The organism is Pantoea sp. CFSAN033090 (assembly GCF_001264395.1).
Taxonomy (GTDB): domain Bacteria; phylum Pseudomonadota; class Gammaproteobacteria; order Enterobacterales; family Enterobacteriaceae; genus Pantoea; species Pantoea agglomerans.
In genome coordinates, this window is record NZ_LGYX01000014.1 from 57,317 (window position 1) to 114,987 (window position 57,671).

49 protein-coding genes (2 of these 49 running past the window's edge) are annotated in these 57,671 nt (G+C 56.4%); 41 read left to right on the top strand and 8 right to left on the bottom strand.

The features are described 5' to 3' along the window. Positions 1-13 carry the 5' end (the start) of an L-aspartate oxidase gene (gene nadB / locus AFL22_RS14095; RefSeq protein WP_052271663.1) on the bottom strand. Its footprint begins 1,610 nt before the window's first position, so the window shows 13 of its 1,623 coding nt (coding positions 1-13); its start codon is at positions 11-13; its stop codon lies off the left edge, out of view. Between the two features lie 411 nt (positions 14-424). Between nadB and rpoE the strand changes: the two genes are divergently transcribed. From rpoE to acpS, 11 genes are all read left to right on the top strand, one after another. Continuing rightward, positions 425-1,003: an RNA polymerase sigma factor RpoE gene (rpoE, locus tag AFL22_RS14100; protein WP_010257669.1), complete on the top strand. Its 579-nt coding sequence runs from the start codon at positions 425-427 to the stop codon at positions 1,001-1,003. Between the two features lie 27 nt (positions 1,004-1,030). After that, the gene (gene rseA / locus AFL22_RS14105; RefSeq protein ID WP_010257667.1) at positions 1,031-1,684 is read left to right on the top strand and encodes an anti-sigma-E factor RseA; all 654 of its coding nucleotides are present in this window, start codon (positions 1,031-1,033) and stop codon (positions 1,682-1,684) included. Continuing rightward, positions 1,684-2,640, top strand: coding sequence for a sigma-E factor regulatory protein RseB (gene rseB / locus AFL22_RS14110; protein WP_052271649.1), 957 nt, complete (start codon positions 1,684-1,686; stop codon positions 2,638-2,640). The genes rseA and rseB overlap by 1 nt, the downstream gene beginning before the upstream one ends. Continuing rightward, a complete protein-coding gene (gene rseC / locus AFL22_RS14115) occupies positions 2,637-3,101 on the top strand; it encodes a SoxR-reducing system protein RseC (RefSeq protein WP_010257664.1) in 465 nt (154 codons plus the stop codon). The genes rseB and rseC overlap by 4 nt, the downstream gene beginning before the upstream one ends. Before the next feature lie 218 nt (positions 3,102-3,319). After that, a complete protein-coding gene (gene lepA / locus AFL22_RS14120; protein WP_010257661.1) occupies positions 3,320-5,119 on the top strand; it encodes a translation elongation factor 4 in 1,800 nt (599 codons plus the stop codon). A 9-nt stretch (positions 5,120-5,128) separates the two neighbouring features. After that, positions 5,129-6,103, top strand: coding sequence for a signal peptidase I (gene lepB / locus AFL22_RS14125; RefSeq protein ID WP_010257658.1), 975 nt, complete (start codon positions 5,129-5,131; stop codon positions 6,101-6,103). Positions 6,104-6,234: 131 nt separating this feature from the next. Beyond that, a complete protein-coding gene (gene rnc / locus AFL22_RS14130; protein WP_010257656.1) occupies positions 6,235-6,915 on the top strand; it encodes a ribonuclease III in 681 nt (226 codons plus the stop codon). A 141-nt stretch (positions 6,916-7,056) separates the two neighbouring features. Continuing rightward, on the top strand, positions 7,057-7,962 hold the full coding sequence (gene era / locus AFL22_RS14135) for a GTPase Era (protein ID WP_010257653.1): 906 nt from the start codon (positions 7,057-7,059) through the stop codon (positions 7,960-7,962). Positions 7,963-7,966: 4 nt separating this feature from the next. Beyond that, positions 7,967-8,695 carry a DNA repair protein RecO gene (gene recO / locus AFL22_RS14140; RefSeq protein ID WP_010257651.1) on the top strand — a complete coding sequence of 243 codons (729 nt, stop codon included), beginning with the start codon at positions 7,967-7,969 and terminating at the stop codon, positions 8,693-8,695. Positions 8,696-8,767: 72 nt separating this feature from the next. Further along, the gene (gene pdxJ, locus AFL22_RS14145; protein ID WP_010257647.1) at positions 8,768-9,499 is read left to right on the top strand and encodes a pyridoxine 5'-phosphate synthase; all 732 of its coding nucleotides are present in this window, start codon (positions 8,768-8,770) and stop codon (positions 9,497-9,499) included. After that, positions 9,499-9,879 carry a holo-ACP synthase gene (gene acpS / locus AFL22_RS14150; RefSeq protein ID WP_033758661.1) on the top strand — a complete coding sequence of 127 codons (381 nt, stop codon included), beginning with the start codon at positions 9,499-9,501 and terminating at the stop codon, positions 9,877-9,879. The genes pdxJ and acpS overlap by 1 nt, the downstream gene beginning before the upstream one ends. Here acpS and AFL22_RS14155 read toward each other — a convergent pair. Together AFL22_RS14155 and AFL22_RS14160 are read right to left on the bottom strand one after the other, a co-directional pair. Continuing rightward, positions 9,876-10,124: a YfhL family 4Fe-4S dicluster ferredoxin gene (locus AFL22_RS14155; protein WP_010671305.1), complete on the bottom strand. Its 249-nt coding sequence runs from the start codon at positions 10,122-10,124 to the stop codon at positions 9,876-9,878. The two genes, acpS and AFL22_RS14155, sit on opposite strands and share 4 nt — an antisense overlap. 55 nt (positions 10,125-10,179) lie before the next feature. Beyond that, positions 10,180-11,019 carry a MurR/RpiR family transcriptional regulator gene (locus AFL22_RS14160; protein ID WP_010257643.1) on the bottom strand — a complete coding sequence of 280 codons (840 nt, stop codon included), beginning with the start codon at positions 11,017-11,019 and terminating at the stop codon, positions 10,180-10,182. Positions 11,020-11,173: 154 nt separating this feature from the next. Here AFL22_RS14160 and yfhb point away from each other — a divergent pair, with 154 nt between their 5' ends. Then, on the top strand, positions 11,174-11,812 hold the full coding sequence (gene yfhb / locus AFL22_RS14165; protein ID WP_010257641.1) for a phosphatidylglycerophosphatase C: 639 nt from the start codon (positions 11,174-11,176) through the stop codon (positions 11,810-11,812). A 63-nt stretch (positions 11,813-11,875) separates the two neighbouring features. Then, on the top strand, positions 11,876-12,367 hold the full coding sequence (gene tadA / locus AFL22_RS14170; protein ID WP_072123926.1) for a tRNA adenosine(34) deaminase TadA: 492 nt from the start codon (positions 11,876-11,878) through the stop codon (positions 12,365-12,367). On the opposite strand, the gene mltF is transcribed toward tadA, so the two are convergent. Continuing rightward, positions 12,364-13,830, bottom strand: coding sequence for a membrane-bound lytic murein transglycosylase MltF (gene mltF, locus AFL22_RS14175; RefSeq protein ID WP_033758659.1), 1,467 nt, complete (start codon positions 13,828-13,830; stop codon positions 12,364-12,366). The two genes, tadA and mltF, sit on opposite strands and share 4 nt — an antisense overlap. Positions 13,831-14,097: 267 nt before the next feature. Here mltF and purL point away from each other — a divergent pair, with 267 nt between their 5' ends. From purL to glnB, 5 genes are all read left to right on the top strand, one after another. Continuing rightward, positions 14,098-17,985, top strand: coding sequence for a phosphoribosylformylglycinamidine synthase (purL, locus tag AFL22_RS14180; RefSeq protein ID WP_052271650.1), 3,888 nt, complete (start codon positions 14,098-14,100; stop codon positions 17,983-17,985). A gap of 579 nt (positions 17,986-18,564) precedes the next feature. Beyond that, entirely contained in the window at positions 18,565-19,992 is a 1,428-nt protein-coding gene (locus AFL22_RS14185; RefSeq protein ID WP_052271651.1) for a HAMP domain-containing sensor histidine kinase, read from the top strand. Positions 19,993-19,995: 3 nt separating this feature from the next. Continuing rightward, positions 19,996-20,664, top strand: coding sequence for a two-component system QseEF-associated lipoprotein QseG (gene qseG, locus AFL22_RS14190; RefSeq protein ID WP_010671310.1), 669 nt, complete (start codon positions 19,996-19,998; stop codon positions 20,662-20,664). Then, positions 20,661-21,998 (top strand): two-component system response regulator GlrR, encoded by a 1,338-nt coding sequence (glrR, locus tag AFL22_RS14195; RefSeq protein WP_170933482.1) that lies wholly within the window; start codon positions 20,661-20,663, stop codon positions 21,996-21,998. Before qseG ends, glrR begins: the two co-directional genes overlap by 4 nt. Before the next feature lie 184 nt (positions 21,999-22,182). Continuing rightward, positions 22,183-22,521 carry a nitrogen regulatory protein P-II gene (glnB, locus tag AFL22_RS14200; RefSeq protein ID WP_003848647.1) on the top strand — a complete coding sequence of 113 codons (339 nt, stop codon included), beginning with the start codon at positions 22,183-22,185 and terminating at the stop codon, positions 22,519-22,521. Positions 22,522-22,587: 66 nt separating this feature from the next. Here glnB and hmpA read toward each other — a convergent pair whose 3' ends face one another. Further along, on the bottom strand, positions 22,588-23,772 hold the full coding sequence (hmpA, locus tag AFL22_RS14205; RefSeq protein ID WP_052271652.1) for an NO-inducible flavohemoprotein: 1,185 nt from the start codon (positions 23,770-23,772) through the stop codon (positions 22,588-22,590). 327 nt (positions 23,773-24,099) lie between these two features. Between hmpA and glyA the strand changes: the two genes are divergently transcribed. Together glyA and AFL22_RS14220 are read left to right on the top strand one after the other, a co-directional pair. Beyond that, positions 24,100-25,353, top strand: a complete 1,254-nt coding sequence (glyA, locus tag AFL22_RS14210) for a serine hydroxymethyltransferase (protein ID WP_010257616.1) — start codon at positions 24,100-24,102, stop codon at positions 25,351-25,353. Between the two features lie 441 nt (positions 25,354-25,794). Next, positions 25,795-26,943 carry a 3-phenylpropionate MFS transporter gene (locus AFL22_RS14220; RefSeq protein WP_022624118.1) on the top strand — a complete coding sequence of 383 codons (1,149 nt, stop codon included), beginning with the start codon at positions 25,795-25,797 and terminating at the stop codon, positions 26,941-26,943. Here the strand turns inward: AFL22_RS14220 and csiE are convergent. Then, positions 26,925-28,193: a stationary phase inducible protein CsiE gene (gene csiE / locus AFL22_RS14225; protein ID WP_010671313.1), complete on the bottom strand. Its 1,269-nt coding sequence runs from the start codon at positions 28,191-28,193 to the stop codon at positions 26,925-26,927. The two genes, AFL22_RS14220 and csiE, sit on opposite strands and share 19 nt — an antisense overlap. Before the next feature lie 155 nt (positions 28,194-28,348). Between csiE and AFL22_RS14230 the strand changes: the two genes are divergently transcribed. The 3 genes from AFL22_RS14230 to AFL22_RS14240 all read left to right on the top strand — a co-directional run bounded on the left by AFL22_RS14230 (position 28,349) and on the right by AFL22_RS14240 (position 31,164). Further along, positions 28,349-28,975: a DUF1007 family protein gene (locus tag AFL22_RS14230; protein WP_045139748.1), complete on the top strand. Its 627-nt coding sequence runs from the start codon at positions 28,349-28,351 to the stop codon at positions 28,973-28,975. After that, positions 28,966-29,946 carry a nickel/cobalt transporter gene (locus AFL22_RS14235; RefSeq protein WP_052271653.1) on the top strand — a complete coding sequence of 327 codons (981 nt, stop codon included), beginning with the start codon at positions 28,966-28,968 and terminating at the stop codon, positions 29,944-29,946. The genes AFL22_RS14230 and AFL22_RS14235 overlap by 10 nt, the downstream gene beginning before the upstream one ends. A gap of 204 nt (positions 29,947-30,150) precedes the next feature. After that, positions 30,151-31,164 (top strand): TIGR04086 family membrane protein, encoded by a 1,014-nt coding sequence (locus AFL22_RS14240; RefSeq protein ID WP_010257601.1) that lies wholly within the window; start codon positions 30,151-30,153, stop codon positions 31,162-31,164. A gap of 63 nt (positions 31,165-31,227) precedes the next feature. On the opposite strand, the gene suhB is transcribed toward AFL22_RS14240, so the two are convergent. Beyond that, a complete protein-coding gene (suhB, locus tag AFL22_RS14245) occupies positions 31,228-32,031 on the bottom strand; it encodes an inositol-1-monophosphatase (RefSeq protein WP_052271654.1) in 804 nt (267 codons plus the stop codon). 132 nt (positions 32,032-32,163) lie between these two features. On the opposite strand from suhB, the gene trmJ reads away from it, so the two are divergent. The 5 genes from trmJ (at position 32,164) to sseB (ending at position 37,052) form a co-directional block, all read left to right on the top strand. Next, positions 32,164-32,916: a tRNA (cytosine(32)/uridine(32)-2'-O)-methyltransferase TrmJ gene (gene trmJ / locus AFL22_RS14250; protein ID WP_010257594.1), complete on the top strand. Its 753-nt coding sequence runs from the start codon at positions 32,164-32,166 to the stop codon at positions 32,914-32,916. Between the two features lie 130 nt (positions 32,917-33,046). Beyond that, positions 33,047-33,544: a Fe-S cluster assembly transcriptional regulator IscR gene (gene iscR, locus AFL22_RS14255; RefSeq protein WP_010257591.1), complete on the top strand. Its 498-nt coding sequence runs from the start codon at positions 33,047-33,049 to the stop codon at positions 33,542-33,544. Between the two features lie 88 nt (positions 33,545-33,632). Next, positions 33,633-34,793: an IscS subfamily cysteine desulfurase gene (locus AFL22_RS14260; protein WP_052271655.1), complete on the top strand. Its 1,161-nt coding sequence runs from the start codon at positions 33,633-33,635 to the stop codon at positions 34,791-34,793. 161 nt (positions 34,794-34,954) lie between these two features. Continuing rightward, a complete protein-coding gene (gene pepB, locus AFL22_RS14265) occupies positions 34,955-36,241 on the top strand; it encodes an aminopeptidase PepB (protein ID WP_010257585.1) in 1,287 nt (428 codons plus the stop codon). Positions 36,242-36,287: 46 nt separating this feature from the next. After that, positions 36,288-37,052: an enhanced serine sensitivity protein SseB gene (sseB, locus tag AFL22_RS14270; protein WP_010257582.1), complete on the top strand. Its 765-nt coding sequence runs from the start codon at positions 36,288-36,290 to the stop codon at positions 37,050-37,052. Between the two features lie 40 nt (positions 37,053-37,092). Here sseB and sseA read toward each other — a convergent pair whose 3' ends face one another. Next, positions 37,093-37,935: a 3-mercaptopyruvate sulfurtransferase gene (gene sseA / locus AFL22_RS14275; protein ID WP_010257579.1), complete on the bottom strand. Its 843-nt coding sequence runs from the start codon at positions 37,933-37,935 to the stop codon at positions 37,093-37,095. A 146-nt stretch (positions 37,936-38,081) separates the two neighbouring features. On the opposite strand from sseA, the gene AFL22_RS14280 reads away from it, so the two are divergent. From AFL22_RS14280 to AFL22_RS14340, 13 genes are all read left to right on the top strand, one after another. Then, positions 38,082-42,977: an alpha-2-macroglobulin gene (locus AFL22_RS14280; RefSeq protein WP_052271656.1), complete on the top strand. Its 4,896-nt coding sequence runs from the start codon at positions 38,082-38,084 to the stop codon at positions 42,975-42,977. After that, complete coding sequence (gene pbpC, locus AFL22_RS14285) at positions 42,978-45,317, top strand: peptidoglycan glycosyltransferase PbpC (RefSeq protein ID WP_052271657.1); 2,340 nt, start codon at positions 42,978-42,980, stop codon at positions 45,315-45,317. A 175-nt stretch (positions 45,318-45,492) separates the two neighbouring features. After that, positions 45,493-45,924: a nucleoside-diphosphate kinase gene (gene ndk / locus AFL22_RS14290; RefSeq protein ID WP_003848684.1), complete on the top strand. Its 432-nt coding sequence runs from the start codon at positions 45,493-45,495 to the stop codon at positions 45,922-45,924. A 187-nt stretch (positions 45,925-46,111) separates the two neighbouring features. Further along, positions 46,112-47,281 carry a bifunctional tRNA (adenosine(37)-C2)-methyltransferase TrmG/ribosomal RNA large subunit methyltransferase RlmN gene (locus AFL22_RS14295; protein ID WP_052271658.1) on the top strand — a complete coding sequence of 390 codons (1,170 nt, stop codon included), beginning with the start codon at positions 46,112-46,114 and terminating at the stop codon, positions 47,279-47,281. Between the two features lie 80 nt (positions 47,282-47,361). Then, positions 47,362-48,096 (top strand): type IV pilus biogenesis/stability protein PilW, encoded by a 735-nt coding sequence (pilW, locus tag AFL22_RS14300; protein ID WP_031292207.1) that lies wholly within the window; start codon positions 47,362-47,364, stop codon positions 48,094-48,096. After that, the gene (gene rodZ / locus AFL22_RS14305; protein WP_052271659.1) at positions 48,086-49,105 is read left to right on the top strand and encodes a cytoskeleton protein RodZ; all 1,020 of its coding nucleotides are present in this window, start codon (positions 48,086-48,088) and stop codon (positions 49,103-49,105) included. Before pilW ends, rodZ begins: the two co-directional genes overlap by 11 nt. 37 nt (positions 49,106-49,142) lie before the next feature. Further along, on the top strand, positions 49,143-50,264 hold the full coding sequence (ispG, locus tag AFL22_RS14310) for a flavodoxin-dependent (E)-4-hydroxy-3-methylbut-2-enyl-diphosphate synthase (protein WP_003848692.1): 1,122 nt from the start codon (positions 49,143-49,145) through the stop codon (positions 50,262-50,264). Positions 50,265-50,369: 105 nt separating this feature from the next. Continuing rightward, complete coding sequence (gene hisS / locus AFL22_RS14315) at positions 50,370-51,644, top strand: histidine--tRNA ligase (protein WP_010257545.1); 1,275 nt, start codon at positions 50,370-50,372, stop codon at positions 51,642-51,644. 39 nt (positions 51,645-51,683) lie between these two features. After that, positions 51,684-52,301: a YfgM family protein gene (locus AFL22_RS14320; RefSeq protein WP_010257542.1), complete on the top strand. Its 618-nt coding sequence runs from the start codon at positions 51,684-51,686 to the stop codon at positions 52,299-52,301. Between the two features lie 19 nt (positions 52,302-52,320). After that, complete coding sequence (gene bamB / locus AFL22_RS14325) at positions 52,321-53,502, top strand: outer membrane protein assembly factor BamB (RefSeq protein WP_010257539.1); 1,182 nt, start codon at positions 52,321-52,323, stop codon at positions 53,500-53,502. 174 nt (positions 53,503-53,676) lie between these two features. Beyond that, on the top strand, positions 53,677-55,167 hold the full coding sequence (der, locus tag AFL22_RS14330) for a ribosome biogenesis GTPase Der (RefSeq protein WP_010257536.1): 1,491 nt from the start codon (positions 53,677-53,679) through the stop codon (positions 55,165-55,167). A gap of 62 nt (positions 55,168-55,229) precedes the next feature. Beyond that, positions 55,230-55,451, top strand: a complete 222-nt coding sequence (locus AFL22_RS23490; RefSeq protein ID WP_010257531.1) for a zinc ribbon domain-containing protein — start codon at positions 55,230-55,232, stop codon at positions 55,449-55,451. A gap of 313 nt (positions 55,452-55,764) precedes the next feature. Next, positions 55,765-57,671, top strand: the 5' portion of a protein-coding gene (locus tag AFL22_RS14340; RefSeq protein ID WP_052271660.1) for a glucose/quinate/shikimate family membrane-bound PQQ-dependent dehydrogenase. It continues 535 nt past the right edge of the window; the window shows 1,907 of its 2,442 coding nt (coding positions 1-1,907); it begins with the start codon at positions 55,765-55,767; the stop codon falls past the right edge of the window.

Here is a 57,671-nt window from a genome sequence, read left to right on the forward strand (position 1 = left end):
TCGCATTCATCATAATGTTTAATTTACTAAACAAGAATAGGGCTGAGCATAAGCGCAATGGGGGTTGCTGTGAAGTATTTTAAACATCTGGCGCAGGTTTTTGTCTGATGATTTCCCAAAGTTACTTAATATCAGTGAGTTAAAACCGGACTGCTTTTGGCGCGGTTTTTTCTAGCAAACTTATTAAACCTAAAGGATTTAATGATGAAAAAGCTGTTGTCATAGGTTACTCTGCCTGCGATTTACGCTCCTTACACTGAACGAAAACGAAGAACCTGTGTAATGTCCATCGGAGCGGTAAATATCAGGGCGAGAAGTGAACTTCGCACCACATCACAACTCTAAGCGCATGCTTGCTCAGAACCATGAGATGTGCTGGCAGTTACTTTATGCGTATGAAAAATTTGGGGAGACATTACCTCGGATGAGCGAGCAGTTGACGGACCAGGTCCTTGTCGAGCGCGTACAGAAGGGAGATCAAAAAGCTTTCAACTTACTGGTGATTCGTTACCAGCATAAAGTGGCGAGCCTGGTTTCACGCTATGTTCCCTCGGGCGACGTACCTGATGTAGTACAGGAATCGTTTATTAAAGCGTATCGCGCACTGGACTCATTCCGGGGCGATAGCGCGTTTTATACCTGGCTGTACCGCATTGCGGTAAATACAGCGAAAAATTACCTGGTTGCTCAGGGGCGTCGTCCGCCATCCAGCGATGTGGATGCTATTGACGCAGAAAATTTCGAAAGTGCGGGTGCATTAAAAGAAATTTCGAACCCTGAGAACTTAATGTTGTCAGAAGAATTGAAACAAATTGTCTTTCGTACCATCGAGGCGCTACCCGAGGACTTGCGTATGGCAATCACCCTCAGGGAACTGGACGGTCTGAGTTATGAAGAGATCGCCGTCATTATGGATTGCCCGGTAGGCACTGTTCGATCACGTATCTTTCGTGCGCGAGAGGCCATTGATAACAAAGTTCAACCGCTTATCCAACGTCAGTGATAACGGCTACTGGAAGGGTACATAGGCATGCAGAAAGAAAAACTTTCCGCTTTAATGGATGGTGAGACCTTAGATAACGAGCTGTTTTCCGCCTTGTCTAAGGACGCAGAACTACAGAAAAGCTGGGCAAGCTATCATCTCATTCGCGATACCATGCGCGGTGATGTGGGCGATGTCCTGCATTTTGATATTTCTGCGCGCGTCGCTGCTGCCATCGAAAAAGAACCGTTGCGTACGGTTACAACGCTGATCCCTGAAGCTCAGCCAGAACCTTCCCGCTGGGAAAAAATGCCGTTCTGGAAAAAAGCGCGCCCGTGGGCTGCGCAACTGACCCAGGTCGGTGTCGCTGCCTGTGTTTCACTGGCCGTGATCGTAGGCGTTCAGCACTATAACCAGCCAGAGGGCAGCGCCACGCAGACCTCTGACTCTCCGGTGTTCAATACGATGCCGATGATGGGCAAAGCGTCTCCGGTGAGCCTGGGCGTACCGTCTGATGCATTTGACACCAACAGTTCTAACCAGCAGGTTCAGGACCAGCGTCGTCGCGTAAATGCCATGCTGCAGGATTACGAACTGCAACGTCGCCTGCACGCTGACCAGCTGCAGTTTGAAACCACTGCGCCAAAACAGGCGCAGGTTGATGTTCCCGGAAATCAATCATTAGGACAGCAACAGCAGTAATGAAGCCGCTTTGGTATGCTGCTAGCCTGCTGACAGGCAGCCTGTTGTGGTCATCTGCCGCCCCGGCGCAACCTTCTGCGTCCGGGGCGCTATTGCAGCAGATGGAGCAGGCAAGTCAGAACCTCAACTACGAATTCGCCTATATCAACGTTTCCCGCATCGGCATCGAATCGCTGCGTTATCGTCATGCTGTAATCGATAACCGGATATTCGCTCAGCTGTTGCAGATGGACGGGCCACGTCGGGAAGTGATCCAGCGCGGCAATGATATCAGTTACTTCGAACCCGGCCTCGATCCCTTTTCGCTCCCCGGCAATCACATTATCGATGCTTTACCGTCGGTAATTTTTGCTGACTTCACCAAGCTCGCCACAGCCTATGATTTTATTACCGTGGGCCGCTCGCGCATTGCCGATCAGATGTGTGATGTGTTGCGCATCGTTTCACGCGATGGCACCCGTTACAGCTATGTGGTCTGGCTGGATGTGGACACCAAGCTGCCGCTGCGCATCGACCTGCTCGATCGTGATGGCGAAACGCTGGAGCAGTTCCGCGTCATCAGCTTTGCGGTGGACGAAGGGGTGCGTAATCTGATGCAGGGGCTGGAGAAAGCCAATCTGCCTCCGTCGCTTTCGGTGCCGAAAGGGGATGCGGTCACGCTCACCTGGCAGCCAGGCTGGATACCTGCCGGTATGTCGCTGGTGTCGCAGAATCGCCGCACGCTACCCGGTCTGAATAAAAATATGGAATCGAAGCTCTACAGTGATGGCCTGTTTAGTTTCGCTATCAACGTGACGCCGGCCGATAAAACCAGCACAACGCAGACATTGCGCACTGGGCGTCGTACGGTACAGACCGTTGTGCGCAATAATAACGAAATAGCGGTGATCGGCGAATTACCGCCCTCGACCGCAAAACGTATTGCGGACAGCATCGACCTTGGGTCACAAAAATGATGAGAGAATGGGCCACCGTGGTGGCATGGCAGGATGGCATCGCCACGCTGCACACTGAAGCTAAAACCTCCTGCAACAGCTGCCAGGCGCGTAAAGGCTGCGGCAGCCATATGCTGAATAAGCTCGGTCCGAAGAATGCCCACGTGATGCAAATCGCCAGCAGCAAGCCGCTGCAGCCGGGGCAGCGGATCGAACTCGGTATCAAAGAGAGCAGCCTGCTGGGTTCAGCGTTGCTGGTCTACATGACGCCGCTGTTTGGCCTGTTCCTGGTTTCCGGGCTGTTTCAGGCGCTGTTCAGCAGCGATCTGGCCGCCGCCTGCGGTGCGCTGCTGGGCGGTATCGGGGGTTTTATTGTCGCCAAAGGCGTTTCAATGAAATTCGGCGATCGGGAAGCCTTTCAGCCGGTCATTCTGAACATCGCCTTGCCTCCCGATGCGCTGCGTGTTGAAAGCGAAGCGTAACGCACGTCCAGGCCGCGCATCCCGCGGCCTTTGTCTGTTCTGCCTCGCGCAGATATCTGTTTCGCTTCCACCACGTTCCATTCTTTTATGCGCGGCGTTAACAGTGTAATATGCGTCGTCATTAATGAGGCTGACAGGATTGTGGGTAAAGAGCGATCTTCCTGAATGTGTCTGTGCTCAGGTTTTCAACTGAATTTTAAGCGAAGATATCCCAATAAATGAAGCACATAAGAAATTTCTCCATCATCGCTCATATCGACCATGGCAAATCTACGCTCTCTGACCGCCTGATTCAGATTTGCGGCGGCCTCACCGCTCGTGAAATGGCTGCGCAGGTTCTTGACTCTATGGATCTGGAGCGCGAGCGTGGCATCACCATCAAAGCACAGAGCGTCACACTCGATTATCACGCGAAAGACGGCCAAACTTACCAGCTCAATTTCATCGATACCCCAGGCCACGTAGACTTCTCCTATGAAGTTTCCCGCTCACTGGCCGCCTGCGAAGGCGCGCTGCTGGTGGTGGATGCCGGTCAGGGTGTTGAAGCGCAGACACTGGCGAACTGCTACACCGCGATGGAGATGGATCTGGAAGTGGTGCCGGTTCTGAACAAAATTGACCTGCCCGCTGCCGATCCCGATCGCGCCGCACAGGAAATTGAAGATATCGTCGGCATTGATGCAACTGACGCGGTGCGCTGCTCAGCCAAAACCGGCGTCGGCGTTCCGGAAGTGCTGGAACGCTTAGTGCGCGACATTCCGCCGCCAGAAGGCGATCCGGAAGCGCCGCTGCAGGCACTGATTATCGACTCCTGGTTCGATAACTACCTGGGTGTTGTTTCCCTGGTGCGCGTGAAAAACGGCACCATGCGCAAAGGCGACAAGATCAAAGTCCTGAGCACCGGTCAGGTTTATAACGCTGACCGCTTGGGTATCTTTACCCCGAAACGGGTTGATCGTAATGAGCTGAACTGTGGTGAAGTAGGCTGGCTGGTCTGCGCCATTAAAGATATTCTCGGCGCACCCGTGGGCGATACGCTGACTACCGCACGTAACCCGGCAGACAAAGCGCTGCCAGGCTTTAAAAAAGTGAAGCCGCAGGTTTACGCCGGTCTGTTCCCAATCAGCTCTGACGACTATGAAGCGTTCCGTGATGCGCTCGGTAAGCTGAGCCTGAACGACGCCTCGCTGTTCTATGAGCCAGAAAGCTCAACGGCGCTGGGCTTTGGTTTCCGCTGCGGCTTCCTCGGTCTGCTGCACATGGAGATCATCCAGGAGCGTCTGGAGCGCGAATACGATCTCGATCTGATCACTACTGCACCGACGGTGGTGTATGAAGTCGTGACCACCAGCGGCGAAATCGTTCATGTCGACAGCCCATCCAAGCTGCCGGCACTGAACAATATCGAAGAGCTGCGTGAACCGATTGCCGAATGTCACATGCTGCTGCCGCAGGAGTATCTGGGCAACGTCATCACGCTCTGTATTGAGAAGCGTGGCGTGCAGACCAACATGGTTTACCACGGCAATCAGGTGGCACTGACTTACGAAATTCCGATGGCTGAAGTGGTACTCGACTTCTTTGACCGTCTGAAATCAACCTCGCGCGGTTATGCCTCGCTGGATTACAACTTTAAACGTTTCCAGCCTTCAGACATGGTACGCGTCGACGTACTGATTAACTCTGAGCGTGTGGATGCGCTGGCGCTGATTACCCACCGTGACAACGCGCCTTATCGCGGACGCGATCTGGTTGAGAAAATGAAAGAGCTCATCCCGCGTCAGCAGTTTGATATTGCGATTCAGGCTGCCATCGGCAACCACATTATCGCGCGTTCAACGGTGAAACAGCTGCGTAAAAACGTTCTCGCCAAGTGTTATGGCGGTGACGTCAGCCGTAAGAAGAAACTGTTGCAGAAGCAGAAAGATGGTAAGAAGCGAATGAAGCAGGTTGGTAACGTTGAGCTGCCACAGGAAGCGTTCCTCGCCATTCTGCATGTCGGTAAGGACAGCAAATAAGGATTTCCAATGGCTAATATGTTCGCCCTGATTCTGGCGATAGCGACGCTGATTACTGGCATCGTATGGGTAATTGATCGTTTTAAATGGGCACCCGCGCGTCGCGCGAAACAGGCTGAGGCTCAGGCCCAGACCGGTAACGCGCTCGACAGCAAAACGCTGGCGAAGGTCGCTGCAAAGCCAGGCTGGGTTGAAACGACCGCATCCGTGTTCCCGGTGCTGGCCGTGGTTTTCATCGTGCGTTCGTTTATCTACGAACCATTCCAGATTCCCTCTGGCTCGATGATGCCGACACTGCTGATTGGTGACTTTATCCTGGTGGAGAAGTTTGCTTACGGCATCAAGGATCCGATCACCCAGACGACGCTGATCCCAACCGGTCAGCCGAAGCGCGGCGATATCGCGGTATTTAAATACCCGAAAGATCCGAGCCTGGATTACATTAAGCGCGTTATCGGTCTGCCGGGCGACAAAGTCATTTATGATCCTTACAGCAAAACGCTGACGGTGAAACCGACCTGCTCCGATGATAAAGCCTGTGACACAGCGTTAGCGGTAACTTACACCGACGTTGAGCCAAGCAACTTTGTTCAGACCTTTAGCGGCTTTGATGGCAACGAAACCGGCAACGGTTTTTATCAGGTGCCGCAGGGCGATACCCTGCGCGGTGGTTTGCGCCTGGGAACCCGCAAAGAGACAATCGGTAACGTGACGCATGACATTCTGCTGGTAAACGAAGCGCAGAGTCAGGCAGGCATGTATTATCAGCAGCCGGGTCAGCCGCAGGCGAGCTGGGTCGTGCCGAAAGGGCAATACTTCATGATGGGCGACAACCGTGATAACAGCGCCGACAGCCGCTACTGGGGCTTTGTCCCGGAGCGTAATCTGGTCGGTAAAGCGGTCGCTATCTGGATGAGCTTTGAGAAACAAGAAGGCCAGTGGCCAACCGGCGTGCGATTCAGTCGCATCGGTGGTATCCACTAATATTATTGTCTGATTAACAGGCAAATCGGGTGGCCTCCTCAGGGAGGCCACTGCACACCAAACGGAACGTGTTGGATTACCAGCCCCGTTTGGTATGCAGAGTCACAGACGCAACAAAGAACTGGAATCGCATGAACCCCATCCTGATTAACAAGCTTCAGCGCAAACTGGGCTACACTTTTACTCATTCGGAACTGTTACAGCAGGCCCTGACTCACCGCAGCGCCAGCAGTAAGCACAACGAACGCCTGGAATTTCTTGGCGATTCTATTCTTAGCTATGTGATTGCTAATGCCCTTTATCACCGCTTCCCGCGGGTTGATGAAGGTGACATGAGCCGCATGCGCGCCACGCTGGTACGGGGCAACACGCTGGCTGAAATGGCACGCGAATTTGATCTTGGCGAGTGCCTGCGCCTGGGACCCGGTGAGCTGAAAAGCGGCGGTTTCCGTCGTGAATCGATCCTGGCGGATACGGTGGAAGCGCTGATTGGCGGTATCTTCCTCGACAGCAGTATTGAGCGGGTAGAGCAGCTGATCCTCGACTGGTATCAGACCCGCCTCGACGAAATCAGTCCTGGCGACAAACAAAAAGATCCGAAAACGCGTCTGCAGGAGTATCTGCAGGGGCGTCATCTGCCGCTGCCAAGTTATCTGGTAGTACAGGTACGTGGCGAAGCCCACGATCAGGAATTCACCATTCACTGTCAGGTGAGTGGCATGGCCGAGCCGGTTGTCGGCGTCGGCTCCAGCCGTCGTAAAGCTGAGCAGGCAGCGGCTGAACAGGCACTGATAAAATTAGGTCTTGAATAGATCTGTCGGGATGACAGTGCCGGAACCGGCACTGACCATTAACCTGACATTCTATCCCGGCGTCAGAAGACGCTGAATGACACATGACTCGAATAGCACTCTTTCGGCGCCGCATCAGGCGCTGAACAATTCAGGACTCGAATGAGCGAAAACGTTACTTATTGCGGCTTTGTCGCGATTGTTGGCCGACCAAACGTCGGTAAATCCACCTTACTGAACCAGTTGCTGGGGCAGAAGGTGTCGATCACCTCGCGTAAGCCGCAAACCACGCGCCACCGCATCATGGGCATTCATACCGAAGGCGAATATCAGGCGATCTACGTCGATACCCCAGGTCTGCACATGGAAGAGAAGCGCGCCATTAACCGTCTGATGAACCGCGCAGCCAGCAGTTCTATTGGCGACGTTGAACTGGTGATTTTCGTGGTTGAAGGCACCCGCTGGACGCCCGATGATGAGATGGTATTGGGCAAACTGCGCGACAATAAAGTGCCGGTGGTGCTGGCGATCAATAAGGTCGATAACATCCAGGATAAAAGCATTCTGCTGCCGCATCTGCAGTTCCTGAGCCAGCAGATGAACTTCCTCGATATCGTACCTATTTCTGCTGAGAGCGGCAAAAACGTCGATACCATTGCGGCGATTACCCGCAAGCATCTGCCGCAGGCCGATCATCACTTCCCGGAAGATTACATCACCGACCGCTCACAGCGTTTCATGGCGTCAGAGATGATCCGTGAAAAACTGATGCGCTTCCTGGGTGCTGAACTGCCTTACTCCGTTACGGTTGAGATCGAGCGCTTCGTGACCAACGAACGTGGCGGTTACGACATTCACGGTCTGATTCTGGTTGAGCGCGAAGGGCAGAAGAAGATGGTGATTGGCAATAAAGGCGCCAAAATCAAAGTCATCGGCACAGAAGCGCGCCGAGACATGGAAGAGATGTTCGAAGCGAAAGTGCATCTCGAACTGTGGGTGAAAGTGAAATCCGGCTGGGCAGATGACGAACGTGCGCTGCGCAGCCTGGGTTATACAGACGATCTCTGATTCAATGGAAGGCTGGCAACGCGCCTTTGTGCTGCATAGTCGCCCCTTCAGCGAAACCAGTCTGCTGCTCGACCTGTTCAGCGAAAGCGAAGGGCGGGTGCGGGTTCTGGCCAAGGGCGCACGTTCGCGGCGCTCGCAGCTGAAGGGGGCGTTACAGCCTTTTACCCCGCTGCTGGTTCGCTGGAGCGGGCGCGGGGAAGTCAAAACCCTGCGCAATGCCGAAGCGGTGTCGCTGGCCTTACCGCTCAGCGGCATCACGCTCTACTGCGGTCTCTACGTCAATGAGCTGGTCTCTCGCGTATTGCAGCAGGAATTCCCCTTCTCAGAACTCTTCTTCGACTATCTCAACTGCCTTCAGGCATTAGCCTCAACGCACGGCAAGCCCGAACCGGCGCTGCGGCGTTTTGAACTGGCGCTGCTCGGTCACCTGGGTTATGGCGTCGATTTCCTGCACTGCGCCGGCAGCGGCGAGCCGGTCAGCGACAACATGACGTACAGCTACCGCGAAGAGCGCGGCTTTATTGCCAGCCTGGTGGTCAATCAGCGCAGCTTTACCGGCCGCGAATTGCGCGCCCTGTGCGAGCGAGAGTTTCCCGATGCCGACACTCTGCGCGCCGCGAAGCGGTTTACCCGCATCGCCCTGAAGCCCTATCTTGGTGGCAAGCCGCTGAAGAGTCAGGAGCTGTTCCGCCAGTTTATCCCGAAGAAAAAGCCTGAACAGGCAGAAGAATAGCGCGGGTCGTACCGCCTGTTTCACTTTGCGCGGTACACTCAACATCACGATGAAAAACAAGTGAGGACGGTCATGGCTGAGTTGCTGTTAGGCGTCAATATCGATCACATTGCCACGGTGCGTAACGCCCGTGGGACAAACTATCCCGATCCGGTGCAGGCGGCGTTTATCGCCGAGCAGGCGGGCGCAGACGGCATTACCGTGCACCTGCGCGAAGATCGCCGTCACATCACTGACCGCGACGTGCGTATCCTGCGTGACACCATCCAGACGCGGATGAATCTGGAGATGGCGGTCACCGATGAAATGATCGGCATCGCCTGTGATATCCAGCCCCATTTCTGCTGCCTGGTGCCGGAAAAGCGTCAGGAAGTGACCACTGAAGGCGGGCTGGATGTGGCGGGGCAGCAGGAGAAGATGAACGCGGCCGTACGACTGCTGAGTGACGCGGGCATTCTGGTTTCGCTGTTTATCGATGCCGATCACCGTCAGATTGAAGCGGCCGTGGCCAGCGGCGCGCCTTACATCGAAATTCATACCGGCGCTTACGCCGAAGCACCAGAGGGACTGGCGCGTGACGCTGAGCTGGCGCGTATCCGCCACGCCGCGACCTTTGCCGCCAGCCTGGGACTGAAGGTCAATGCCGGTCACGGTCTGACCTATCACAACGTGCTGCCGATTGCGGCGCTGCCGGAAATGCATGAGCTGAATATCGGCCATGCGATTATTGGTCGTGCGGTGATGAGTGGCCTGCCGGATGCGGTGAAAGAGATGAAGCAACTGCTGCGTGAAGCCCGTCGCTGATGGCTATTCTGGGACTGGGTACGGACATCGTTGAGATTGAACGTATCGCCGGGGTGATAGAGCGCTCCGGCGACCGGCTGGCACGGCGGGTGCTGAGCGAAGCAGAATGGCAGCAATATCAGTCGCACAAGCAGCCGGTGCGCTTTCTCTCTAAACGCTTTGCGGTAAAAGAGGCGGCGGCAAAAGCCTTTGGCACCGGCATTCGCGGTGGTCTGGCGTTTAATCAGTTTGAAGTTTACAACGATGCGCTGGGAAAACCGGGATTACGCTTCTTTCAGCATGCCGCTGAAGTGGCAGAGAGGCTGGGCGTTAAACACGTTCACGTGACGCTGGCCGATGAGCGTCACTACGCCTGCGCCACGGTGATCATTGAAAGCTAGCCGTGCAGCAGCACGAACTTCTCCCACAGCGCATCACGTGATTCGGTGTGCTGTGGGTCAATGATGATGGTGTTGTCGATGGGGCATACCTGCTGACAGGTTGGCGTCTCATAGTGCCCGACGCATTCCGTGCAGCGGCTGACATCAATCTCATAGATCGCATCGCCCAGTGAAATGGCCTGGTTCGGGCACTCCGGTTCACACATATCGCAGTTAATGCATCTGGACGTAATCAACAGCGCCATTTTACCCACCTGATAACAACAGAAAAAGCGCGGGTATTATACGCGCTGCCGCTGATCAGACCAGCTTTTTCACCAGCGCTTCGCTGTGGCGAATATGACTGGACGCGCGTTCCGGATCGTTTTGCACCAGTGCCATAAACAGCAGATCGGTCAGGGCCAGCTGCGCCGTGGTCGAGGAGATGGCCGCGCTGCGGGTACTCTGCTCCTCCGCCACCGTATAGAGACAGTAACTGGCGCTCTGCTGCAGCGTATTCGGCGTAAAGCCGGTAAAGGCCACCACATCGGCGCCCACCTGAACTGCTTCCTGCGCGGCCAGATTGATCTCCCGCCGTTCACCGGTGTAAGAGATGGCGAGCAGCACATCGCCGGGCCCCATCGCCTGCACGCTGGCCAGCAGGGCGTGCATATCCTGCTCCGCCACCGCATTGATGCCGATCTTCATCAGCTTCCAGGAGAAGTCCTTCGCCACCAGACCCGAAGCGCCGATGCCCACCAGTAAAATACGCCGGGCATTTTTCAGCAGCTGTAACACATCGTTGAGCTTCTCTTCGCTGTTGATATCCAGCGTGGCGCGGATTGCCGAGAGTTTCTCCGTCAGCAGCTTCTCACCCACCATTTTAAGGGGATCGTCGCTGAGGATATGGTTATGTACGGTAATGGCATCTTTGTCCGCCAGTGACTCACTCAGGGCCAGCTTAAGAGCCGGAAAACCTTTGTATCCCAGTTTCTGAGCAAACTTCACCACGCTCGACTGGCTGACGCCAGACTCTTCCGCCAGCTTTTGCGAACTCAGGTGGCGCGCCCGATCGGGTTGCGACAGTAGAAAATCAGCCAGCCGACGCTCGTTCAATGCCAGACGTGGATAAAGCTGGCGAATGCGCAGCAATGAACTCATGCCCAATCCTCGTAATTCAGGGATAATCTGTGAAGAATAAACTATTCATCAGGCATTGTAGTCATCGGAATTAAAAATGACAGTCATCGCCGTAGCGCCTGATGATGGCTACACTACTCTTTATCATTCCAGAATCAGCCTGAAGGAGAGTTGTTTGACCAGGGGAACACAACGTCGCGTCGTATTTTTTGACCTGGATGGCACTTTGCACCAGCAGGACATGTTCGGCACTTTTATGCGCTATCTGCTGCGTCGCCGCCCGCTTAATCTGCTGCTGGTGGTGCCGTTATTGCCGGTAGTGGGTATCGGCTTGCTGTTTAAAGGCCGGGCGGCACGCTGGCCCATGAGCCTGCTGCTCTGGTCTATTACTTTTGGCCGTTCTGAGCGGACGCTGCTGCAACTCGAAGCCGAATTTGCGCAGTGGTTCCGCCTGCGCGTTAAAGCCTTTCCGGTGGTTCAGCAGCGCCTGACCGATTACCTCGGCAGTGATGATGCTGACGTCTGGCTTATCACCGGATCGCCACAGTCTCTGGTGGAGCAGGTCTATTACGACTCCGCGTTTCTGCCACGCGTGAAGCTGATTGCCAGTCAGATGCAGCGCGGCTGGGGCGGGCGGGTACTGGCAATGCGCTGCCTCGGCCATGAGAAAGTGGCACAGCTGGAAGAGAAAATCGGCACGCCGCTACAGCTCTACAGCGGCTATAGCGACAGCAAACAGGACAACCCGCTGCTGTTTTTCTGTCAGCATCGCTGGCGCGTAACACCCGCAGGTGAGCTGCAACAGCTGGAATAAGTTTCTAAAGGATCGGTGAGACCGCTATAATGCGCCGCTTTTCTGTCGCCCGGAGTGGTCAGCATGAAACAACAAGATGAATACTGGATGCGCCATGCGCTTGACCTGGCGCGCCGGGCCTGGGAGCAGGGCGAAGTGCCGGTGGGTGCGGTGCTGGTTCAGAATGACCGGGTGATCGGTGAAGGCTGGAACCGGCCCATCGGCCAGCACGATCCGACGGCGCATGCGGAGATTATGGCGTTGCGGCAGGGCGGTAAAGTACTGGAAAATTATCGTCTGCTGGACACCACGCTCTACGTGACGCTGGAGCCGTGCGTGATGTGCGCCGGCGCCATGGTTCACAGCCGCATCAGCCGGCTGGTCTACGGTGCGCACGATATCAAAAGTGGAGCGGCAGGATCGCTGCTCGATGTGCTGGGGCACCCCGGCATGAATCATCAGGTTGAATTACAGAGCGGCGTGCTGGCTGAAGAGTGTGCCGCTATGCTGAGCGACTTCTTCCGTATGCGTCGCGAGCAGAAAAAAGCGCTGCGGCAGGCGCAACGCCAGAATTAATTCATGGCGATCTTTGGTTCGACCGCCGGATAGCCTTTGGCCAGTTCGGCCTGTGCTTGTTGTGCTTCAGCCTGCTGCGCCAGGCGTTTTTCCTGCTCCTGCAGATAACCCACTAGGCTTAACTGATATTTGCGGATGTTCTCCACATAGTTATAGGCTTCATGCCCACGGGCATAGCCATAAGCTGTCTGAGTGTAGTAACGCTTCTGGCTCAGCATGGGCAGACGCAGCTTCACATCCGCCCAGCTATCCGGATTACCCCCCTGGCGGGCAGTGAGTTTACGGACATCCAGCATATGGGCATAGCCCATGTTATAGGCCGCCAGCGCAAACCAGATGCGCTCATCTTCCGGGATGGTCTGCGGCACCTTCGCCATCATATCCTGCAGATACTGACTGCCGCCGCGAATGCTCTGTTCGGGATCGGTCCGGTCGCCCACATCCAGGCTCTCAGCGGTGTTACGGGTCAGCATCATCATGCCGCGCACGCCGGTAGGGGAGGTGGCCTGCGGGTTCCAGTGCGACTCCTGATAGGAGATCGCCGCCAGCAGTCGCCAGTCAATGCTGGTGGCGTACTTCTCAAACAGCGGTTTGATGTCAGGCAGCGTGTTATCGATGGCGCGCAGGAAAGTGCGGGTATCGACATAATCAAAGGTGCCGACGTGGCCGAGATATTTCTCCTCCAGCCGCGCCATCGCCCCTTCTTCACCCATACCGTTAAAGAAGTCGAGCATCGCGGCATTCAGGCTGTCGTCATCGCTGTGCCGCACATACCAGGTGACCGGCTCTTCATCAGTGACGTCAAACGCCACCGCCAGCTGCGGATAGATGCGCTGCAGCAGAGCGATGGTCACGGAGTCGCCAATCGTATAGTCGAGCTTGCCGTCTGCCACCGCTTCCAGCAGGGCTTTAGGACTTTGATCGGTGGAGATCGCCCAGTCCAGATCGGGGTACTGGTTTGACCGCGCGCTCTTCAGCGTTGACAGATAAGCCGATCCTGACGCAACAGTCAGCCGCCCCTTTAAGTCACCGAGGTTTTTAGGGCGCGGCTTATCCACGCGATAGACCAGCTGCTGCGAAACGTTGTAGTAGCCTGGCCCGGTCTGATAGCGGGTCAGGCGTTCGCTGTTGTAGTTCAGACCCGCGGCCAGCAAATCGGCTTTGCCATCATCTAAATCGTCAAACAGATCGCTCAGGTTGGGACGTACTGTCACCTTGAGTTTGACGCCCAGATAATCGGCGAAGCGTTTTGCCAGCTCATAATCCATACCGGCCGGAGATTGGTTCACTGTGTAGTAAGTCAACGGGGAATTGATGGTACTGACACGCAGTACTCCCCGTGATTTAATCTGTGAAATCTGGTCCTGCCCACCCCCATACCAGGGAATGGATGGCCATAGCGCTAACGCTAACAGCACGGCAACCAGACCGATAAACAGATAATTAAATTTTAGGCGTTTCAAATAGTTATCTCTCGCTGGCTCTAAGGCCTCTGTCTTTTAAAGGCAGTATTTGTCTTCTTTGAACTCCCAGAGCGAGGGGCATTTTGCGCAACAAAATCACGCTGAGCAACTTTTATAGCAGCTTTTGCGCAAAATTCAGGCAAATCCGGGTCGCCAAAAATTGTGCGCAAACGGTTTCGTCGCGAGGTCGCTTTCTCTATAATACGCCCCGTTTTCCCTGTTGCGCCCAATGAAGCGTCGCCCGGCGCCCTGACGAGAGATTTATTAATGGAAATTCTGCGTGGTTCGCCCGCCCTGTCGGCATTTCGTGTAAACAAACTGCTGACCCGCTTTCAGGACGCTCATCTGCCGGTGAGTGATATTTACGCTGAGTACATCCATTTTGCTGATGTCAGCACGCCCTTAAGCGCTGACGAACAGAGCCGTCTGCAGCGCCTGCTGAAATATGGTCCCTCTCTCGCTGAACATGCCCCACAGGGGCGTCTGCTGCTGGTGACGCCTCGTCCCGGCACCATTTCGCCCTGGTCATCCAAAGCCACGGACATTGCCCACAACTGCGGCCTGCCGCAGGTACGTCGCCTGGAGCGCGGCCTGGCCTTTTATGTGCATGCCCCACAACTGACGGAAGCGCAGTGGCAAACGCTGGGCACACTGCTGCACGATCGGATGATGGAAACGGTCTTCGGCGATCTGGCGCAGGCTGAACAGCTGTTCGCGCATCACACGCCACAGCCGGTGAAAAGTGTCGATCTGCTGGGTGAGGGCCGTCAGGCGCTGGTTCAGGCGAATATCTCACTGGGTCTGGCGCTGGCCGACGATGAAATCGACTATCTGGTGGCGGCGTTTACCGCACTGGGCCGCAATCCCAACGACATTGAACTCTACATGTTTGCGCAGGCGAACTCTGAGCACTGTCGTCACAAGATCTTCAACGCCGACTGGATTATCGACGGCGAGAAACAGCCAAAGTCGCTGTTTAAGATGATCAAAAACACCATGGAGCAGACGCCGGACTACGTGCTCTCTGCTTACAAAGATAACGCCGCCGTGATGGAAGGCTCAGAGGTTGGCCGCTTCTTTGCTGACGCCGGAGAGAGCGAATACCGCTGGCATCAGGAAGCCGCACACATCCTGATGAAGGTGGAAACCCATAACCACCCAACGGCCATCTCGCCGTGGCCTGGTGCTGCGACCGGTTCCGGTGGTGAAATCCGTGATGAAGGCGCAACCGGAAGGGGTTCGAAGCCAAAAGCGGGCCTCGTCGGTTTCTCCGTATCGAACCTGCGTATCCCAGGCTTTGAACAGCCGTGGGAAGAGGACTTCGGCAAACCGGCCCGCATCGTCAGCGCGCTGGAAATTATGACCGATGGCCCACTGGGCGGCGCTGCATTTAACAATGAATTTGGTCGTCCGGCTCTGAATGGTTACTTCCGTACCTATGAAGAGCAGGTCACCAGCCACAACGGCACTGAGCTGCGTGGCTACCATAAGCCGATTATGCTGGCGGGCGGCATCGGGAATATCCGTGCCGATCACGTGCAGAAAGGTGAAATCACCGTAGGCGCGAAGCTGGTGGTGCTGGGCGGTCCGGCAATGAACATCGGCCTGGGCGGCGGCGCGGCGTCATCGATGGCCTCGGGTCAGTCTGATGCCGATCTCGACTTTGCCTCGGTACAGCGTGATAACCCGGAGATGGAGCGCCGTTGTCAGGAAGTGATCGACCGCTGCTGGCAACTGGGCGATGAGAACCCGATTCTGTTTATCCACGACGTGGGCGCTGGCGGTCTCTCCAATGCGATGCCGGAGCTGGTCAGCGATGGCGGTCGTGGCGGCCGGTTTAACCTGCGTGACATCCTGAGTGATGAGCCAGGCATGAGTCCGCTGGAGGTCTGGTGTAACGAATCACAGGAACGTTATGTGATGGCAGTGGCACCCGATCAGCTGGCGCAGTTTGAGGCAATTTGCCAGCGTGAACGCGCACCGTTCGCGGTCATTGGTGAAGCCACCGAAGAGCTGCACCTGAGCCTGGAAGATAGTCATTTCGGTAATAAGCCGATCGATATGCCACTTGATGTCCTGCTGGGCAAAACGCCGAAGATGACGCGGGATGTGGTGACGCAGCAGACGCAGGCCACTGCCCTGCAGCGTGACGGCATTACGCTGGTCGATGCGGTAAACCGCGTGCTGCATCTGCCTGCCGTGGCGGAAAAAACCTTCCTGATCACCATCGGTGACCGCAGCGTGACCGGCATGGTTGCGCGCGACCAGATGGTGGGACCGTGGCAGATCCCGGTTGCCAACTGTGCAGTGACTACCGCCAGCCTCGACAGCTATCACGGCGAAGCGTTTGCCCTGGGCGAACGTTCACCGGTTGCGCTGCTGGACTTCGCGGCCTCGGGTCGTCTGGCCGTCGGTGAAGCACTGACCAACCTGGCGGCTACCCATATTGGTTCGCTGAAGCGTGTGAAGCTTTCCGCAAACTGGATGTCCGCAGCCGGTCATCCGGGTGAAGATGCCGGTTTATATGCGGCGGTGAAAGCGGTCGGCGAAGAGCTTTGCCCGGCGCTGGGGATCACCATCCCGGTCGGTAAAGATTCGATGTCGATGAAAACACGCTGGCAGGAAGGCAGCGAACAGCGCGAAATGACCTCACCGCTGTCGCTGGTGATTACCGCTTTTGCCCGCGTCGAAGATGTCCGTCGCACCGTCACGCCACAACTGCAGGCCGATCAGGATAACCTGCTGCTGCTGATCGATCTGGGCAACGGCGCGAATACGCTGGGCGCAACCGCGCTGTCGCAGGTTTACCGTCAGCTTGGCGACAAACCTGCCGACGTGCGCGATGCCGCTCAGCTGGCGGGCTTCTTCAATGCCATCCAGGCGCTGGTGGCTGAGCAGAAACTGCTGGCTTATCACGATCGTTCCGACGGTGGTCTGCTGGTGACGCTGGCCGAGATGGCGTTTGCCGGTCACTGCGGCATCGACGTTGACATCGCCTCGCTGGGTAACGATGCGCTGGCCTCCCTGTTTACCGAGGAGCTGGGCGCGGTGATTCAGATCAACGCCGCCGATCGCGCCGTGGTTGAGCAGATCCTGGCGGATCACGGCCTTGCCGACTCGACGCATCTGCTGGGCAGCGCGCAGCCGGGCGATCGCTTTGTGATCCGTTCTGGTGACAGTGCGGTCTACAGTGAAAGCCGCAACACGTTGCGTACCTGGTGGGCGGAAACCACCTGGCAGATGCAGCGTCTGCGCGACAACCCGGCGTGTGCCGATCAGGAACATGAAGCGAAGAAAAACGACAGCGATCCTGGCCTGAACGTTAATCTGACATTTAATCCGCAGGAAGATGTTGCTGCCCCGATGATCGCCACTGGCGCACGTCCAAGGGTCGCGGTGCTGCGTGAGCAGGGCGTGAACTCCCATGTAGAGATGGCCGCCGCCTTTGATCGGGCAGGTTTCACCGCCATTGACGTTCACATGAGCGATCTGCTGGCCGGACGTCGCGGTCTGGAAGAGTTCCAGGCGCTGGTCGCCTGTGGCGGCTTCTCCTACGGCGATGTGCTGGGTGCCGGTGAGGGCTGGGCGAAATCGATTCTGTTTAATCCGCGCGTGCGTGACGAGTTCGAAACCTTCTTCCACCGTCCGCAAACCCTGGCGCTGGGCGTCTGCAACGGCTGCCAGATGATGTCTAATCTGCGTGAACTGATCCCAGGCAGCGATCTCTGGCCGCGCTTTGTGCGTAACCAGTCTGAGCGCTTTGAAGCGCGTTTCAGTCTGGTAGAAGTGGCCGCCAGTCCATCGCTGTTGCTGGACGGCATGGCCGGTTCGCATATGCCCATCGCCGTTTCGCACGGTGAAGGCTTTGTTGAAGTGCGTGATGCTTCGCATCTGGCGGCGCTGGAGTCGAAAGGGCTGGTGGCACTGCGCTTTGTCGATAACTTCGGCAAGGTAACAGAAACCTATCCGGCTAACCCGAATGGCTCACCAAACGGCATCACTGCCGTGACTAATGAAAGTGGTCGCGTCACTATCATGATGCCGCATCCGGAGCGGGTATTCCGCACCGTCAGCAACTCCTGGCATCCGGCAGAGTGGGGCGAAGACAGCCCGTGGATGCGTATTTTCCGCAATGCGCGCAGACAGCTGGGTTAATGTAATCCGCTGAAAAGAGCAGGAGGCCAGTGTGCCTCCTGCTCTTTTTTGTGGCTCTGTTGGCAAATGGCGACAATGAGCATGTCGTACTGTCTCTTTTTGGCGACATCTATCTCGTTGATTTTTAATGGGCGCCTCTCCGGCGCGATTTCATGTCGCTCAGCGGAGACAGTTTTCACTTACTGTAATCAGATTTTGCGCAACAGTTGTCCGGTAAGCTTATTCAATCTGCTGAAAAATATAATGATTTATTTCCTGGCATGGAACTTGCTATACTCATGCAGCTGCTCATTCACCTGTTTATGATTGCCCCGCTTAGCGGAGAAGAGCTCATAAAGCCCGAATGACGCACCAAACGGAGCCTGCCGTCCAACTGACCGATAATCGCTTGCGTTATCAAACACCGGACGTAACGTTGAGTAAGGCTCCACCCATTTTTACGCGATGCATCACGCGTCGTGCCAGCGGCAGGCCATCGAGCCTGCCGTTTTCTTTTGTTCCCCTTTCTTCCGACGACACCTTTCTTCCGCTGACAGAGTCCGTTAGCATCCAGACAGCAAATCTTAAGGAAGCGGCTGCGTGAAAAAATGGCGTTTATTTCCCCGTTCTCTGCGTCAGCTGGTGCTGATGGCGTTTGTACTGGTGCTGCTGCCGTTGCTGGTGCTGGCCTGGCAGGCGTGGGAAAGTCTCTCTGCGTTAAGCGAACAGGCAGCGGATACCAACCGCAATACCTTCACCGACGTTCGCAGAAGTGAGGCGATGGCGCGAACGGCGGTTGAGCTGGAGCGCAGCTATCGCCAGTACTGCGTGCTGGATGATGCCTCGCTGGCGCGCCTTTATCAGACCCAGCACACCCGCTACAGCCAGATGCTGAGTTCGCACAGCGCCAGCCTGCCCGAGCTGCCCGCATTCCAGACTTTACAGGCGACGTTGCCGCTGCTGACACCGTTAAAGTGCGATAACGGTAATCCGGTTACGCCTGCCGCAGAGGCGCTGGATCGTTTTTCTGCCACCAATGCGCAGATGGTGCAGGACACGCGCGAAGTGGTGTTTTCGCGCGGCCTTCAGCTGCAGCGCGAAATTGCCGATCGCGGCCAGTTTTTTGGCTGGCAGGCGCTGATTCTGTTTATCATCAGTCTGGCGTTGATGACGCTGTTTACCGGCATGATTATCGGGCCGGTCAAGCGTATTGAGCGGATGATCAACCGGCTTGGCGAAGGCCGGGAACTGGGTAACAGCGTGACATTTCGCGGCCCGCGCGAGTTACGCTCGCTGGGACAGCGCATCGTCTGGCTCAGCGAACGGCTTCAGTGGCTGGAATCGCAGCGCCATGAATTCCTGCGCCATCTTTCTCACGAACTGAAAACGCCGCTGGCCAGCCTGCGTGAAGGCACCGAACTGCTGGCGGACGAGGTAGCCGGGTCGCTGAACGCCGATCAAAAAGAGGTGGTCACTATCCTCGACGGCAGCAGCCGTCATCTGCAGCGGCTGATTGAACAGCTGCTTGATTACAACCGTAAACTGGCAGATGGCCCGATCCAGCTGGAACCGGTCAGCGTGGCGGAAATTGTGGAGGGGGTGGTGAATGCACATGCACTCTCGGCGCGCGCCAAACTCATGCAGACGGTTGTCGATCTGGCGGTCAGTCACTGCCTTGCCGAACCGATGTTACTGATGCGGGTCATCGATAATCTCTATTCGAACGCCGTGAACTACGGCAGCGAATCCGGTACCATCTGGCTGCGCAGTCAGCAGCAGGGCGATCGGGTCTGGATTGATGTCGCGAACAGCGGCACGCCGATCCCGCCGGAAGAGCAGGCAATGATTTTCGAACCTTTCTTCCAGGGTAGCCAGCAGCGCAAAGGGCCGGTAAAAGGCAGCGGGCTGGGATTGAGTATTGCCAAAGATTGCCTGCGCCGGATGCATGGCGACCTGACGCTGGTCTCCTGCGAGCAGGCTGATGTCTGTTTTCGAATTGAACTGAACACCACAGCCGGGAAAGTCTGACTGATGAAATATTTACCCGCTTTGCTGTTGAGCACACTGACCACGCTGCTGCTCAGCGGATGTACGACCTCCCCGGCCACCTCATCCCTGCCGTCAGGCCATCAGGTAGCGGAACCCGAGGTCAGCGTGGCTGATTACCTGGCGACCCGCTGCAGTGACCTGTGGACGATAGAGAATAGTGCGGCACTGAGTAATCCCCTCTACTGGATGCGGGCGATCGATTGTGCTGAACGCCTTTCCCCCGCCGAGGCCCGAGCCGAAGCTCACCGCTGGCCGGTTGAGAGCTGGTCGCGCGCCTTCAAGCAGGGCGTGCTGATGTCGAACGGCAACGTGACGCCAGTGGAGCGTCGTCGCTATGTTGAAACCCTGGATCGCTACAGCGGCGATTTCCCGCAGTCTGTGCGTCCGCTGCTCCAGTTGTGGCGCAGTAATCAGGCCGCGCAGCTCGACCTGAGTGAAGCGCGCACCCGTTATGTTCATCTGCAACAGAGCAGCGATACGCAGCTGGAGGCGATACGCCAGCAGATGGTTAAACAGCAGCAGCAGCTCAGCGACACGCAGCATAAGCTGGAGCGACTTACTGATATTGAGCGCCAGCTTTCATCGCGGAAAGCCCCGGATGTTTCTGACAGCGGCCATGGCACTGCGCTGCCGCAGGATGAGGAGCAATAATGGTCAGACAAGCGGCAAAACTGCTGCTGGTGGATGACGATCCCAGCCTGCTGAAGCTGCTGGGCATGCGTCTTCGCAGCGAAGGTTATCAGGTCACCACCGCGGCCAGCGGACCCGAAGCGTTGCGTCTGCTGCAGAAAGAAAAAATCGAGCTGGTGATCAGCGATCTGCGGATGGATGAGATGGATGGTCTGGCGCTGTTTGGCGAGATCCAGAAACGCCACACCGGTCTGCCAGTGATTATCCTGACGGCACACGGCTCAATCCCGGACGCGGTTTCCGCCACGCAGCAGGGCGTCTTCAGCTTCCTGACTAAACCGGTGGATAAAGATGCGCTTTACAAAGCGATCGATGAAGCACTGGCTCAGCAGGCGCCGGTCAGTGATGACCGCTGGCGGGAAGCGATCGTCACCCGCAGCCCGCTGATGTTACGGCTGCTGGAGCAGGCGCATATGGTGGCGCAGTCGGACGTCAGCGTGCTGATTAACGGGCAGAGCGGTACCGGTAAAGAGATGCTGGCACAGGCGATTCACGCCGCCAGCCCGCGAAACGGCAAGCCCTTTGTCGCCATTAACTGTGGCGCACTGCCGGAGCAGTTGCTGGAGTCAGAGCTGTTCGGGCATGCCAAAGGGGCCTTTACCGGCGCAGTCAGTGCCCGTGATGGTCTGTTTAAAACTGCAGGTGGTGGCACGCTGTTCCTGGATGAGATTGGCGATATGCCGCAACCGCTACAGGTTAAGTTGCTGCGGGTATTGCAGGAGCGTAAGGTCAGGCCGCTGGGCAGCGATCATGATATTGAGATCGACGTGCGCATTATTTCAGCCACGCATCGCGATCTGCCGAAGGCGATGGAGAAAAAGGAGTTTCGTGAGGATCTCTTCTATCGTCTTAATGTGGTGAACCTGAAGATTCCGGCGCTGCATCAGCGCACTGAAGATATTCCGCTGCTGGCTAATCATCTGTTGCGTCAGGCGGCGGAACGGCATAAACCGCAGATCCGCAGTTTTTCCGTTGATGCGATGAAGCGGTTGATGGCGGCCAGCTGGCCGGGCAACGTGCGTCAGCTGGTTAACGTTATTGAGCAGTGTGTGGCGCTGAGTTCATCGCCGGTGATCAGCGATGCGCTGGTGGAGCAGGCGTTAAGCGGTGAGAACAGCGCTTTGCCGACCTTTGCTGAGGCGCGCAATCAGTTTGAGCTGAACTATCTGCGTAAGCTGTTGCAGATGACCAAAGGCAATGTGACCAATGCCGCACGTCTGGCTGGACGCAACCGCACGGAGTTCTATAAGCTGCTGTCTCGTCATGAGCTGGATGCCAGTGATTTCAAAGAGTAGCGGAGGCTGCGGAGTGATACCGGCAGGTTGTCTGCTCAGGCCCGAATCAGAATGGGTGCGGTCAGCATAATCTGGCAGCGCTTGCGGCAACCTGAAGAATCCCGGATATTACCGCCCGACAGCGCCAGCAACATTTATACTTGATAAACCCTCTGACCATGGAGGGAGTGAAAAAGGGTCTGACATGAAAAAGATTGATGCGATTATCAAACCATTCAAACTCGATGATGTCCGTGAAGCCTTAGCGGAAGTCGGCATCACCGGGATGACCGTGAGTGAAGTAAAAGGTTTTGGCCGCCAGAAAGGGCACACCGAGCTTTACCGCGGCGCAGAGTATATGGTCGACTTTTTGCCTAAAGTGAAAATCGAGATGGTGGTGGGCGACGATATCGTTGATACCTGCGTCGAGACCATTATGCGTACTGCGCAGACCGGCAAAATCGGTGATGGTAAAATCTTTGTCTTCGACGTGGCGCGCGTGGTGCGCATCCGTACTGGCGAAGAGGATGAAGAGGCGATCTGATTATATCTTTATCAGCTCTTTATCAGCATAAAGAAGCCCGCGCTGCGGGCTTTTTTTATTGCTCAATTACATCCCTTTGTGCGGTCCAAAAAGTTCGTAATGAATGCGTGTATCTGCCACGCTGGCATCACGCAGTTGCGCCACCACATGCTGCATAAAGGGCAGCGGACCGCAGAGGTAGAAGTGGGTGTCGGGTGAGGCGAGACGTGCGGAGATCGCGGTGATATCCATCAGACCCTGCGCGTCATAGCGACCGGCATCTTCAGCGGCGGGATCGCGATACCAGACCTGACTGATGAAATCGGTGAGCTGAGCGCCCGTTGCTATCACTTCCGGGCCAAATGCATGCTGTTTGCCGTTCTCTGCTGCGTGCAGCCAGCTGACCGGCGCGCGGTGCTGGCGGGCCGCCAGTGCATGCAGCATGGCCAGCATCGGCGTCTGACCCACGCCCGCGGATATCAGCGCCACCGGGGTTGCAGCATCGACCTCAAGGAAGAAGTCGCCATGCGGTGCGGCCAGCATCAGCTCATCACCCACTTTGCCATTCTGATGCAGCCAGCCGGAGACGGTGCCCTGCGCTTCACGTTTCACCGCAATCCGATAATCTTTGCCATTACTAAGGTGAGTAAGCGAGTACTGACGAATCTGGTGATGTTCGAAACTGGCGGGCTGCAGATGCACCGTCAGATACTGACCCGGTTTAAAGGCCGCCACCGGGCCGCCATTGACCGGACTGAAGGTAAAGCTTTTAATCACCTCGCTCTGCTGCTCAATAGCACTGATGCGAAACGCACGAGTGCCGCGCCAGCCACCGGTTTGCTGCTCCGTCGCCTGATAAATTTCCTCTTCGCGATTAATGAACACATCCGCCAGTACGCCATAGGCCCGGCCCCAGGCTGCCAGCGCCTCTTCACCCGGATTCAGCAGCTCTTTAATGGTTGCCAGCAGATTTTCACCGACGATGGCGTATTGCGCAGGCTGAATATTCAGGCTGGTATGTTTCTGCGCAATTTTTTCCACTGCGGGCAGCAGCACGGCCAGGTTCTCCAGATTCGCGCCATAGGCGCAAATGGCGTTGAACAGCGCTTCACGCTGATCGCCATTGCGCTGGTTGTTCATATTGAAAACATTTTTGAGTTCCGGATGGTGCGACAGCATGCGGTCATAGAAGTGTGCGGTAAGCGCAGGACCACAGGCGGCGATGGCAGGCAGGGTCGATTTAACCGTGGCGATAGTGTGTGCATCAAGCATAAAAACGGCCTCTCATTTAAAGATGTATTTTAAATACATCTTATAGCCGTCTCGCCTGTGGTGTAAATAACCCGATAAATTTCCCGGTTGTCAAAGTGGCAACTTTTTGGTGCATCCTGAGAAGCCGCCGTCACATCCTGAAGAAAAATCGTGGCGTCTGAACAGGGTGAAAAGGTGTAAAAAAGCCCTGCCAGTAGCCAGCCAATCGTTTGCGTAAAAAGAGGAGGTTCACCCTACCTTCACCTCTTAAAACGGTTTACACTGTGGGCCTTCGCCCCTGAAGGGGGGTAAATACCGTCAGAAAGTTAGCTGAGTCAGGAGATCCGGATGTTAAAGCGTGATATGAACATTGCCGATTACGATGCCGAGTTGTGGCAGGCGATGGAGCAGGAGACAGTGCGTCAGGAAGAGCACATTGAACTGATTGCTTCTGAAAACTACACCAGCCCGCGTGTTATGCAGGCACAAGGTTCTCAGCTCACCAATAAATACGCTGAAGGCTATCCGGGCAAACGCTACTACGGCGGCTGTGAGTACGTTGATATCGTTGAGCAACTGGCGATCGATCGCGCAAAAGAACTGTTTGGTGCCGATTACGCTAACGTGCAGCCACACTCAGGTTCACAGGCTAACTTTGCGGTTTACACCGCGCTGCTGCAGCCGGGCGATACTATTCTGGGGATGAACCTGGCGCACGGTGGACACCTGACTCACGGCTCACCGGTTAACCTGTCGGGCAAACTCTATAACGTTGTGGCTTACGGTATCGATGAGACCGGTAAAATTGACTACGACGAACTGGCTGAACTGGCGAAAACCCACAAGCCAAAAATGATCGTTGGCGGATTCTCAGCTTACTCCGGCGTTTGCGACTGGGCGAAAATGCGCGAAATCGCGGATAGCGTAGGTGCATGGCTGTTTGTGGACATGGCACACGTTGCCGGCCTGATTGCTGCAGACGTTTACCCGAGTCCGATCCCGCATGCGCACATCGTGACCTCTACCACTCACAAAACGCTGGCGGGTCCGCGCGGTGGTATCATTCTGGCGAAAAACGGCGACGAAGATTTCTATAAGAAACTGAACTCTGCTGTCTTCCCTGGCGGTCAGGGCGGTCCTCTGATGCACGTTATCGCTGGTAAAGCGGTTGCGTTCAAAGAGGCGATGGAGCCGGAATTCAAAACCTACCAGCAGCAGGTGGCAAAAAACGCCAAAGCGATGGTTGAGGTGCTGATTGAGCGTGGCTATGACATCGTTTCTGGTGGCACCTATAACCATCTGTTCCTGATCGATCTGGTGAGCAAAAACCTGACCGGTAAAGAAGCGGATGCGGCATTGGGCCGTGCCAACATCACGGTTAACAAAAACAGCGTGCCTAACGATCCGAAAAGCCCGTTTGTGACTTCTGGTATCCGTATCGGTACGCCAGCTGTTACCCGTCGTGGCTTCAATGAAGCGGACGTGCGTGAACTGGCTGGCTGGATCGCGGATGTGCTGGATAACGTCAATGACGAAGCGACCATTGAGCGCACCAAAAAGAAAGTGCTGGAAATCTGCAGCCGTCTGCCGGTCTACGCTTAATCGTTAACCTGTTGTGAGACAGCATACAAAGGATGGCATCAGCCATCCTTTTTTATTGTTAAAAAACGAGTGCGTGTTAGCTGTGATACCGGAGTTGCTCAGGAAACACGGTCAGATCGGAAAGTCGCTAAAGCCAATCCCTGGCCGCTCGGCCCGCGCGATTACGCACCTCATCCCTGAGGTGCGCCCGTAACCGGGCCAACGCGTTGCGTTGTTCAAAAACGCTCCCGGCGTTTTTGTCCATGGCGCGGGACGCTTTCCTCCTCTGACCGTGTTTCCTGCGCGTGAAATTCAGATGTAGCGGCAAGAGGCGCTCTGATTTGGATTGGTTAGTGTTCTGAAAGGATGGCATCAGCCATCCTTTTTTATTGCCTGTCCTGCGGCGCTCTGCCAGAGTAGCGCCCACTCATGCTGCCAGGCAGCACTCTTGCTGGAGGGAATATGGCAATCGGCTCCGCCAGATGGCTCGGATTGGGCTACTTCACTTACTTCTTCTGTTACGGCATTTATCTGCCATTCTGGGGCGTGTGGCTGAAAGGCACCGGTCTCGATGCTGAAAAGATTGGCCTGTTGCTCGGCTGTGGCATGGTGGCACGCTTTGTCGGCAGTCTGCTTATCGCCTCTCAGGTCAAAAATCCTTCACGGTTGATTACGGCGCTGCGTCTGCTGGCGCTGATGACCTGCCTGTTCGCTGCCGGTTTCTGGGTGGGTGAGCAGTGGATGTGGCTGCTGACGGTCATGATCGGCTTTAACCTCTTTTTCTCGCCGCTGGTCCCGCTCAGCGATGCGCTGGCCGCCACCTGGACACAGCAGATAGGGCTGGCGTATGGGCCGGTCAGGCTGTGGGGTTCGCTGGCCTTTGTGATCAGCTCGGCATTAACCGGCGTGCTGGTCAGTGCTTACTCTTCAAACGCCATTCTGCTGCTGCTTTCCGTCGGCGTCATCTCTATGCTGGCAGGCATGATGCTGACACCCGCCACCCAGCCACAGGGTAATGAACGGCAGGGCGCGGCGGGCGGCGGCTGGCAGGTGTGGCGTGCATTGCTGCGTGAGAATGCGGTATGGCGATTTATGCTCTGCGTAACACTGCTGCAGGGTGCGCACGCCGCCTATTACGGCTTCAGTGCTATCTGGTGGCAGGAGAGTGGCTATTCCGCCTCCACGGTGGGTTATCTCTGGTCGCTGGGCGTGGTGGCCGAAATCGTCGTGTTTGCTTTGAGCAACCGGTTGTTCCGCCGCTGGAGCGCGCGCGATCTGCTGCTGCTTTCGGGCATTTGTGCGTTGATCCGCTGGAGTCTGATGGGGGCCACTACCGCGCTGCCGCTGCTGATTGTGGCGCAAATCCTCCACTGTGGCAGCTTCACCGTCTGTCATCTGGCGGCGATGCGTTTTATTGCGGCGCGTCAGGGAGCGGAAGTGATCCGTCTGCAGTCGCTCTATTCCGCGTTGGCGATGGGGGGTGGCATTGCGATAATGACCATGATCTGCGGCGTCCTGTTCGCTCATCTGCAGGGGCATCTGTTCTGGGTGATGGCACTGGTGGCGCTGCCCGCGCTATTTCTGCGTCCCGGCTACGACTCCAGTAAATAACGAATCCGCTGCTGATGGTGTAACGTCAGCGGCAGTTCCGCATGCACCAGCGGCGGAGAGAAGAGTGGCAGCGAGGTGGGGTAGGGCGAAATGATGATGTCCACATCCCGCGGTGCGCCATCCCGCTGAAACTGTTTCACGTCCTGATAGGTAATATTGATCGGCAGCAGCGTGATCTCCCGGATCTGCTGCTCCACATCCTGCTCCAGATCGGTATCGTCACCCGTCAGAATCAGCACCTGCTTCTCCTGCAACGCATTCTCCTGCATCAGCCAGGCACCAAAAATAACGGTAATTAAGCTCACCTCTTCCGGGCTGAACGCAATCCCGTATTGCTGCTCAAACGCCTGCAGCGCCTGCTGAGTGGTGCGCAACAGGCGGGGATAGAGGCGGCTGACATCCAGCGCCACGCTGTTGTCGATGCCGATAGTGAAGTGGGTGCGATCCAGCGCCTGCGCCAGATGAGGATAAAGCTGGTTAAGCAGCTCGTCGCGATCAGCAAAAGTGATGTCGGCACACCGTTCAAAGTCATTAATTAACTGCTGGGTCGCAGCCATTAACTGCTGCTCAGCAGGATGGGCAATCGCATCCACGACAGGCGTATGTATCTGGCTGAACAGCAGTGTCCAGAAGTCGGTTTCACTGACGGGCGGCGCAAGGTGGCAGCGTTTGCGCCAGTGGTGAATCACATCCTCAGCGGCCTGCCGCTCAGCCTTCTGCTGCAGCCAGTGACACTGCGCTTCACTGAACAGCACCGGCTGGCGCTGGCACAATCCATATTTCATGAAAATCTGCAGAAAAAGCCGGTCGCGTTCGCTGAAATCGCGCTTCAGACGCAGGCTACAGTGCTGGATCAGCGCCTGTAAATTGGTCTCATCCCACAGCGCCTTCTCAATCTTCATCACCTTCAGGCGCTGACGCAGGGGAGCTGCAAAATGGTCGCAGACGAAATCCTGCGATAAACGCAAACTGCGTCGCAGGTTGTGCAGCAGACAGAGGCGCCGATCCAACTCTGTGCCATGAAGACGAAAGCTGCCATCCACCATCTGATGCAATTCCAGCTGGTGATATCGCTGTATCTCAAGGCCCACATCCGCGATATCCTGTCGGGCAACAGCAGGATCGACGCCATTCAGCTGGCAGACTTTTTCAAGCGTAAGCACGGGTGTCGGCAGAAACAGCAGCAATAAAAGATGGCACTGACGCTGTGAGCGGGTGAAGAGTGGTGCCAAAGGGGTAGCAGAACTCATCAATCAGGTTTCCAGCAGGCTATTTTGAGCTAAGAATAGTCAACCCCGTCAGCGCCTGCGCGGTTTACGCGGTTTATTTGCCGGAGGTTTAAGGCGGGTCACAAAATTTTGTTACTTATAGATTCTTTTCATCGGGAACGTTACTTTATAACATTATGAAACGCACACTCTTTGCCCTCTTGATGGTATTAAGTCCGGCTGTAATGGCACATCCTCACAGCTTCATCGATATGAAAACTGAACTGGTGGCGCAGGATGACACCTTTACCGGATTAAAGATGACCTGGACCATGGATGAGATTACCTCCGCCGATCTGCTTTACGACGCGGGCGAGGCGAAACCAGGCAGCGTGGTGTGGAAGAAGCTGGCGGCAGGCGTGATGGCGAACGTGCTGGGCCAGCACTACTTTTCTGAAATCTGGCACAACCAACAGCGGGTAAAGTTTTTGAATCTGCCAACCGAATACAACCTGTCACGTAACGGCCATAAAGCGGTGCTGGAATTTATTCTGCCGCTGGCGGAACCCCCGAAGCTGACCGGGCAGCGCTTTGAGATCCTGACTTTTGATCCCACCTATTTCGTCGATATGTTCTATGACAATCCCGGTGCATTAACGCTGCCGCCGGCGCTGCAGGCGCGCTGCAAGTTCGCGCTGAACACGCCAAAGCCCAATGATTCACTGAAGCAGTATGCGCTGTCGCTGGATAAAGCCGACGCGCCTGCAGAGGAGATGGATTTAGGCCGCCAGTTTGCCCAGACGGTGATACTGACATGTCAGTAATCTCCACTCCGTTACGGGCTTTCCGCCTCTGGCCGCTGTGGCTGATGGCGGGCGTGCTGCTGAGCAGCGCATTGCTGGTCTGGCTCTACTGGCCGCAGATTCTGATGCAGAGCGTACTGTGGCAAAAAGATCTGCATCGGCAGATGACTCAGTTGCTACAGCAGGTTGCGGAGCAGCCCCACCAGGCAGGCATTTCGCTGGTGATATTCAGCCTGCTGTATGGCGTACTGCACGCGCTGGGGCCGGGCCATGGCAAAGTGGTGATCGCGACCTTTCTGGCAACCCATCCCACCAGAGTGAAAACCAGTATCAGGCTGACGCTGCTCGCCTCACTGCTGCAGGGTTCGGTGGCGATTGCCCTGGTGACGGTGATGCTGGTGCTGCTGAAAACGTCATCGCGACAGCTGCATCTCAGCAGTTTCTGGCTGGAGAAGGGCAGTTATCTGCTGGTGATCGGGCTGGGTGTGATGATCGGTTATCGGGCGCTGCGTTCGCTGTGGCGGACATTGCGTCCGCGTCCGGCCCCGGTATTTCGCGCCTTCAAACCTCACCATCAGCATGACGATCAGTGCGGATGCGGACACGCGCATCTTCCGACACCGCAGCAGATGAGCGGCAATCTCAGCGTGAAAACCCAGCTGCTGGTGGTGGTGTCGATGGGATTACGTCCCTGTTCCGGCGCGATTATGATGCTGCTGTTTGCCAAAGTGATTGGTGTCTATGGCTGGGGGGTGATCTCTGCTGCGGTGATGGCGCTGGGCACGGCACTGACCATTTCGGCGATTGGCCTGCTGGTTCAGCAGGCGCGCACGGTGGCACAACGGCTGGCACAGCCTGGCGTTACCGCAGGCATGACGCGACTGCTGATCCCCGCGCTGGCCTTAACCGGCAGCCTGATTTTAATCGTAGCGGGTATCGCGCTATGGCAGTCAGCGCAGATGACGCTGGGTGGCGGAATTCGACCCTTCTGAATAAAAGCGCAGCGGAAATAAAATTGCCGCTGCGCTCTTCTCTTCGTTAATTATCTCTGAATTCATCTCTTTATTTTTTTCTCTGGCTGGTTTAGTGGTGAAATGACTATTCCCTGTCTACGCTGATAATACCAAAACGGCATTCCGCCGTCGGGATGATAAAAGATCAAGACCGCTTTCTGTTTATTGCGAGGAGTATATTTCATGGCTGATACCCGTATTAATAATGGCTACACCGAAACGCTGGCGACCGGGCCTGCTGGATTGCCGTTAAAACGTATTTCCTGGAGCGCCGTGTTTGCCGGTGTCATTTGTGCGTTGATCGTTCACATTATTCTGACGCTGCTGGGAACCGCCATTGGTGCAACAACCATTGATCCGATGAAAGAACAGAATCCACTCGACGGCCTGGGCACAGGCGCGCTGGTCTGGACTGCCATTGAAATGCTGGTCGCGATGGCTGCAGGTAGTTATGTTGCAGGCCGACTGGCTCAGCGCGAAGGCGCACTGCACGGTTTACTGATGTTTGGCCTTAGCACAATTTTCACTATTTACCTGGCTATTGCGCTGGCGACCAGTGTATTAGGCGGCGCGATGAATATTGTGGGCTCAGGCTTCCAGGCGCTGGGTAGTGGTATTTCCGCCGCTGCGCCATCCGTTACCCAAATGGCAAAAGACAAACTGCAGGAGAGTAATATTAATTTAGATAACCTGCAGAACGAACTGGAAACGACTTTACGCCAGACCGGGAAACCGGAATTACAGCCAGAGAACTTAAAGCAGGATGCAAATAAAGAAGCGCAGAATGCTGAAAACCAGGCTAACAACACCGCAAACCATCCACAGACAGCGGATACTGATCTGGCTAACTGGTTAAAAGGGGTGATGGATCGTCATTCCGATACCCTGCAGGCAGCCGATCGTGATGCGCTGAAAAATATTATCAAAGCGCGCACCGGCAAAAGCGATCAGGAAGTGGATCAGATCGTGGCCAAAACTGAACAGAGCTATCAGCAGGCCGTTCAGAAGTATCAGGAACTGAAACAGCAGGCTGAACAGAAAGCGCGTGAAGCCGGTGAAAAAGCCGCTGCCGCGACTGCGAAAGCGAGCTGGTATGCCCTGATTCTGCTGATCATCGAAGCGGTGCTGGCAGGCGTGATGGGTATGGTAGGTCGTCGTACTCAGCCCCGTCAGGTGCTGTCACACGAACGTCGTTAATCATCACTGAGTAACAGGCAATAAAAAAGGCGGCTGAGAAGCCGCCTTTTTCTGTACTGAGACTTAGCGTTTTAACGCTTCGCTCAGCTCATCACGCATGTTCGACAGCATCGATTTCACCACACGTGGGTTACCCGCGACCAGGTTACCTGACTGCAGATAGCCGTGGTTGCCGGTGAAATCAGTCACCAGACCGCCCGCTTCACGGACCAGCAGTTCCCCCGCCGCAAAATCCCACGGCTTCAGGCCAATCTCAAAATAGCCATCTACGCGACCGGCAGCCACATAGGCCAGATCCAGCGCAGCAGAACCGGTGCGGCGGAAGTCAGCACACTGGGTAAAGAGTTTGGTCATGATATTCATGTAAGCCGGCGCGTGCTGCTTCATTTTGAACGGGAAGCCGGTCGCCAGAACGGTGCCATCCAGATCGCGGGCCGTGCTGCCACGCAGACGATAGCCATTCAGCTGAGCGCCCTGACCGCGTGAAGAGGTGAAGAGTTCATTGCGCATTGGATCGTAAACGACGGCGACTTCGGTGCGGCCTTTAATGCGCACAGCGATAGAAACAGCAAAGTGGGGTAAACGTTTGATGAAGTTTGAGGTGCCATCCAGCGGATCGATAACCCATTGAACATCCTGATCTTCGCCCGCCAGTTCACCGCTTTCTTCAGTGATGATGGTATGTTTCGGGTAAGATTTACGAATAATTTCGATAATCAGGCGTTCTGCTTCGCGGTCAACATTCGTTACGAAGTCGTTGCTGCCTTTCTGGCTGGCTTCGACAGCGTCCGGGGTTTCATAATATTTGGCAATTAAATTTCCGGCCTTGCGCGCTGCGCGCACGGCAATGTTGAGCATTGGATGCATCGGTATCTCTCGCTGGATGTTAAAGAACGGGGAAAACGGCGCGGAGTATAGCAGCGTGTTCGGTAAATGTCCTGCTTTATGTTAATATTCTCTCTACTGATTTTACTGACCCGTTTCTGAGTATCCCTAATCATGTTGCAAAATATTCGTATCGTGCTGGTCGAGACTTCTCACACCGGTAACATGGGCTCCGTTGCGCGCGCCATGAAAACCATGGGCTTAACCAACCTCTATCTGGTTAACCCGCTGGTCAAGCCTGACTCACAGGCTATCTCACTCGCGGCCGGTGCCAGCGACGTTATCGGCGACGCAAAAATTGTCGACTCGCTGGATGAGGCCATTGCCGGATGCAGTCTGGTGGTCGGCACCAGCGCACGTTCCCGCTCGCTGCCCTGGCCGATGCTGGATGCGCGCGAATGTGGCGTGAAAAGCGTGGAAGAGGGCCAGCAGGCACCGGTTGCGCTGGTTTTTGGTCGTGAACGTGTCGGCCTGACCAATGACGAGTTGCAGAAGTGCCATTATCACGTCGCGATTCAGGCAAACCCGGAATACAGCTCGCTGAACCTGGCGATGGCCGTACAGATTATTGCCTATGAAGTGCGCATGGCATGGTTACAGGCGCAGGAGCAGGCCAGCCCGCCGCCACAGTATGAAGAGTCACCTTATCCGCTGGTGGATGATCTCGAGCGCTTCTATCAGCATATGGAACAGATGATGCTGAACAGCGGCTTTATCCGTGAAGCCAATCCTGGCCAGGTGATGAGCAAACTGCGTCGTCTTTACACCCGCGCCCGCCCGGAACGCGACGAACTGAACATCCTGCGCGGCATGCTTTCGTCGTTTGAAAAGCGAAAAAACGATAAAAAAGAAGCAGATAATAGTTGAGTGAATTACCAGGTTAAATACCTGACTAATTTACCAGGTTAAATAGTTGACCAATTTACTCGGGAATGGCAGACTTCAGAGCATCTGTTGCTAATCCTCCGATAACCGGACGCTATTGAGGTCGTACGCTATGAGACTGACATCCAAAGGACGTTATGCCGTTACTGCAATGCTGGACGTTGCCCTTCACTCCCATGAAGGTCCGGTCCCGCTGGCTGATATTTCAGAGCGTCAGGGCATTTCGCTCTCCTATCTGGAGCAGTTATTCTCCCGATTGCGTAAAAATGAGCTGGTGTCCAGCGTACGTGGTCCGGGCGGCGGTTATCTGTTGGGCAAAGCGTCTAATACCATCTCTGTCGGTGAAGTGATCACCGCCGTTGATGAGTCTGTCGATGCCACCAAATGTCAGGGTAAAGAAGGCTGCCAGGGCGGCGAGCGTTGCCTGACTCACGTGCTGTGGCGCGATCTGAGCGTGCGTATCAGTGACTTCCTGAACAATATTACACTGGCTGAGCTGGTGAATAATCAGGAGATCCTGGATGTAGCCGATCGTCAGAATGCGATTGATAATCGTCGCTTCCAGAGCCCGCGCACGCAGGAAATTAACGTCAACCAACGCGCCTCGTAATCCCCGCTGTTGCGGCCCTTACTGCTAACGCGGTCAGGGCCGAATCTGCTATAAAGACGTATGATTTTTTATACGGAGCTGTAGCGCAATGAAATTACCGATTTACCTGGATTACGCCGCCACCACGCCGGCCGATCCGCGTGTGGCCAGCAAAATGATGCAGTTTCTGACGCTGGATGGCACGTTCGGTAATCCGGCCTCGCGATCGCACCGTTTTGGCTGGCAGTCTGAAGAAGCGGTTGATGTTGCGCGTAATCAGATCGCCGAACTGGTCAATGCCGATCCGCGTGAAATCATCTTTACCTCTGGCGCCACTGAATCCGATAACCTCGCGATTAAAGGTGCAGCTCACGCCCATCAGGCGCGCGGCAAACATATCATCACCAGCCAGACAGAACATAAAGCGGTGCTTGATAGCTGCCAGCAGCTTGAGCGTGAAGGCTTTGCTGTCACTTATCTCACCCCGGCGGCTAACGGCATTATCTCGCCTGACCAGTTGCGTGCGGCGCTGCGCGACGACACGATTTTAGTCACCCTGATGCACGTTAATAATGAAACCGGAGTGATTCAGGATATCGCCGCCTTTGGCGAACTCTGCCGCGAACGTGAGATTCTGATTCATGTGGATGCGACCCAGAGCGTCGGCAAGCTGCCTATCGATCTCAGCCAGTTACCGGTTGATTTGATGTCCTTTTCTGCCCACAAACTCTATGGCCCGAAAGGCATCGGCGCACTCTATGTACGGCGTAAACCGCGTGTGCAGATTGCTGCGCAGATCCACGGCGGCGGACATGAACGCGGTATGCGATCCGGGACATTGCCGGTGCATCAGATTGTTGGCATGGGCGAGGCGTATCGTATCGCAGCAGAAGAGCGCGAAACCGAGATGGCGCGCCTGCATACTCTGCGCGATCGTCTGTGGCAGGGCATCAGCACACTGCCCGACGTCACCCTCAATGGCGATCTGCAGCAGAGCGCACCGAACATTCTTAACCTCAGTTTTGCTGACGTTGAGGGTGAATCACTGATCATGGCGCTGAAAGATCTGGCGCTCTCTTCCGGATCGGCCTGCACCTCCGCCAGCCTGGAGCCTTCCTATGTATTGCGGGCGCTGGGCCTGAGTGAAGAGCTGGCGCACAGTTCGTTGCGCTTCTCGCTGGGACGCTTCACAACCGAGGAAGAGATCGACTACGCCATTGCCCTGGTGCAGAAATCAGTGACCCGTCTGCGGGCCTTAATGAAATCCTGATATCCGGTCATAGTCCGGAAATTGCGCCTATATTTGCACTTCTCTGGCAACACCTGACGGAATCTGTTATCAGGTCTCTCTGCGAATTATATTTAACATCTTATTAAAGCCGTTATAACAATCAGGCTGGATGAAACAGATAACGATTATGGAGCTTTTCGATGACCACACAACCCATGAATATTACGCTTAGCAGCCAGCCCGCCGATGCGCGCTGGGGCGAAAAAGCGATTCTCAGCAGCAACGACAGCGGCATGACACTGCATCTGACCGGCGCGGATGCGCTGAATATCATTCAGCGTGCGGCTCACAAAATCGACAGCCAGGGGATCCGCCATGTGGCGCTGACCGGCGAAGGCTGGCACCTTGAGCAGTGCTGGGCATTCTGGCAGGGCTTCCGTGGTCCGAAAGGCCAGCGTCAGGTTGAGTGGCCGGCGCTGGGCGAACATGAGCAGGCGGAGTTTGATCGCCGTCTGAAAATTATCGACTGGGTTCGCAACGTTATTAACCTGCCTGCGGAAGATCTTGGGCCAGAACAGCTGGCACACAATGCAGTCGATCTGATCAGTGAAGTGGGCGGCAGTGCCGTCAGCTATCGCATCACCAAAGGCGACGATCTGCGGGTACAGGGGTATATGGGCCTGCACACCGTTGGACGCGGTTCAAATCGTCCGCCGGTATTTCTGGCGCTCGATTACAACCCGACCGGCGACGACGATGCCCCGGTCTACGCCTGTCTGGTCGGTAAAGGCATCACCTTTGATACCGGTGGCTACAGCCTGAAGCAGAGCAGCTTCATGGACTCAATGAAATCTGACATGGGCGGCGCGGCGACCGTCACCGGCGCGCTGGCCATGGCGATTTCGCGCGGTCTTAACAAGCGCGTCAAACTCTACCTCTGCTGTGCCGATAACATGGTCAGCAGCAACGCCTTTAAACTGGGCGACATCATTCGCTATCGCAACGGTAAATCGGTGGAAGTGATGAACACCGATGCGGAAGGGCGTCTGGTCCTGGCCGACGGTTTAATCGACGCCAGCGAGCAGAACCCGACGATGATCATCGATGCTGCGACGCTGACCGGTGCGGCTAAGACGGCGCTGGGCAACGATTACCATGCGCTGTTTACCTTTGATGATGTGATGGCACAGTCGCTGATGGGCAGCGCGGTGAGTGAGAACGAACCTTTCTGGCGTCTGCCGCTGGCCGAATTCCATCGCAGCCATCTGCCGTCTAACTTCGCCGATCTCAATAACATCGCCAGCCCGTCACATGCGGCGGGTGCCAGCAGCGCGGCAGCGTTCCTGTCACACTTCGTCAGTAACTATCAGCAGGGCTGGCTGCACATCGACTGCTCCGCGACCTATCGCAAAGGCGCAGTTGACCAGTGGGCGGCGGGTGCAACAGGTCTTGGCGTGCGTACCCTCGCCAATCTGTTACTGAAATAAGCCGATCTCAGCGGTGGCTGATGCCGCCGCTGTTCAAAGGAAAACTATGAACCGTCTTGAAGAGGTGCTGAAGCTGGCGGCCACTGAGCCTGCCCATCGGCCCGAATTTTTTCAGCTGCTGCTGGAATCTGATGCGTGGGTGCCAGGTGAAAGCACCACGCAACAGCTTGATGCCAGCACGCCCGTTGATCTGCAGCACTGGGAAAAAGAGGATGGCAGCAGCATCATTCCTTTTTTCACGTCAGAAGAGGCGATGAGTGAAGCGGTGAGCGGTGAGCAGTCCTGGCTGCGTCTGCCGGTACGAACGCTGTTTGAGATTACGCGCGGCGAGACGCTGTTTCTCAATCCCAAACTGCCTTCCGGTAAAGAGTTTACTGCGGCCGAGATCACCCATCTGCTGGCTGAAGAGGGCAGTGCACTAAGCCAGCAAACCGTGCTGGAAGGCGGACAGTCACTCTTGCTGTCTGAGGTGGCTGAACCCCCTGCCCAGATGATCGACTCACTGACTCAGCTCTTCAGCAAGCATAAGCAGGTGCGTCGCGCGTTTATCGCCAGTATCCGTGAGCGGGCTGACGAAGCGCCCAATCTGCTGATTGGCATTGAAGCGGACAGCAATATTGAGACGATCATTCAGGCGGCGGGCAGCGTGGCAACCGATACGCTGCCGGACGATGCGCCGGTTGATATCTGTGAGGTGACGCTGAACGATCGCGGCATCAGCCACTTCTTTACCGCCCATATCACGCCATTCTATGAGCGTCGCTGGGGCAGTTTCCTGCGCGACTTCAAGGGCAGTGAGCGGATTATCTGAGACAACAACGTAAACAGGCGGCTCATGGGCCGCCTGTTTTTTATTTCGCGATAGGTAAGTCGTCGCGACTGCCCCATTCGCCCCAGGATCCGTCATACAGCGTGACATCCCGTGCGCCCAGCGCCGTCAGCGCCAGAATCACCACCACCGCCGTCACGCCTGAGCCACAGCTGGCGACCACCGGTTGGGTAATATCGACGCCCGCATCGGCAAACAGCGTCTGAAGTTCCGCCTCCGGCTTGAGTTTTCCCTGTTCAACCAGGCTGTTCCACGGCACGTTCAGGCTGTTGGGAATGTGTCCGCGATGCAATCCGGGACGCGGCTCATCCACTTCGGCGTTAAAGCGATTGGCAGGACGCGCATCAATAATCTGTGCGCCGCCTTCATGGCTGATCAGCAGTACGTCCGTCAGGCGTTTCACCCGGCTTTCATCTGCGTGGGCCTCAAACTCACCTTCCGGCAGATTCACTTCGCCGGTTGCCAGCGCAAAACCAGCTTCTTTCCAGCCCTGCAAGCCCCCGGCCAGAATCGACACCTGAGCCACACCAAAGGTTTTCAGCATCCACCAGGCGCGTGGCGCAGAAAAGAGATTACCCTCGTCATACACCACCAGGTGCTTATCACTGCTGACACCCAGTTCACGCATCGCGACGGCAAAACTTTCGGCGCGGGGCAGCATATGGGGGTAAGGGCTGGTGTGATCGGAAAGCGCTTCAATATCGAAGTAAGGGGCGTCGGGTAAATGACCCGCCAGATATTCGGCCTGGATATCGCGAACCGCTTCCATACCGGGTGGCAACAACCGTGCATCCAGCACCTGAAGCCGCTCATCGTTGTAGTGCTCTTGTAACCAGTCGGCGGACACAAACAGTGGCGTCGTCATAACAACCTCATCTCAGCAATCTGTCATACCAGTGTCAGGGAATGTGCGCACCATCTCAAGAGAAGCGTTGATTAAATGCGAGCATTGATATGAAATTGCGCTGCGTAATCAAACGACACTCCCTGCGTCCCGGTGAAGGAACTACCATGAAGAAACGCAATACCCGGCTGCTGCTCAGCATGCTGATCGGTGGTTCGCTGCTGTCAGCGACCCTGTTACCTGTTTTGCCTCTCCAGGCGGCAGAAGCACCCGCAACCTCCCAGGTCAGCAAACCGCTGACGATTATCGATCTCTCGGAACTGCAGATCGATAATGCCGCTGCGCTGGTCTTAACCTTCAGTCAGCCGCTTGATGATAAACAGGATATCGCGCAAAAAGTCAGGCTGACCGACGATAAACAGGGCCGGGTGGATGGCGGCTGGGAGCTTTCCGCTAACCGCAAAACGTTGCGCTTCCGCCATCCCGAGCCGTCACGTCACTTCACCGTCACGGTGGATGCGGGACTGCGCGCGGCCAGCGGAGAGACGCTTGCCGCCGATTACAGTCAGAAAATCGCCACCCGTGATATCCAGCCGATGGTGGGCTTTGCCAGTCGCGGTTCACTGCTGCCGCTGCGTATCACGCAGGGACTGCCGGTGCTGGCGCTGAATGTTGACCAGGTCGATGTCGATTTCTTCCGGATAAAGAATGCCGGCCTGGCGGAATTTCTCTCGCAGTGGAATTACGGCAACAACCTCTCAAGCTGGCAGTCGCAGGAGCTGCTGAAAAGCAGCCAGCTGGTCTATAGCGGACGCTTTGAGCTCAACCCGGCGCGTAACACGCGTGAAAAATTGCAGCTGCCGATGCGTGACATTACCGCACTTCAGCAGCCGGGCGTCTATCTGGCGGTGATGAAGCAGGCCGGTACTTATCGCTACAGCCAGCCCGCCACGCTTTTCACCCTCAGCGATATTGGCCTGTCACTGCATCGCTTCCCGACCCGGTTCGAACTGTTCGCCCAGAGTCTGGCAGACGGTCAGCCGCTTTCCGGGGTCAGCGTCAGGTTGCTGGATGAGAAGGGGCAGGTGCTGCAAAGCGGTACCAGTGACAGCACCGGTCATCTGAGCCTCAAGGCGTATGAAAAAGGCAAGCTCCTGCTGGCAATTCAGGGAGAACAGACCTCAATGATCGACCTGGCGCGTCCGGCGCTGGATCTCGCTGAATTCCCGGTCGCGGGGCCGCAGGGCTATGACAAACAGCTGTTTGTTTTTGGTCCGCGCGATATCTATCGTCCAGGCGAAACGGTCATCGTGAATGCGTTGCTTCGCGATGCCGACGGACACCCCTTGCCCGCGCAGCCGATCAAAGCGGAGCTGGTGCAGCCCGATGGCCAGGTGATGCGGACTTTTGTCTGGCAGCCTGAAGCGGGATTCTACCAGCAGCGACTGGCGCTGTCCGCATCGGCCATGACCGGCGACTGGATGTTGCGACTGAATACCGGCGATAACCTCAAGCGAGAGTGGAAGTTTCACGTCGAAGATTTTCTGCCGGAGCGTATGGCGTTAACCCTGAAAAATGACCCTCAGCCACAGGCCGCTGATGCCAGTGTTGAGTTCGGTATTGAGGGGCGCTATCTCTATGGCGCCCCAGCGGCAGGTAACACGCTACAGGGTCAACTCTATCTGCGACCGGCACGCGAGGCGGTGACTGCACTGCCAGGCTACCAGTTTGGTGACATCACCGAAGAGGGGTTAAAGCGGACGCTGGATGAGGTGGATCTCAAGCTCGATGCCAGCGGTAAAGCACAACTCACGGTAGAAAATCAGTGGGATCAGCTCCACTCTCCGCTCAATCTGATCCTGCAGGCCAGCCTGCTGGAAACCGGCGGACGTCCGGTCACCCGTCGTGCCACCCAGGCCATCTGGCCCGCTGAAGCGCTGCCGGGTATCCGGCCGCTGTTTGGTAACAAGGCGGTTTATGACTACCGCAGTGACAGCTATCACGATGAGCCGACCGTGCCGGAACAGAGCCTGGCCGAATTCGACATTGTCTATGCCAACAGTCAGGGCAAAAAACTGGCGGCAGAGAAGCTGGATGTTCGCCTGATCCGTGAACGCCATGATTACTACTGGAGCTTCTCTGACAGCGAAGGCTGGCAGTCGCAGTATAGCGACAAGGATCTGCAGGAAGATGAACGCGCCATCTCTGTCCCGGCTGATGGCAGCACCAAAGTCAGCTTCCCGGTCGAGTGGGGCCACTACCGGCTGGAAGTGCAGGCGGGCGAGAAGATCGTCAGCAGCGTCCGATTCCAGGCGGGTTATGACTGGCAGGATAACACCAACGGCACGGGTGCATTGCGCCCGGATCAGGTCAGACTGAAGCTGGATAAAGCGGCTTACCAGCCGGGCGATACCGTGCATCTGCAGGTTGAGTCACCGGCGGCCGGTAAAGGTTACCTGATGGTGGAGTCGAGCAGCGGCACGCTCTGGTGGCAGCCACTGACCGTACCAAAGGGCGGCACAACGGTGGATGTCCCTGTTGCTGAGAGCTGGCAGCGTCACGATCTCTACTTCACCGCCATCGTGGTGCGAGACGGCGATAAGGTCAGTGGCGCAACGCCAAAACGCGCGGTGGGGCTGTTGCATCTGCCGATGGCAACGGAGGCGCGCCGCTTAAATCTGACGCTGGATGCGCCCGATAAAATCCGTCCTGAGCAACGCCTGACGGTAAAAGTCCACGCCAGTCGTGACGGCGGTCCGCTGCCAGAAAAAGTGAATGTACTGCTGTCAGCGGTGGACAGCGGCGTTCTGAGCGTCACGGATTATAAAACCCCCGATCCGTGGCAGGCTTTCTTTGGCCGTAAACGCTACAACGTCGATCAGTACGACGTCTTTGGCCAGCTGATCGAAGGCGGTGGCCGGCTCGCGGCGCTGCGTTTTGGTGGTGATGGCGAGGATGAATCGATGACGCGCGGCGGCAAAAAGCCGGTGACGCACGTCAATATCGTGGCGCAGCAGTTACAGGCGGTCACACTGGATAAAGAGGGCAACGGATCGATTACGCTGCCGATCCCGGCCTTTAACGGCGAACTGCGGCTGATGACTCAGGCCTGGAGCGATGACAGCTTCGGCGCGGCAGAGCGCAAACTGGTGGTTGCGGCGCCGCTGATCAGCGAACTGGCCACCCCGCGCTTCCTTGCCAGCGGCGATACAGCCTCACTGGCGCTGGATCTCACTAACCTGACCGATCTGCCGCAAACCCTGAACGTGGATCTGAGCAGCAGTGGCTTAGTGGATCTGGCCGGGGCTGCCAGCCAGAGCGTGACGCTGGCCAAAGGCGCACGTACCACACTTCAGATTCCGGTCACGGCGAAAGCCGGTTTTGGTGATGGCGAGGTCGCCGTGCAGATTTCCGGTCTGAACCTGCCGGGCGAGCAGGTGAAGCCCAGCAAACAGCAGTGGAAAATCGGCGTCAGACCACCTTATCCGGCCCGGACGCTGAATTTCGATGCCGTCATCAATTCCGATCAGCCCTGGCAGGTCGCGGCAACCGCGTTTACCGGCCTGGATGCTCAGACCCTGAGTGGACAGCTGACGCTGAGCAATCGTCCGCCGCTCAATATCGCCAGCTATATCAGTGCGCTTTACGCCTATCCCTACGGCTGTCTGGAACAGACCACCAGCGGCCTCTGGCCGTCGCTCTACACCAGCCATGCCGAGCTGACCGCGATGGGGATAAAAACCAGCAGTGATGAGGCGCGCCGGGCCGCCGTCGACACCGGCATTGCCCGTCTGGCGGGCATGCAGCGGGCCAACGGTAGCTTCGGGCTGTGGGACAAGCAGAGTGAGGAGGAGTTCTGGCTGACGCCTTACGTGACCGATTTCCTGCTTCGCGCCAGCGAGGCGGGCTATGCGCTGCCGGATAATATCGTTGATCGCGCTAACGCACGGCTGCTGCGCTATCTGCAGGATCCCGCGCAGATCAGCGGCGGCGGCAGTGATAACAACGCCGCGCTGCAGTTCAGCGTGCAGGCTTACGCCGGACTGGTGCTGGCGCGTCAGCAGCGTGCGCCGCTGGGGGCGCTGCGCGCATTGTATGAAAAGCGTGAGAAGGCCCGCTCCGGTCTGGCGCTGATGCAGCTTGGCGTGGCGCTGAAGCTGATGGGTGACGGGCAGCGCGCATCGCTTGCGATCATGCAGGGTGCCAGTCTTGCGCGCTCAGATAAAGAGTGGTATGGCGACTATGGCAGCACGGTGCGCGATGAGGGGATGATGATATCCCTGTTAGCAGAGAATAAGCTGCAGCCCGATCTACAGAATAGTCTGCTGCTGTCGCTGTCAAAAGAGGTCAACGGCAAGCGCTGGTTCTCGACTCAGGAGAATAACGCGCTCTATTTAGCGGCGCATACGCTGCAGCGTGCGCAGGGCGGAAGCTGGCAGGCGCAACTGTCGGGCAATGCACAGCCTCTGCAGGGCGATGCGCCACTGAATAAAGGGCTGGGGGCTGAACGACTGTTGCAGGGCTTAGCCGTCAGTAATCCGGGCAGTGCGCCGCTGTATGGTCGTCTGGATGTCACCGGTTATCCGCTGGCCGCGCCACTGCCGGAGAGCAATGTGCTCGGGATAAAGCGTGAATACTTTACGCTGGATGGCAAAGCCGCCGATCTCAGCAATCTGCGCAGCGGCGAGTTGCTGGTGGTGCGTCTGACCGTTTCGTCGAAGCGCAGCATCACCGATGCGCTGGTGGTGGATCTGCTGCCTGCCGGTCTGGAGCTGGAAAACCAGAACCTGGCAGACAGCAGCGCCAGCCTCGGCGACAGTGCGGATGCGCTGAAGGAGAGCATGGGTGACATGCAGCAGGCTGACATCAGACACATTGAGTTCCGTGACGATCGCTTTGTGGCGGCACTGGCGGTGGATACTTATCGTCCCGCGACGCTGGTCTACCTGGCGCGGGCGGTCACACCGGGGCGCTATCTGATGCCACCACCGCAGGTCGAGTCGATGTATGTGCCGGAGTGGCGCGCCACCGGCAGCACGCCGTCGCAGCTGCATATTCAGTAAGTGACGCGACGCGTGGTAAACGTCAGCAGCATCAAAAAGTGGTGGCTCGCGCTGCCGCTTTTTTTTCTGGCGCTGTGGCTGGCGACATGGGGACTGGATCGGCTTTTCCCGTTGCCGCTTAAACAGGTGCAGCCTGCGCGGGTGGTTGTTGCCAGCGACGGTACACCATTGTGGCGCTTTGCTGACAGCAAGGGGATCTGGCGCTATCCGGTCACGCCAGAGGAGGTGGCTCCGGCCTATCTGCAGGCGCTGCTGACCTACGAAGATCGTTGGTTCTGGTATCACCCCGGCATCAATCCCCTGGCTCTGCTGCGCGCCGCCTGGCAGGATCTGCGCCATCAGAGCGTGATTTCCGGAGGCAGCACGCTGACCATGCAGGTGGCACGCCTTATCGACCCGCAACCCCGAACGCTGCGCGGCAAGCTGATTCAGGCGTGGCGGGCGCTGCAGCTGGAGTGGCATCTTTCCAAACGAGACATCCTGACGCTCTACCTTAACCGTGCGCCCTTTGGCGGCACGCTGGAAGGGGTGGGCGCGGCCAGCTGGAGCTGGCTGGGAAAAGCCCCGTCACAGCTGACGCCGGGCGAGGCGGCGCTGCTGGCCGTTTTGCCGCAGGCACCCAGCCGTCTGCGACCCGATCGCTGGCCTGAGCGGGCAGAAGCCGCACGCAACAAAGTGCTGGATCGGCTGGCGGAATACCGCATCTGGTCCGCTGAACAGGTGGCGGAAATCCGTCAGGAGCCGGTATGGCTGCCGCCGCGCCAGATGCCACAGATGGCGCCGCTGCTGGCCCGGCGGCTGCTGTCGATCAGCCACAGCGATAAGATTGTCTCTACGCTTGACCCCTCACTGCAGCGCGAACTGGAAAGTCTGGCGCTGAATGTTAAAAATCAGCTTCCACCACGAACCTCGCTGGCGATGCTGGTGGTGGATCACACCACTATGGCGGTTCGCGGCTACGTCGGCTCGGCTGACTTTACCGATGACAGCCGTTTTGGCCATGTGGATATGATCGCCAGCATGCGTTCGCCAGGCTCGGTGTTAAAACCCTTTATTTACGGCATGGCGCTGGATGAGGGGCTGATACATGCTGAATCACTGCTGCAGGATGTGCCGCGTCGCTTTGGTGATTACCGGCCAGGCAACTTCGATACCGGATTTCACGGGCCGGTCAGCGCCAGTGACGCACTGGTGCGGTCGCTGAATCTGCCTGCGGTGCAGCTTCTGGAGGCGCTGGGACCGAAAAACGTTGCAGCGCGCCTGCGCAATGTCGGTCTCAACTTACGTTTTCCCCCCGGCGCTGAACCTAATCTTTCCCTGATTCTCGGCGGCACCGGAGCGCGCATGGATGAGATCGTGGCTGCCTACAGCGCCTTTGCCCGCCACGGCAACGCCGGCCAGCTGCGCTGGATGCCCGATCAACCTTTACAGCAGCGGCCGCTGCTTTCGCCTGAGTCGGCGTGGATCATCCGGCGTATCCTGGCCGGGGAAGCGCAGCCCGCGGGCAATGGCAGCGTACCCGATGTGGTGCCACTGGCCTGGAAAACCGGCACCAGTTATGGCTACCGCGACGCCTGGTCGGTGGGGATCAATCCCCGTTATCTGATTGGCGTCTGGGTCGGAAGACCGGATGCGACGCCGGTTGCCGGGCAGTTTGGTTTTGCCTCTGCCGTGCCCGTCATGAATCAGATCAACAGCCTGCTGATGAGTCGCCTCGGCAGACGTGACGTTCCGGGCGATCCGCGGCCGGCCTCGGTGACGGTGGCGACCATTTGCTGGCCTGGCGGTCAGCCGTTGCCCGCCGGAGACGAAAACTGTCGCCAGCGGCGGCAAAGCTGGGTTGCCGCCGACACGCTGCCGCCTACATTGCTGGCTCCCGGTCAGGAGAGCCTCAGCGGATTACGCCTGGGCTACTGGCAGAATGCGCAGGGACTGCGCGTCGCAGCAGACTGCCCCGACGCTACCCGCCATGAACGGCTGGTCTGGCCGCTGCCGCTGGAGGCCTGGCTGCCGCCTCAGGAGCGGCGGGCGCAACGTCTGCCCCCTGTCGATGCCCGGTGTCCGCCGTTACAGCAGGGCAGCAGCGCACCGCTGATCGTTACCGGCGTGATTGAGGGGCAAATTGTCAGACCGCTGCCGGGCAGGAGCGCGCTGACAATGCCGGTCGCGGTGCAGGGAGGGCAGGGCGCGCAGCGCTGGTGGTTCCTGAATGGTGAGCCTCTGATGACGCAGAACGCCGCAGACAGCCTGTCGCTGCAGCTCGATCATCCGGGCGAGTATCAGCTGGTGGTGATGGATGAAGAGGGGCAACTTGTCTCCGTCACCTTCAGCCGGGGCTGACGCTTTTTTGCGCTAAATCATAACTATGGCGCGTCTGCTTCGACTCAGATCAAGAATTTTCATCAAATTAGGGATCTCTGATAGGCAATGCCGGACTCAGCCCCTATAATCGGCGCCGTTTCTTAACCGGGGCGGACGCCACCGGTTTCTTCAGAACGTCAAGACAGAGGTCATCATGGCAATCGAACGTACTTTTTCTATCATCAAGCCAAACGCCGTCGCTAAAAATGTGATTGGTGCTATCTACAACCGTTTTGAAAGCGCTGGCTTCAAAATCGTTGGCGCAAAAATGCTGCAGCTGAGCAAAGAGCAGGCTGAAGGTTTTTACGCTGAGCACCAGGGCAAGCCATTCTTCGATGGTCTGGTTGAATTCATGACCTCTGGCCCGGTTGTTGTTTCCGTGCTGGAAGGTGAAAATGCCGTTCAGCGTCACCGTGACCTGATGGGTGCCACTAACCCGGCAAACGCACTGGCTGGCACACTGCGTGCTGACTACGCTGACAGCTTCACCGAAAACGCCACGCACGGTTCAGATTCTGCTGAATCCGCTGCCCGCGAAATCGCTTATTTCTTTGGCGAAAACGAGATCTGCCCACGTACCCGTTAATCGCCTGGCGATAAACGTTACGTCGGCTTTACAAAAATCTGCGTAGGGGAGGTCACTCCCGCCTGTTATCAGGCTGCAGATGTTGTACAATATTGCGCCTTCATTGACTCAGCTTAATGAAGGCGCAATTTTTTTCACCTATCCCTGAACAGCGCCATAACGTGTAACAACGAGGCCAGAGAATATTATGTCCGAACAGATTGTGACGTCCGCGTCAGCATCCCCTATTGTCGTCTCCCCCAAAAGCCAGAAAATAAACCTGCTGGATCTCAACCGTCAGCAGATGCGCGAATTCTTCCTGTCGCTGGGCGAAAAGCCTTTCCGCGCCGATCAGGTCATGAAGTGGATTTATCACTACTGCTGCGATGACTTCGAGCAGATGACCGACATCAACAAAAAGCTGCGTAACCGGCTGATAGAGCTGACGGAGATCCGTGCGCCAGAAGTGGCAGAAGAGATGCGCTCTACCGACGGCACCATCAAATGGGCCATTCGCGTAGGCGACCAGCTGGTGGAAACGGTCTATATCCCGGAAGGGGACCGCGCCACGCTCTGTGTCTCTTCACAGGTGGGTTGTGCGCTGGAGTGTAAATTCTGTTCGACCGCACAGCAGGGCTTTAACCGTAACCTGCGGGTGTCAGAAATTATTGGTCAGGTGTGGCGCGCGGCAAAAATTGTCGGCGCAGCGAAAATCACCGGCCAGCGTCCTATCACCAACGTGGTGATGATGGGCATGGGCGAGCCGCTGCTCAACCTCAATAACGTGGTCCCGGCGATGGAGATCATGCTGGATGACTTCGGTTTTGGTCTGTCGAAGCGTCGCGTGACCCTCTCTACCTCGGGTGTGGTGCCCGCGCTGGATAAACTGGGCGATATGATCGACGTCGCGCTGGCGATTTCCCTGCACGCGCCTAACGATAAGTTGCGTGATGATATTGTCCCGATCAACAAAAAGTACAATATCGAAACCTTCCTGGCGGCGGTGAAACGCTACATTGGCAAATCCAACGCCAATCAGGGACGCGTGACCATTGAGTATGTGTTGCTGGATCACGTCAATGACAGCACAGATGATGCGCATGAACTCGCCGCATTACTGAAAGAAACACCGTGTAAAATCAACCTGATCCCCTGGAACCCCTTCCCGGGCGCGCCTTATGGCCGTAGCTCCAATAGCCGCATCGATCGTTTCTCCAAAGTCCTGATGGACTATGGTTTTACGACCATCGTGCGTAAAACCCGTGGCGACGATATCGATGCCGCCTGTGGTCAGTTAGCCGGTGAGGTGATCGACCGTACCAAGCGTACGATGCGTAAAAAAATGGCGGGTGAAGCCATCTCTGTGAAGGCTCTCTAGAAGAGTGACTCAGAGCGTTTCCTGAAGTGATGACGCGTGGCAGGCTGCAGCCTGTCAACGTCAACCGGATGGAAACGATTATGCGTAACGGATTACCTGCAGTTTTACTGGCGCTGTTTGTTGTAAGCGGGTGTGTCAGCCAGCATCACGAACCCGGAGCAGAAGAGGTGCGTCTGCAGTTAGGGATGCACTATCTGGCGGGTGGCGACTATGCCGCAGCTGAGCGAAACTTTCTGCGGGCACAGGCCGCCGCGCCAGAGGATTACCGGGTCTCGCTTGCGCTGGCTCGACTGGCGCAGAAGCAGGGTAATCAGACAGCGGCGCAGGCACGGTTTATACTGGCACAGCAGCAGGCCCCGGATAATGGTTTTGTTGCTAACAATTACGGTGCGTTTCTCTGCGCTTTAAGGCAGTATGGCGAAGCGCATCAACAGTTTAGTCGGGCAAGCGCAGCACCGCAGTTTGATGCACGCAATGACGCGCTTGAACTGGCAGGGTTTTGTTATCTGCAGGCTGGCGATATTGCCGCTGCCCGCAGGACACTACGCCAGGCCATTGAGGCTGACAGACGCAAAGCTGATTCGCTGCTGTCGGAAGCTGAAAAGCAGTTGGCAGATAACCATCTGGCGAAGGTGCAGGTTTTGCTTGATATTTACCAGCAACAGCTGCCCGCAACGGCACGAAGTCTGGCGTTACACTTACGTTTCGCCGCGCTACAGGGAGATGCCGCTGACGTTTCACGTTATGGCGACCAGTTAGCGCGACGTTTTCCGCAATCGATACAGTACCAGCGTTATTTAGCTAATGAATACTGAAGCCACTCAAGAAAACTCTGCATTACATTCAACAGGTGAACGCCTGCGTCTGGCCCGTGAGCAGATGGGGCTGACGCAACAGAACGTCGCTGAACGCCTGTGCCTGAAACTTTCTACCGTGCGTGATATCGAGGAAGACAAATCGCCTGCCGATCTGGCCTCCACGTTCCTGCGCGGATACATTCGCTCCTACGCGCGTCTGGTGCACATTCCTGAAGAGGAACTGCTGCCGATGATGGCGAAACAGACACCGATTCGGGCTTCAAAGATCGAGCCGATGCAAAGTTTCTCGCTGGGCAAACGCCGCAAGAAACGCGACGGCTGGTTGATGATTTTCACCTGGCTGGTGGTGTTTGTGGTGGTGGGTCTGACCGGTGCCTGGTGGTGGCAGAATCATAAAGAGTCACAGGATGATCTGGTGCCGATGACCGATCAGAACAGCAGCAGCGGTGATAGCGGCCAGTCGATTCCGCTGGGTGAATCCAGTGGTGACAGCGCGGCACCTGCCGCGCCTGACGAAAGCAATACCACCAGTGACAACAGCGCAGCCAGTGCGCCAGCGAGTGCGGCTCCGGCCGCCACTGGCAGCAATAGCGCGACCACCGCACAGCCGGATACTACCAGCAATGCCGTGGTTTCGCCGAGCCAGGCGCCCGTGGACAACTCAGCGGCTGCACCTGCGGCCGCGAACACGAATACCAATACCAGCACGGCACCTCAGATGCCAGTAGGTGCAGCGGCGGTCAGTGAACCGGCTGCTGACCCTAATGCGGTGGTGATGACCTTTAACGCCGACTGCTGGCTGGAAGTGAGCGATGCCACCGGCAAAAAACTGTTCAGCGGCATTCAGCGCAGTGGTGGTAAACTCAGCCTCGCAGGAACGCCTCCGTATCGTCTGAAAATTGGCGCGCCTTCCGCTGTTCAGGTGCAATATCAGAATCAGCCCGTTGATTTAAGTCGTTTTATCCGTAATAACCAGGTTGCTCGCCTGACGTTGGGTGCGCAATAACAGCGTATCGCGTACCGGGCAATTGTGGAGAAGAAATATGCATAACGAAGCACCCATTATCCGTCGTAAATCCAAACGCATTTACGTCGGCAAGGTGCCGGTCGGTGACGGCGCACCCATCGCTGTCCAGTCGATGACCAACACCCGCACCACTGACGTGGAGGCGACGGTAAATCAGATCAAAGCCCTTGAGCGAGTCGGTGTCGACATCGTTCGTATCTCGGTGCCTACCATGGATGCCGCAGAAGCATTCAGGCTGATCAAACAGCAGGTAAACGTCCCGCTGGTTGCAGATATTCATTTTGACTACCGCATCGCCCTGAAAGTCGCCGAGTATGGCGTCGACTGCCTGCGCATCAATCCCGGTAATATCGGGAACAATGAGCGCATCCGTATGGTGGTCGACTGCGCGCGCGACAACAATATTCCGATTCGAATCGGCGTGAACGCCGGTTCGCTGGAGAAAGATCTGCAGGAAAAGTATGGCGAGCCGACGCCGCAGGCGTTGCTGGAATCTGCCATGCGCCATGTCGATCATCTCGATCGTCTTAACTTCGATCAATTCAAAGTCAGCGTTAAAGCCTCTGACGTTTTCCTCGCGGTTGAATCTTATCGTCTGCTGGCGAAACAGATTGAACAGCCACTGCATCTCGGTATCACCGAAGCGGGCGGCGCGCGGGCTGGCGCAGTGAAATCGGCGATTGGCCTGGGTCTGCTGCTGTCAGAAGGGATCGGCGATACGCTGCGTATCTCGCTGGCCGCCGATCCGGTAGAAGAAGTCAAAGTCGGTTTCGATATCCTGAAGTCACTGCGTATCCGCTCTCGTGGCATCAACTTCATCGCCTGTCCGACCTGCTCACGTCAGGAGTTCGACGTTATCGGCACGGTCAACGCGCTGGAGCAGCGTCTGGAAGACCTCATCACCCCGATGGATGTCTCCATTATCGGCTGCGTGGTCAACGGACCCGGCGAGGCGACTCTCTCTACGCTGGGCGTGACCGGCGGCAGCAAGAAGAGTGGTTTCTACGAGGATGGTGTGCGTCAGCGCGATCGTCTCGACAACAATGACATGATCGATCAGCTGGAAGCGCGCATTCGTGCTAAAGCGTCGATGCTGGATGCCAGTCGCCGTATTGATGTGCAGCATCTGGAAAAATAATGGCGTACGCGGTTTGCGTGCGTGACTTTTTTGACTGAACCTGTGCGGTTTCATCCTCATAAGGTATGATGCCGGACAGGTTTTTTTGCATTAAGAGATTCTAACGTGGCGAAGAATATTCAGGCGATTCGCGGGATGAACGACTACCTGCCTGCGGATACCGCCCTCTGGCAACGGATTGAAGGCGTTCTCAAGCAGACGCTGGCGAGCTACGGTTACAGCGAAATTCGCTTACCGCTGGTGGAACAAACCCCACTGTTTAAACGCGCCATCGGTGAAGTCACCGACGTGGTTGAAAAAGAGATGTATACCTTCGAAGACCGCAACGGTGAAAGCCTGACGCTGCGTCCGGAAGGCACTGCAGGTTGCGTGCGAGCCGGTATTGAACACGGTTTACTCTACAACCAGGAGCAGCGCCTGTGGTATATGGGCCCGATGTTCCGCTATGAGCGTCCGCAGAAAGGCCGCTATCGTCAGTTCTACCAGATTGGCGTGGAAGTGTTTGGTCTGCAGGGACCGGACATCGATGCTGAACTGATCATGCTGAACGCCCGCTGGTGGAAAGCCCTGGGTATCTCTGAGCACGTTCGTCTGGAACTCAACTCTATCGGTTCGCTGGAAGCACGCGCGCATTACCGCGACGCGCTGGTCGCCTTCCTTGAACAGCATAAAGAGGTGCTGGATGAGGATTGTAAACGCCGCATGTACACCAATCCGATGCGCGTTCTCGACACTAAAAATCCCGATATTCAGCAGTTACTGAATGATGCGCCACAGCTTGGCGACTATCTTGATGACGAATCACGTGAACATTTCAGCGGCCTGTGTGCCCTGCTGGATGACGCCGGGATCAGCTACACCGTCAATCAGCGTCTGGTACGCGGTCTTGATTATTACAATCGCACCGTGATTGAGTGGGTCACCGATAGCCTGGGTTCACAGGGCACGGTATGTGGTGGCGGTCGCTATGATGGCCTGGTTGAGCAGCTCGGTGGCCGCGCAACACCTGCCGTTGGCTTTGCCATGGGCATGGAGCGTCTGGTGCTGCTGGTTCAGGCGGTTAATCCTGAATTTGAACCGACGAGCAATGTGGATGTCTATGTTATCGCTTCAGGTCAGGGCGTGCAGTCTGCAGCAATGCAGCTGGCTGAAAAATTGCGTGATGAAGCGCCAGAACTGAGGCTGATGACCAACTTTGGCGGCGGCAACTTCAAGAAACAGTTTGCCCGTGCTGACAAGTGGGGCGCTCGCGTCGCACTGGTGTTAGGCGAGGACGAGGTCAAAGCCGGTCAGGTCGTGATTAAAGATCTGCGCCGTGGCGAGCAGCAAACGCTGGATCAGGCAGAGGCTGCTGCTGTCTTGCGCTCGCTGTTACAGTAAGCGTGACACAGCACCAACCATAGAAAGGAGAGGGATTGCGTGGAAGTGTATAGCAATGAGAACGAGCAGACCGACGCGCTGCGCAACTTTTTTGCCAACAATGGCAAAGCGTTAGCTATTGGCGTGGTGATCGGCATTGCTGCGCTGGGCGGCTGGCGTTACTGGAGCAGTCATCAGGACGATACGGCGAAGACAGTATCAGCGCAGTATCAGCAGCTCACCAGCGCCATGCAGGCGGGCAAACCGGAGACGCTGGAAGCGGTAAACCGTTTTGCCAGTGAAAACAGCAACACCTATGGTGCGCTGGCTGCGATGGATCTGGCGAAGCAGTATGTTGACGCCGGTCAGCTTGATAAAGCCGCGACGCTGCTGCAAAACGGACTGAAAGATACCAAAGATGCCAATCTGCAGGCGGTGATTAACCTGCGCCTGGCACGCATTCAACTGCAACAGAATCAAGCGGATGCGGCGCTTAAAACCCTTGACGGTGTGAAGGGTGATGGCTGGACAGCCATTGTGGCCGATATTCGCGGCGAAGCGCTGCTGACCAAAGGCGACAAGCAGGGCGCGCGCGATGCCTGGAGTAAAGGGGTTGAATCTGACGCCTCTCCGGCATTGAAGCAAATGATGCAGATGAAGATGAATAACTTAAGCTAAGCCAGTCAAGAGAGAGCGCATGGAATTACGTAAATACCTGCTGCCGGGACTGATTTCAGTCACTTTGCTCAGCGGTTGTTCGCTGTTTAGCGGCGAAGAAGATGTAGTAAAAATGGCCCCGTTGCCGAAGGTGGAAAATCAGTTCACGCCACAGAAAGTGTGGAGCACCTCGGTAGGCGATGGTGTCGGTGATTTCTACTCAAATCTGCATCCTGCCTGGCAGGATAATACGGTTTATGCTGCCGACCGCTTTGGTATCGTCAAAGCGCTCGATGCCGCAGACGGTAAAGAAAAATGGAAAGTCGATCTCTCTGAGAAAACCGGCTTCTTCTCGAAAAATCGCTCAGCCATGTTATCAGGTGGCCTGACGGCTGATGGCGATCGGGTCTATGTTGGCAGCGAGCGCGGCCAGGTTTATGCCCTCAACAGCAGTGATGGTAGCCTGGCGTGGCAGACGAAAGTCGCCGGCGAAGCACTGTCACGTCCGGTAGTCAGCGATGGTCTGGTGCTGGTTCATACCAGCAACGGCATGTTGCAGGGCCTGGATCAGAGCAGCGGTGCCGTGAAGTGGAGCGTCAACCTGGATATGCCAGCGTTGTCTCTGCGCGGTGAATCTGCTCCGGCTGTCGCTTTTGGTGGCGCGATTGTCGGTGGCGACAATGGTCGTGTCAGTGCCGTGGTGCTGAACCAGGGACAACTGGTCTGGCAGCAGCGTATTTCCCAGGTCAGCGGTGCCACTGAGATCGATCGTCTTAACGATGTCGATACCACACCGGTTATCGTCAATGGCGTGGTTTACGCGCTGGCGTATAACGGCAATCTGACAGCACTGGATCTGCGTTCCGGCCAGATTTTGTGGAAACGCGAAATTGGCGGTGTGAAAGATCTGATTGTAGATGCCGGCCGCATTTATCTGGTCGATCAGGACGATCGTGTGATTGCGCTCAACGCTGACGGCGGTGTCGCCATCTGGCGTCAAAGCGATCTGCTGCATCGCAACCTGACTTCGCCGGTGCTCTACAACGGCTATCTGGTTGTCGGCGACAGCGAAGGTTATCTGCACTGGCTGAACACCACGGATGGTCGTTTTGTTGCGCAGCAGGAACTGGATAGCTCAGGCTTCCAGACCGAGCCGGTGGTCGCCAGCGATAAGCTGCTGATCCAGTCGAAAGATGGTGAGGTTTATGCGATTACCCGTTAACGGGTACACGTCTGGCAGGTGAAATCCTCCGTTCCGACGGCTCCTGATTTAATCAGGGGCCGTTTCGTTTTTAGTCAGGCATGGTATTCTTTGCGCCTTAAGCCTGAACTTGACGGCCAGAGCCGTTATAATCACGCCATTCGGGCGATTAATTATTTATTGAGGCATTTTGTTATGGTACCTGTGGTCGCGCTGGTTGGGCGTCCCAATGTGGGAAAATCTACGCTATTTAACCGCTTAACCCGCACACGTGATGCGCTGGTAGCGGATTTTCCTGGACTGACTCGCGATCGCAAATATGGTCGCGCCGAAGTGGAAGGGCGCGAATTTATTGTTATTGATACCGGTGGTATCGACGGCACCGAAGAGGGTGTTGAAACGCGGATGGCCGAGCAGTCACTGCTGGCGATTGAAGAAGCGGATGTCGTGCTGTTTATGGTCGATGCGCGTGCGGGCATGATGGCCGCCGATCAGCAAATCGCTAAGCATCTCCGTTCCCGCCAGAAAGCGACTTTTCTGGTGGCCAACAAAACTGACGGGATGGATCCTGATCAGGCGGTTGTGGACTTCTATTCACTGGGCCTGGGCGAGATCCACGCCATTGCGGCATCGCATGGTCGTGGTGTGAGCAGCCTGATAGAAGAGGCACTGCTGCCATGGATGGACAAAGTTGAGACGGTCGAGCTCACGGAAGAAGAAGAGAACCAGGCGTACTGGGCTGCGCTTGAAGCTGACGAGATTGCTGAGCAGGAAGCCGCCGAGGAAGAAGAAAACTTCGACCCGACGGGCCTGCCGATCAAACTGGCGATTGTTGGCCGTCCTAACGTAGGTAAGTCAACGCTTACCAACCGTATTCTCGGTGAAGACCGCGTGGTGGTCTACGATATGCCGGGCACCACCCGCGACAGCATCTATATTCCGATGGAGCGTGATGGACGTGAATACGTTCTGATCGATACGGCGGGCGTGCGTAAGCGTGCCAAAATCTCTGACACCGTAGAGAAATTCTCGGTGATCAAGACGCTGCAGGCGATTGAAGATGCCAACGTGGTGATGCTGGTGATTGATGCCCATGCCGGTATTTCCGATCAGGATCTGTCGCTGCTTGGCTTCATTCTCAACAGTGGTCGTTCGCTGGTGATTGTGGTCAACAAATGGGATGGCCTGTCGCAGGAAGTGCGTGATGAAGTGAAAGAGACACTGGACTACCGTCTGGGCTTTATCGATTTCGCCCGCATTCACTTTATCTCTGCGCTGCACGGCAGCGGCGTCGGCAATCTGTTTGAGTCGATCACTGAAGCCTATGACTGTTCGACGAAGCGTGTAAACACCTCGCTGCTGACCCGTATCATGAACATGGCGGCAGACGATCACCAGCCACCGCTGGTACGCAGTCGTCGCGTTAAGCTCAAATACGCGCACGCGGGGGGTTATAACCCGCCTATCGTGGTAATCCACGGTAATCAGGTTAAGGATCTGCCAGATTCTTACAAACGCTACCTGATGAACTATTTCCGTAAATCACTCAACGTGATGGGAACGCCAATTCGTATTCAGTTCAAAGAGGGTGATAACCCTTACGAAGGCAAACGTAACCTGCTGACACCAACGCAGCAGCGTAAACGTAAGCGTCTGCTGGCGCATATGAAAAAGAACAAGCGTTAAGAATAGAGGGCCATCTGGCCCTCTTTTTTTTGCTCTGAATAAACCGGAGCAGGGAGAAAATAGTGACTATTATTTGCGAAAAATGTCAGCAACCGCTGTCGCTCAGTGACGGTGAATTTATCTGTAATACCTGCGGTACGCATTACCCCGCACAACCCTGCTGTCCGGCGTGTCATCAGCCGCTTGAGGTGCTCAAAGCCTGCGGCGCGGTGGACTATTTTTGCCGGAACGGACATGGCCTTATCTCCCGCAAGCGCGTCCTTTTCCAGCCGCCAGGTCACTGACGCCGCTTTCAGCTACGCTTTAAACGTCTGAGAATTCAGAGCAACGATTGGCTCATTTTGTAGCAAAAATGCTATTGCGCCGTAACAAATGGGTTGTAGATGTTCACTCTGTAATGTACCAGGTGGTACAATCCTGCCGCGTCGTGGGAGGGGCCAGCCACATCCGTGTTCTTCCGGCCCATCGATCTCACGGACGCGGGTCTGTTTATATTCGATTTGAAACCGAGCGGTGCCCGGCGCGGACTGACTTAACGCGCCGGAGTCCGGAAGGCCATCTGTCCGGGCGCTCTGTTTATTCAGGAGAGTAAGTATTATGGCTGAAACATCCTCCCGCTCCGGAAAGGGGCTGGGAATAGCATCCGTGCTGCTCGGACTGGTGCTGCTTGCCACCGGTCTGTTTTTTGCAATTGGCGGCGGCAAACTGGTTGCACTTGGTGGCAGCGGGTACTTTTTAATTGCGGGGATCGTCACTGTACTCTCCGCAATTCAGTTCTTCCGTCGCAAATCCTCGGCAGTGGTTCTGTTCCTGCTGGTCTTTGTCGGCACCCTGATCTGGTCGCTATTCGACGCGGGCCTGGAGTTCTGGCCGCTGGTATCACGCCTGATGGTGCCTGCCGGACTGATGCTGCTTGCCTTCCTGATCTGGCCTTCACTGCGTAAGCATGAAGGTAAGCACTCACTGGCAAAACCCTCTTATGCGTTCTCTGCGCTGCTGGCGGCAGGCATGGTTGTTACGCTGGTGCAGATGTTCCAGCCACATCCTACCGTTGCAGGCACGGGCGAAGAGCTGCCGCTGATCCCGGTAGATAAAGCGAAACAGCAGAAAGACTGGGATAACTACGGTAATACTCCGCAGGGCAGCCGCTTTGTGGCGCTGGATCAAATCACCCGCGACAACGTGAAAGATCTGAAGGTGGCCTGGACTTTCCGCACCGGTGATACCCCTGTCAGCCCGACCGGCAACGGCGCAGAAGATCAGCAGACACCGTTGCAGATTGGCAATACCCTTTATCTCTGCACACCGCACAACAACGTCATCGCCGTTGAAGCCAACAGCGGTAAGCAGATCTGGAAACGTGAAATCAATGCCAAAGCGGAAGTCTGGCCACGCTGCCGTGGTCTGGCTTACTTTGACGCCACGAAACCGCTGCAGCAGCCAGATAAGCCGGGGTCTTCACCTGTGACTGCCGCAGTGTTGCCAGCCGGTGACAGCTGTCAGCGTCGTATTCTGATGAACACCATCGACGCGCGTCTGATTGCGATCAATGCTGACAACGGTGAGTTCTGTGAAAACTTTGGCGATCACGGCATCGTTGATCTCAAAGCGGGCATGGGCAAGGCACCGGATCCGCAATATCAGCTGACCTCAGCGCCAACCCTGGCTGGCACCACTGTGGTGGTCGGCGGTCGCGTAGCGGATAACGTACAGACGGATATGCCGGGTGGCGTGTTGCGTGGCTTTGACGTTATCACCGGCCAGATGCGCTGGGCGTTTGACCCAGGCAATGTTGACCCGAATGCGATATTGATGCCGGGTAAAGATTATACCCGCAGTACGCCGAACTCATGGGCACCGATGTCTTACGACCCGGCAATGAACACCGTGTTCATTCCAATGGGCAGTTCGTCGGTTGACCTCTGGGGTGCGAACCGTACTGAGCTGGATCACAAATATGGCGCATCGGTTCTGGCGCTGGATGCCACGACCGGTAAAGAGAAGTGGGTCTATCAGACCGTGCATAACGATCTGTGGGACTTTGACCTGCCGATGCAGCCAAGCCTGATCGATTTCCCGCAAAAAGATGGCACTACCACACCAGCGGTAGTGATTGGCGGCAAAACCGGCATGATCTTCGTGCTTGACCGTATGACCGGCAAGCCGCTGACCAAAGTCGAAGAACTGCCGATGCCGCAGGGTCATATCCCGAACGAGCAGTACACCAAAACGCAGCCACACTCGACCGGGATGCCGCAGATTGGCAACCAGACGCTGAAAGAGTCTGACATGTGGGGTGCCACGCCGTTTGATCAGCTGGCCTGCCGCATTGGCTTCAAATCCATGCGCTATGACGGCCTGTTCACCGTGCCGGACACCGACAAGTCTCTGAGCTTCCCGGGTTCGCTGGGCGGTATGAACTGGGGCAGCATGTCGGTCGATCCGAACAACCACCTGTTGTTCGTCAATGATATGCGTCTGGGTTTGTGGGTTCAGATGATCCC

Excerpts from the sequence above, each read along its gene's own strand:
- rpoE (WP_010257669.1), top strand. The coding sequence starts at position 425 with ATGAGCGAGCAGTTGACGGACCAGGTCCTTGTCGAGCGCGTACAGAAG.
- rseA (WP_010257667.1), top strand. The coding sequence starts at position 1,031 with ATGCAGAAAGAAAAACTTTCCGCTTTAATGGATGGTGAGACCTTAGAT.
- rseB (WP_052271649.1), top strand. The coding sequence starts at position 1,684 with ATGAAGCCGCTTTGGTATGCTGCTAGCCTGCTGACAGGCAGCCTGTTG.
- rseC (WP_010257664.1), top strand. The coding sequence starts at position 2,637 with ATGATGAGAGAATGGGCCACCGTGGTGGCATGGCAGGATGGCATCGCC.
- lepA (WP_010257661.1), top strand. The coding sequence starts at position 3,320 with ATGAAGCACATAAGAAATTTCTCCATCATCGCTCATATCGACCATGGC.
- lepB (WP_010257658.1), top strand. The coding sequence starts at position 5,129 with ATGGCTAATATGTTCGCCCTGATTCTGGCGATAGCGACGCTGATTACT.
- rnc (WP_010257656.1), top strand. The coding sequence starts at position 6,235 with ATGAACCCCATCCTGATTAACAAGCTTCAGCGCAAACTGGGCTACACT.
- era (WP_010257653.1), top strand. The coding sequence starts at position 7,057 with ATGAGCGAAAACGTTACTTATTGCGGCTTTGTCGCGATTGTTGGCCGA.
- recO (WP_010257651.1), top strand. The coding sequence starts at position 7,967 with ATGGAAGGCTGGCAACGCGCCTTTGTGCTGCATAGTCGCCCCTTCAGC.
- pdxJ (WP_010257647.1), top strand. The coding sequence starts at position 8,768 with ATGGCTGAGTTGCTGTTAGGCGTCAATATCGATCACATTGCCACGGTG.
- acpS (WP_033758661.1), top strand. The coding sequence starts at position 9,499 with ATGGCTATTCTGGGACTGGGTACGGACATCGTTGAGATTGAACGTATC.
- AFL22_RS14155 (WP_010671305.1), bottom strand. The coding sequence starts at position 10,124 with ATGGCGCTGTTGATTACGTCCAGATGCATTAACTGCGATATGTGTGAA.
- AFL22_RS14160 (WP_010257643.1), bottom strand. The coding sequence starts at position 11,019 with ATGAGTTCATTGCTGCGCATTCGCCAGCTTTATCCACGTCTGGCATTG.
- tadA (WP_072123926.1), top strand. The coding sequence starts at position 11,876 with ATGAAACAACAAGATGAATACTGGATGCGCCATGCGCTTGACCTGGCG.
- purL (WP_052271650.1), top strand. The coding sequence starts at position 14,098 with ATGGAAATTCTGCGTGGTTCGCCCGCCCTGTCGGCATTTCGTGTAAAC.
- qseG (WP_010671310.1), top strand. The coding sequence starts at position 19,996 with ATGAAATATTTACCCGCTTTGCTGTTGAGCACACTGACCACGCTGCTG.
- glnB (WP_003848647.1), top strand. The coding sequence starts at position 22,183 with ATGAAAAAGATTGATGCGATTATCAAACCATTCAAACTCGATGATGTC.
- hmpA (WP_052271652.1), bottom strand. The coding sequence starts at position 23,772 with ATGCTTGATGCACACACTATCGCCACGGTTAAATCGACCCTGCCTGCC.
- glyA (WP_010257616.1), top strand. The coding sequence starts at position 24,100 with ATGTTAAAGCGTGATATGAACATTGCCGATTACGATGCCGAGTTGTGG.
- AFL22_RS14220 (WP_022624118.1), top strand. The coding sequence starts at position 25,795 with ATGGCAATCGGCTCCGCCAGATGGCTCGGATTGGGCTACTTCACTTAC.
- csiE (WP_010671313.1), bottom strand. The coding sequence starts at position 28,193 with ATGAGTTCTGCTACCCCTTTGGCACCACTCTTCACCCGCTCACAGCGT.
- AFL22_RS14230 (WP_045139748.1), top strand. The coding sequence starts at position 28,349 with ATGAAACGCACACTCTTTGCCCTCTTGATGGTATTAAGTCCGGCTGTA.
- AFL22_RS14235 (WP_052271653.1), top strand. The coding sequence starts at position 28,966 with ATGTCAGTAATCTCCACTCCGTTACGGGCTTTCCGCCTCTGGCCGCTG.
- AFL22_RS14240 (WP_010257601.1), top strand. The coding sequence starts at position 30,151 with ATGGCTGATACCCGTATTAATAATGGCTACACCGAAACGCTGGCGACC.
- suhB (WP_052271654.1), bottom strand. The coding sequence starts at position 32,031 with ATGCATCCAATGCTCAACATTGCCGTGCGCGCAGCGCGCAAGGCCGGA.
- trmJ (WP_010257594.1), top strand. The coding sequence starts at position 32,164 with ATGTTGCAAAATATTCGTATCGTGCTGGTCGAGACTTCTCACACCGGT.
- iscR (WP_010257591.1), top strand. The coding sequence starts at position 33,047 with ATGAGACTGACATCCAAAGGACGTTATGCCGTTACTGCAATGCTGGAC.
- AFL22_RS14260 (WP_052271655.1), top strand. The coding sequence starts at position 33,633 with ATGAAATTACCGATTTACCTGGATTACGCCGCCACCACGCCGGCCGAT.
- pepB (WP_010257585.1), top strand. The coding sequence starts at position 34,955 with ATGACCACACAACCCATGAATATTACGCTTAGCAGCCAGCCCGCCGAT.
- sseB (WP_010257582.1), top strand. The coding sequence starts at position 36,288 with ATGAACCGTCTTGAAGAGGTGCTGAAGCTGGCGGCCACTGAGCCTGCC.
- sseA (WP_010257579.1), bottom strand. The coding sequence starts at position 37,935 with ATGACGACGCCACTGTTTGTGTCCGCCGACTGGTTACAAGAGCACTAC.
- AFL22_RS14280 (WP_052271656.1), top strand. The coding sequence starts at position 38,082 with ATGAAGAAACGCAATACCCGGCTGCTGCTCAGCATGCTGATCGGTGGT.
- ndk (WP_003848684.1), top strand. The coding sequence starts at position 45,493 with ATGGCAATCGAACGTACTTTTTCTATCATCAAGCCAAACGCCGTCGCT.
- AFL22_RS14295 (WP_052271658.1), top strand. The coding sequence starts at position 46,112 with ATGTCCGAACAGATTGTGACGTCCGCGTCAGCATCCCCTATTGTCGTC.
- pilW (WP_031292207.1), top strand. The coding sequence starts at position 47,362 with ATGCGTAACGGATTACCTGCAGTTTTACTGGCGCTGTTTGTTGTAAGC.
- rodZ (WP_052271659.1), top strand. The coding sequence starts at position 48,086 with ATGAATACTGAAGCCACTCAAGAAAACTCTGCATTACATTCAACAGGT.
- ispG (WP_003848692.1), top strand. The coding sequence starts at position 49,143 with ATGCATAACGAAGCACCCATTATCCGTCGTAAATCCAAACGCATTTAC.
- bamB (WP_010257539.1), top strand. The coding sequence starts at position 52,321 with ATGGAATTACGTAAATACCTGCTGCCGGGACTGATTTCAGTCACTTTG.
- der (WP_010257536.1), top strand. The coding sequence starts at position 53,677 with ATGGTACCTGTGGTCGCGCTGGTTGGGCGTCCCAATGTGGGAAAATCT.